At 68.5% G+C, this 56,921-nt stretch carries 51 protein-coding genes and 2 pseudogenes (2 of these 53 cut by a window edge); 34 read left to right on the top strand and 19 right to left on the bottom strand.

Annotation, left to right across the window (positions count from 1 at the left end):
* The 6 genes in view from AC0KS4_RS14165 to AC0KS4_RS14140 are tightly spaced (at most 2 nt apart) and all read left to right on the top strand, a layout consistent with a single transcriptional unit that may run on beyond the window.
* Positions 1–661, top strand: the 3' portion of a protein-coding gene (locus AC0KS4_RS14165; RefSeq protein ID WP_225330618.1) for an MCE family protein. The gene continues 542 nt to the left of window position 1, outside the view; only the last 661 of its 1,203 coding nucleotides appear in the window; its start codon lies beyond the left edge, outside the window; it ends in the stop codon at positions 659–661.
* Positions 662–663: 2 nt separating this feature from the next.
* Positions 664–1,695 carry an MCE family protein gene (locus AC0KS4_RS14160; RefSeq protein ID WP_374109798.1) on the top strand — a complete coding sequence of 344 codons (1,032 nt, stop codon included), beginning with the start codon at positions 664–666 and terminating at the stop codon, positions 1,693–1,695.
* Positions 1,685–2,749, top strand: coding sequence for an MCE family protein (locus AC0KS4_RS14155; RefSeq protein WP_238956192.1), 1,065 nt, complete (start codon positions 1,685–1,687; stop codon positions 2,747–2,749). Before AC0KS4_RS14160 ends, AC0KS4_RS14155 begins: the two co-directional genes overlap by 11 nt.
* The gene (locus AC0KS4_RS14150) at positions 2,746–4,209 is read left to right on the top strand and encodes an MCE family protein (RefSeq protein ID WP_238956191.1); all 1,464 of its coding nucleotides are present in this window, start codon (positions 2,746–2,748) and stop codon (positions 4,207–4,209) included. Before AC0KS4_RS14155 ends, AC0KS4_RS14150 begins: the two co-directional genes overlap by 4 nt.
* On the top strand, positions 4,209–5,405 hold the full coding sequence (locus AC0KS4_RS14145) for an MCE family protein (protein ID WP_238956190.1): 1,197 nt from the start codon (positions 4,209–4,211) through the stop codon (positions 5,403–5,405). The genes AC0KS4_RS14150 and AC0KS4_RS14145 overlap by 1 nt, the downstream gene beginning before the upstream one ends.
* Positions 5,405–7,072: an MCE family protein gene (locus AC0KS4_RS14140; protein ID WP_238956189.1), complete on the top strand. Its 1,668-nt coding sequence runs from the start codon at positions 5,405–5,407 to the stop codon at positions 7,070–7,072. Before AC0KS4_RS14145 ends, AC0KS4_RS14140 begins: the two co-directional genes overlap by 1 nt.
* A 195-nt stretch (positions 7,073–7,267) precedes the next feature.
* Here AC0KS4_RS14140 and AC0KS4_RS14135 read toward each other — a convergent pair whose 3' ends face one another.
* Positions 7,268–7,726, bottom strand: a complete 459-nt coding sequence (locus tag AC0KS4_RS14135) for a PPOX class F420-dependent oxidoreductase (protein ID WP_225329708.1) — start codon at positions 7,724–7,726, stop codon at positions 7,268–7,270.
* 60 nt (positions 7,727–7,786) lie between these two features.
* Between AC0KS4_RS14135 and AC0KS4_RS14130 the strand changes: the two genes are divergently transcribed.
* Positions 7,787–8,185: a helix-turn-helix domain-containing protein gene (locus AC0KS4_RS14130; RefSeq protein WP_225329707.1), complete on the top strand. Its 399-nt coding sequence runs from the start codon at positions 7,787–7,789 to the stop codon at positions 8,183–8,185.
* On the opposite strand, the gene AC0KS4_RS14125 is transcribed toward AC0KS4_RS14130, so the two are convergent.
* The gene (locus AC0KS4_RS14125) at positions 8,182–9,027 is read right to left on the bottom strand and encodes a class I SAM-dependent methyltransferase (protein ID WP_225329706.1); all 846 of its coding nucleotides are present in this window, start codon (positions 9,025–9,027) and stop codon (positions 8,182–8,184) included. The two genes, AC0KS4_RS14130 and AC0KS4_RS14125, sit on opposite strands and share 4 nt — an antisense overlap.
* Positions 9,028–9,127: 100 nt before the next feature.
* Between AC0KS4_RS14125 and fadD11 the strand changes: the two genes are divergently transcribed.
* The 6 genes and pseudogenes from fadD11 to AC0KS4_RS14095 all read left to right on the top strand — a co-directional run bounded on the left by fadD11 (position 9,128) and on the right by AC0KS4_RS14095 (position 16,185).
* The gene (gene fadD11 / locus AC0KS4_RS14120) at positions 9,128–10,951 is read left to right on the top strand and encodes a fatty acid--CoA ligase FadD11 (protein ID WP_225329705.1); all 1,824 of its coding nucleotides are present in this window, start codon (positions 9,128–9,130) and stop codon (positions 10,949–10,951) included.
* Positions 10,948–12,840 (top strand): lysophospholipid acyltransferase, encoded by a 1,893-nt coding sequence (locus tag AC0KS4_RS14115; protein WP_225329704.1) that lies wholly within the window; start codon positions 10,948–10,950, stop codon positions 12,838–12,840. Before fadD11 ends, AC0KS4_RS14115 begins: the two co-directional genes overlap by 4 nt.
* Before the next feature lie 88 nt (positions 12,841–12,928).
* Positions 12,929–13,714, top strand: coding sequence for a DUF6065 family protein (locus AC0KS4_RS14110; RefSeq protein WP_238956188.1), 786 nt, complete (start codon positions 12,929–12,931; stop codon positions 13,712–13,714).
* 81 nt (positions 13,715–13,795) lie between these two features.
* Positions 13,796–13,930 (top strand): annotated as a pseudogene (locus AC0KS4_RS14105) (nitroreductase family deazaflavin-dependent oxidoreductase); the annotation flags it as partial.
* Between the two features lie 41 nt (positions 13,931–13,971).
* Positions 13,972–15,264, top strand: coding sequence for a threonine ammonia-lyase (gene ilvA / locus AC0KS4_RS14100; protein WP_238956187.1), 1,293 nt, complete (start codon positions 13,972–13,974; stop codon positions 15,262–15,264).
* A 15-nt stretch (positions 15,265–15,279) separates the two neighbouring features.
* Positions 15,280–16,185 carry a phosphatase PAP2 family protein gene (locus AC0KS4_RS14095; RefSeq protein WP_225329700.1) on the top strand — a complete coding sequence of 302 codons (906 nt, stop codon included), beginning with the start codon at positions 15,280–15,282 and terminating at the stop codon, positions 16,183–16,185.
* Position 16,186: 1 nt separating this feature from the next.
* Here AC0KS4_RS14095 and AC0KS4_RS14090 read toward each other — a convergent pair whose 3' ends face one another.
* Positions 16,187–16,858, bottom strand: a complete 672-nt coding sequence (locus tag AC0KS4_RS14090) for a pyridoxamine 5'-phosphate oxidase family protein (RefSeq protein ID WP_238956186.1) — start codon at positions 16,856–16,858, stop codon at positions 16,187–16,189.
* A gap of 40 nt (positions 16,859–16,898) precedes the next feature.
* On the opposite strand from AC0KS4_RS14090, the gene AC0KS4_RS14085 reads away from it, so the two are divergent.
* Complete coding sequence (locus AC0KS4_RS14085) at positions 16,899–18,227, top strand: aminotransferase class I/II-fold pyridoxal phosphate-dependent enzyme (RefSeq protein WP_238956185.1); 1,329 nt, start codon at positions 16,899–16,901, stop codon at positions 18,225–18,227.
* Between the two features lie 9 nt (positions 18,228–18,236).
* Here AC0KS4_RS14085 and AC0KS4_RS14080 read toward each other — a convergent pair whose 3' ends face one another.
* From AC0KS4_RS14080 to AC0KS4_RS14050, 7 genes and pseudogenes are all read right to left on the bottom strand, one after another.
* A complete protein-coding gene (locus AC0KS4_RS14080) occupies positions 18,237–18,401 on the bottom strand; it encodes a hypothetical protein (protein ID WP_238956184.1) in 165 nt (54 codons plus the stop codon).
* 37 nt (positions 18,402–18,438) lie between these two features.
* Positions 18,439–20,190 (bottom strand): malto-oligosyltrehalose trehalohydrolase, encoded by a 1,752-nt coding sequence (treZ, locus tag AC0KS4_RS14075; protein WP_238956183.1) that lies wholly within the window; start codon positions 20,188–20,190, stop codon positions 18,439–18,441.
* Positions 20,183–22,504 carry a malto-oligosyltrehalose synthase gene (gene treY, locus AC0KS4_RS14070; protein WP_238956182.1) on the bottom strand — a complete coding sequence of 774 codons (2,322 nt, stop codon included), beginning with the start codon at positions 22,502–22,504 and terminating at the stop codon, positions 20,183–20,185. The genes treZ and treY overlap by 8 nt, the downstream gene beginning before the upstream one ends.
* A gap of 3 nt (positions 22,505–22,507) precedes the next feature.
* Positions 22,508–24,703, bottom strand: coding sequence for a glycogen debranching protein GlgX (glgX, locus tag AC0KS4_RS14065; protein WP_238956181.1), 2,196 nt, complete (start codon positions 24,701–24,703; stop codon positions 22,508–22,510).
* A 59-nt stretch (positions 24,704–24,762) separates the two neighbouring features.
* Entirely contained in the window at positions 24,763–26,937 is a 2,175-nt protein-coding gene (locus tag AC0KS4_RS14060) for an acyltransferase family protein (protein WP_238956180.1), read from the bottom strand.
* Between the two features lie 358 nt (positions 26,938–27,295).
* A pseudogene (gene ripD / locus AC0KS4_RS14055) lies at positions 27,296–27,949 on the bottom strand (NlpC/P60 family peptidoglycan-binding protein RipD); the annotation flags it as partial.
* Positions 27,950–28,281: 332 nt separating this feature from the next.
* Positions 28,282–28,719, bottom strand: coding sequence for a hypothetical protein (locus AC0KS4_RS14050; RefSeq protein WP_225329692.1), 438 nt, complete (start codon positions 28,717–28,719; stop codon positions 28,282–28,284).
* A gap of 62 nt (positions 28,720–28,781) precedes the next feature.
* Between AC0KS4_RS14050 and AC0KS4_RS14045 the strand changes: the two genes are divergently transcribed.
* The 4 genes from AC0KS4_RS14045 to AC0KS4_RS14030 all read left to right on the top strand — a co-directional run bounded on the left by AC0KS4_RS14045 (position 28,782) and on the right by AC0KS4_RS14030 (position 32,560).
* Entirely contained in the window at positions 28,782–30,086 is a 1,305-nt protein-coding gene (locus tag AC0KS4_RS14045; RefSeq protein ID WP_238956179.1) for an adenosylmethionine--8-amino-7-oxononanoate transaminase, read from the top strand.
* A 117-nt stretch (positions 30,087–30,203) separates the two neighbouring features.
* Complete coding sequence (locus tag AC0KS4_RS14040) at positions 30,204–31,361, top strand: 8-amino-7-oxononanoate synthase (RefSeq protein ID WP_238956178.1); 1,158 nt, start codon at positions 30,204–30,206, stop codon at positions 31,359–31,361.
* A gap of 9 nt (positions 31,362–31,370) precedes the next feature.
* Positions 31,371–32,051, top strand: a complete 681-nt coding sequence (gene bioD, locus AC0KS4_RS14035; protein WP_238956177.1) for a dethiobiotin synthase — start codon at positions 31,371–31,373, stop codon at positions 32,049–32,051.
* Entirely contained in the window at positions 32,051–32,560 is a 510-nt protein-coding gene (locus tag AC0KS4_RS14030) for a 2'-5' RNA ligase family protein (RefSeq protein ID WP_238956176.1), read from the top strand. Before bioD ends, AC0KS4_RS14030 begins: the two co-directional genes overlap by 1 nt.
* Here AC0KS4_RS14030 and AC0KS4_RS14025 read toward each other — a convergent pair.
* From AC0KS4_RS14025 to AC0KS4_RS14000, 6 genes are all read right to left on the bottom strand, one after another.
* Positions 32,557–33,957, bottom strand: a complete 1,401-nt coding sequence (locus tag AC0KS4_RS14025) for a mechanosensitive ion channel domain-containing protein (protein ID WP_238957310.1) — start codon at positions 33,955–33,957, stop codon at positions 32,557–32,559. The two genes, AC0KS4_RS14030 and AC0KS4_RS14025, sit on opposite strands and share 4 nt — an antisense overlap.
* Positions 33,958–33,976: 19 nt before the next feature.
* Positions 33,977–36,160: an adenylate/guanylate cyclase domain-containing protein gene (locus AC0KS4_RS14020; RefSeq protein ID WP_238956175.1), complete on the bottom strand. Its 2,184-nt coding sequence runs from the start codon at positions 36,158–36,160 to the stop codon at positions 33,977–33,979.
* A 51-nt stretch (positions 36,161–36,211) separates the two neighbouring features.
* Positions 36,212–37,576: a hypothetical protein gene (locus tag AC0KS4_RS14015; protein WP_238956174.1), complete on the bottom strand. Its 1,365-nt coding sequence runs from the start codon at positions 37,574–37,576 to the stop codon at positions 36,212–36,214.
* Entirely contained in the window at positions 37,573–37,935 is a 363-nt protein-coding gene (locus AC0KS4_RS14010) for a hypothetical protein (RefSeq protein ID WP_225329684.1), read from the bottom strand. The genes AC0KS4_RS14015 and AC0KS4_RS14010 overlap by 4 nt, the downstream gene beginning before the upstream one ends.
* A gap of 4 nt (positions 37,936–37,939) precedes the next feature.
* Positions 37,940–39,772, bottom strand: coding sequence for a hypothetical protein (locus AC0KS4_RS14005; RefSeq protein ID WP_238956173.1), 1,833 nt, complete (start codon positions 39,770–39,772; stop codon positions 37,940–37,942).
* A gap of 114 nt (positions 39,773–39,886) precedes the next feature.
* Positions 39,887–40,078 carry a hypothetical protein gene (locus tag AC0KS4_RS14000; protein WP_225329682.1) on the bottom strand — a complete coding sequence of 64 codons (192 nt, stop codon included), beginning with the start codon at positions 40,076–40,078 and terminating at the stop codon, positions 39,887–39,889.
* A 134-nt stretch (positions 40,079–40,212) separates the two neighbouring features.
* Here AC0KS4_RS14000 and bioB point away from each other — a divergent pair, with 134 nt between their 5' ends.
* From bioB to AC0KS4_RS13985, 3 genes are read left to right on the top strand one after another with little or no spacing between them, the layout of a single operon-like run.
* Positions 40,213–41,250, top strand: coding sequence for a biotin synthase BioB (gene bioB / locus AC0KS4_RS13995; protein WP_225329681.1), 1,038 nt, complete (start codon positions 40,213–40,215; stop codon positions 41,248–41,250).
* 30 nt (positions 41,251–41,280) lie between these two features.
* A complete protein-coding gene (bsaP, locus tag AC0KS4_RS13990) occupies positions 41,281–41,508 on the top strand; it encodes a biotin synthase auxiliary protein BsaP (protein WP_225329680.1) in 228 nt (75 codons plus the stop codon).
* A complete protein-coding gene (locus AC0KS4_RS13985) occupies positions 41,505–42,176 on the top strand; it encodes a DUF2567 domain-containing protein (protein ID WP_425326319.1) in 672 nt (223 codons plus the stop codon). The genes bsaP and AC0KS4_RS13985 overlap by 4 nt, the downstream gene beginning before the upstream one ends.
* Here the strand turns inward: AC0KS4_RS13985 and AC0KS4_RS13980 are convergent.
* Positions 42,171–43,511 carry a lipase family protein gene (locus tag AC0KS4_RS13980; RefSeq protein WP_238956172.1) on the bottom strand — a complete coding sequence of 447 codons (1,341 nt, stop codon included), beginning with the start codon at positions 43,509–43,511 and terminating at the stop codon, positions 42,171–42,173. The two genes, AC0KS4_RS13985 and AC0KS4_RS13980, sit on opposite strands and share 6 nt — an antisense overlap.
* 421 nt (positions 43,512–43,932) lie before the next feature.
* On the opposite strand from AC0KS4_RS13980, the gene AC0KS4_RS13975 reads away from it, so the two are divergent.
* Positions 43,933–45,141, top strand: coding sequence for an IS110 family RNA-guided transposase (locus AC0KS4_RS13975; protein ID WP_225330671.1), 1,209 nt, complete (start codon positions 43,933–43,935; stop codon positions 45,139–45,141).
* A 21-nt stretch (positions 45,142–45,162) separates the two neighbouring features.
* Here the strand turns inward: AC0KS4_RS13975 and AC0KS4_RS13970 are convergent, their stop codons facing one another.
* On the bottom strand, positions 45,163–45,888 hold the full coding sequence (locus AC0KS4_RS13970; protein ID WP_225330648.1) for an NUDIX hydrolase: 726 nt from the start codon (positions 45,886–45,888) through the stop codon (positions 45,163–45,165).
* A 45-nt stretch (positions 45,889–45,933) separates the two neighbouring features.
* Between AC0KS4_RS13970 and nadA the strand changes: the two genes are divergently transcribed.
* From nadA to nadC, 3 genes are read left to right on the top strand one after another with little or no spacing between them, the layout of a single operon-like run.
* Positions 45,934–46,983, top strand: coding sequence for a quinolinate synthase NadA (gene nadA / locus AC0KS4_RS13965; protein ID WP_238956171.1), 1,050 nt, complete (start codon positions 45,934–45,936; stop codon positions 46,981–46,983).
* Positions 46,980–48,560: an L-aspartate oxidase gene (locus AC0KS4_RS13960; RefSeq protein ID WP_238956170.1), complete on the top strand. Its 1,581-nt coding sequence runs from the start codon at positions 46,980–46,982 to the stop codon at positions 48,558–48,560. Before nadA ends, AC0KS4_RS13960 begins: the two co-directional genes overlap by 4 nt.
* On the top strand, positions 48,557–49,417 hold the full coding sequence (nadC, locus tag AC0KS4_RS13955; protein WP_225327454.1) for a carboxylating nicotinate-nucleotide diphosphorylase: 861 nt from the start codon (positions 48,557–48,559) through the stop codon (positions 49,415–49,417). Before AC0KS4_RS13960 ends, nadC begins: the two co-directional genes overlap by 4 nt.
* A 127-nt stretch (positions 49,418–49,544) precedes the next feature.
* Here the strand turns inward: nadC and AC0KS4_RS13950 are convergent, their stop codons facing one another.
* Complete coding sequence (locus AC0KS4_RS13950) at positions 49,545–49,958, bottom strand: nitroreductase family deazaflavin-dependent oxidoreductase (protein WP_238956169.1); 414 nt, start codon at positions 49,956–49,958, stop codon at positions 49,545–49,547.
* Positions 49,959–50,055: 97 nt separating this feature from the next.
* Here AC0KS4_RS13950 and hisD point away from each other — a divergent pair, with 97 nt between their 5' ends.
* The 9 genes from hisD to AC0KS4_RS13905 form a co-directional block, all read left to right on the top strand.
* Positions 50,056–51,402, top strand: a complete 1,347-nt coding sequence (gene hisD, locus AC0KS4_RS13945) for a histidinol dehydrogenase (RefSeq protein WP_238956168.1) — start codon at positions 50,056–50,058, stop codon at positions 51,400–51,402.
* Positions 51,399–52,532 (top strand): histidinol-phosphate transaminase, encoded by a 1,134-nt coding sequence (locus AC0KS4_RS13940; protein ID WP_225327457.1) that lies wholly within the window; start codon positions 51,399–51,401, stop codon positions 52,530–52,532. The genes hisD and AC0KS4_RS13940 overlap by 4 nt, the downstream gene beginning before the upstream one ends.
* Positions 52,529–53,161, top strand: coding sequence for an imidazoleglycerol-phosphate dehydratase HisB (gene hisB / locus AC0KS4_RS13935; RefSeq protein ID WP_225327458.1), 633 nt, complete (start codon positions 52,529–52,531; stop codon positions 53,159–53,161). Before AC0KS4_RS13940 ends, hisB begins: the two co-directional genes overlap by 4 nt.
* Complete coding sequence (hisH, locus tag AC0KS4_RS13930) at positions 53,158–53,778, top strand: imidazole glycerol phosphate synthase subunit HisH (protein WP_238956167.1); 621 nt, start codon at positions 53,158–53,160, stop codon at positions 53,776–53,778. The genes hisB and hisH overlap by 4 nt, the downstream gene beginning before the upstream one ends.
* Positions 53,779–53,860: 82 nt before the next feature.
* Positions 53,861–54,604 carry a bifunctional 1-(5-phosphoribosyl)-5-((5-phosphoribosylamino)methylideneamino)imidazole-4-carboxamide isomerase/phosphoribosylanthranilate isomerase PriA gene (gene priA / locus AC0KS4_RS13925; protein WP_238956166.1) on the top strand — a complete coding sequence of 248 codons (744 nt, stop codon included), beginning with the start codon at positions 53,861–53,863 and terminating at the stop codon, positions 54,602–54,604.
* 7 nt (positions 54,605–54,611) lie between these two features.
* A complete protein-coding gene (locus AC0KS4_RS13920; protein ID WP_225327461.1) occupies positions 54,612–55,412 on the top strand; it encodes an inositol monophosphatase family protein in 801 nt (266 codons plus the stop codon).
* 1 nt (position 55,413) lies between these two features.
* The gene (hisF, locus tag AC0KS4_RS13915) at positions 55,414–56,202 is read left to right on the top strand and encodes an imidazole glycerol phosphate synthase subunit HisF (RefSeq protein ID WP_225327462.1); all 789 of its coding nucleotides are present in this window, start codon (positions 55,414–55,416) and stop codon (positions 56,200–56,202) included.
* On the top strand, positions 56,199–56,546 hold the full coding sequence (gene hisI, locus AC0KS4_RS13910) for a phosphoribosyl-AMP cyclohydrolase (protein WP_238956165.1): 348 nt from the start codon (positions 56,199–56,201) through the stop codon (positions 56,544–56,546). The genes hisF and hisI overlap by 4 nt, the downstream gene beginning before the upstream one ends.
* 81 nt (positions 56,547–56,627) lie before the next feature.
* A protein-coding gene (locus AC0KS4_RS13905) for a calcium:cation antiporter (protein ID WP_225327464.1) crosses the window boundary here: on the top strand, positions 56,628–56,921 show its start. The gene runs 813 nt beyond the window's last position; only the first 294 of its 1,107 coding nucleotides appear in the window; it begins with the start codon at positions 56,628–56,630; its stop codon lies off the right edge, out of view.

Raw genomic sequence — 56,921 nt, 5'->3', positions numbered from 1 at the left:
GACCACTGACCTGAATTCCCTTTTGGCCAAGGTCAATCCGCGAATGGGCGCGCTGCAATCCGACCTTGATCGTGCGGCTTACACTGCCAACGTTTACGCTGACGCCGCGCCCGCTCTCGTCACGACGATGGATAACGTTCCCACGATCAGCAACACCATCGTGCGCCAGCAGAAAGATCTGACGGAGTCGCTTTTGGCGGCCGCGGGGGTGGCCGACGAGGGCGAGCAGACATTGGCACCGGCCGCCGACTCCTACATCGCTGCAATACAACGTTTTCGGGCGCCGCTAAATGTTCTCCACGACTACTCACCGGAGTACGGCTGTCTGCTCACCGCGTTGTCCGACGCGATAGGACGATTTGGACCCTATCTCGGGGTCACAAAAGCGTCCCTTTTTGTCAGCGCGGCAGTGCTTCCCGGGGCGCCGAGCTACACCTATCCTGAAAGCCTGCCGATCGTCAATGCTTCCGGCGGTCCGAACTGTCGCGGGCTGCCCAACTTGCCGACCAAGCAGGGCAGCGGCTCTTGGTACAAGACACCGTTTCTGGTGACTGATAACGCCTACGTTCCGTATCAGCCCAACACCGAAATGCAGATCGACGCACCGTCAACCCTGCAGTTCCTCTTCCATGGTTCCTTCGCAGAGCGTGACGACTACTGATGATGAGGACGCGACATCTGAAAGCAAAAGTGGCGATCTTCGTCGTAGCGATGTTGCTCGTTCTCGGCCTTCTCACAGTCACGTTCGGGCAATTCAGATTTTCTTCGACGGAAGAGTATCACGCCGATTTCACGTCGATATCGCGGTTAGCAAGCGGACAGGATGTGCGTATTTCGGGGATCGTCGTCGGCCGCGTGAGAGCGATCGAACTACACGAGCACTATGTCAGCGTAACTTTTGATGTTGACAAACGCTATCAACTTTTCACGTCGACCCGTGCCTTGGTCCGTTACCAAGATTTGGTGGGCAATCGTTACCTCGAGATCGCGGCTGGACCGGGCGAGCTCAGGAAATTACCTCCCGGGGGGACCATTCGACGTGAGCACACCGAACCGGCTCTCGATCTCGATGCATTGCTGGGCGGGCTTAAACCCGTCCTCAAAGGACTCGACGGGCGCAAGGTGAACGAGATCAGCAACGCTATTCTCGCGGTGCTGCAGGGCCAAGGTGGAACGCTTGCTGACCTGCTTTCCAGTACCAGCTCATTCACTCAAAACCTCGCGGCGCGTGATCAATTGGTCGGTGAGGTCATCGACAATCTGAATCAGGTGCTCGGCACCGTGGACTCCAAGACCAGCCAGTTAGGCGCCAGCGTCGACCAGCTTCAGAAGTTGGTAAGCACTCTCGCTGCAGGCCGAGAACCTATCGCGGGAGCCATTGGGCCCCTGGCATCGGCAGAAACCGACCTGAGCGAGATGCTGTCCGGCTCTCGGCGGCCGCTGCAGGCTGTTATCAATGAATTGGGTCCGCTATCAACCGAATTGGATCGGCGCAAAAAGGACATCAATGACGTGCTAGACCCGTTGCCGGAGGACTACAAGCGATTGACCTCGTTGGGCGCCTACGGATCCTTTTTCAGCTTCTATTACTGCTCGCTCAAGATCAAGATCAACGGGCCCGCGGGCAGCGACATCATTATTCCCGCCGGCGGTCCTCCCGACCCGAGCAAAGGGAGGTGCGCGTTTGCCAAGTGAAAATCGAGGCCAGCGTGATGCGTTGCGCACCGGCACGATCGGCATCACGGTGATTGTCTGTGTGCTGCTCATCTCGATCGGGTACGGGCAACTTCCGTTATGGCCGCGCGGCAAGAGTTGTGAGGCGTATTTCGTTAATGCTGCGGGTATCAAGCGAGGCGACGACGTGCAAATCATGGGCTACGTCGTTGGACATGTCACCTCGGTCGAGTTAACACACCGCTTGGCCCGGGTCGGCTTCAACCTTGATCGTAAAGTCCGACTTGGTGATCAGTCGGTCGTGTCGATCAAGGCTGACTCGGTACTAGGCCAGCGCTCCCTCAATATCGCTCCGGCTGGGGATGGAGCGGTGACCTCAATCCCGGTGGGGCGCACCACTACTCCATACACTCTGAATAATGCGTTACAAGATTTAGGGAAGGCCGCTGGCGGGGTGGACAGCGGGCAATTGGCTCAAGCGATGGGGGTGCTCACCGACGCCCTGCACGAGGCCACTCCGCAGCTACGAAGCGCGCTTGAGGGTGTTACCGCGTTATCGAAGACGATCAGTAACCGTGACGAACGTATCGGTCAACTCTTGTCCCATACGCAGCAGGTGTCACAACTTTTGGCTGACCGGGCCGGGCAGATCAATCAGCTGATTGGTGACGGCCGCGACCTGTTTGCTGCGCTGGCCGAACGACGACAGCAGTTGGGAATTCTCATCTCGGGCATCCGTGAGGTTGCCCGGCAAATCTCGGGCTTCGTCGCTGACAACCGCACACAGCTGGGGCCCACCTTAAAACAGCTCAACCTTGTGCTCGACAATCTCAACTCCCGGCAGACCCAGATTGGCGAATCGCTGAAGCGACTTCCGGTGTATTCCACCGAGCTTGGAGAGGTTGTCGGGTCGGGGCCGGGCTTCAGCGTCAACACGTACGGTGTGCCGCCCGCGACCGTGGGAGCCATGGTCCTAGATGCGGTGTTCCAGCCAGGCAAACTGCCGCAAAGCCTGGCGGACTTCCTGCGCGGTTTCATCAGCGAGCGCATGATCATCAGGCCAAGGACCCCATGACGCGGCTGGGCTCACCATCAAGGTTGCGACGGGCACGGCCGGTGGTGGCCGCGCTGCTCGCGCTCGCGTTAGGGGGTGGGATCTTTCACCTGTGGCCCAGGGCAGCCACGATCGCGGTCACCGGGTATTTTTCGTCGGCCGTCGGCCTGTATGTGGGCGACGATGTCAGAGTGGCCGGCGTAACGATCGGCACCATCAAATCCATTTCACCAGAGCCCGAATACACCACGATCGTGATGGGTGTCAGAGGCGACGTGCCAATACCCGCGGATGCCCAGGCCATCATCATCTCCCCAAGCCTGGTGGCCTCGAGGTTCATCGAATTGACGCCCACCTATGACCATGGGCCAATCCTGGCCGACCACAGCACCATTCCCCGGGCCCGCACAGCGGTGCCTGTCGAATGGGACGAGATCAAGAATGAACTGACCAAACTCAGCACCCAGCTAGCGCCGCAGCCGGGATCTCTGCAGGGCCCCGTCACCAAACTCGTCAACCAGGCCGCGGATACCTTCGACAACCAAGGCGACACATTTCGGCAAGCCGTACGCGAGCTTTCCCAGGCGGCTGGGCGCCTCGGCGATTCACGCAGCGACATGGTCGGCACGATCAAAAACCTGCACATCCTCGTGGATGCGCTGTCGCACAGCAATGAACAGATTGTGCAGTTCGCAAACCACGTCGCTGCCGTCAGTCAAGTACTAGCCGACAGCTCAACGGACTTGACCGCCGCGCTCGATGCGCTCAACCACGCCCTCGGCGACGTCCGAGGCTTCCTCAAAGACACCAATGACCCGCTGGTAGCCCAAATCAGCAAATTGGCGAGTTTCACGAAACTACTCAACGACCATGGCGACGATCTCGAACAGACCTTGCACGTCGCGCCCACCGGTCTCGCCAACTTCTACAACATCTATGACCCGGCCCAGGGGTCGATGTCGGGTCTTGTCACGCTACCGAATTTCGCTAATCCCGTGCAGTTCATCTGCGGCACCTTTGAGACCGCCGCAACACCGGAATACTTTCGGCGCGCCGAGATCTGCCGCGAGCGAATAGCGCCGGTGGTGAGACGGCTGGCGGTGAACTACCCACCATTCATGTTCCATCCGATCAACAGCATCAACGCCTACAAAGGCCAAATCATTTACGACACACCAGAAACCGAGGCGAAGGCCAGAACCCCGATCGCGCAACTGCAGTGGCAGCCACTGCCGGGCGTGATCCCACCATCATTTTCGCCCGACACCGACCTCAAAGACCTGTTGGTACCGCCGGCATCTGGACCACCGGCCAATGCCGGCCCGGCCCTGGCGCAACCCGGCCCGCCGGCCGGTGGAACGCTTCCCAACGCGGGTCCTGCGCTGGGCGCGCCGGCGCAGCCGCCAACGGCCGGCGAGCGGCCTGGTGCCCCACGACCAGTGACCGACCTGCCGATCCCGATCGATGACGGAGGTCGGTGATGCAAGTGACTCCAAGGCGCGTGCGTGGCCGGCAGGCGATACGGTGTGGCCTGTCGTGCGCGGCGGTGGGCTTGTTGCTCAGCGGGTGCCAGTTCGGCGGTCTGAATTCGTTGGATATGCCTGGAACCGCAGGGCATGGCCCCGGCTCTTTTAAAATCACTGTAGAACTTTCCGATATCGCCACTCTGGCGCAGAATTCCCCGGTCATGGTCGATGACGTCACCGTCGGCAGCATCTCGGGAATGGGCGTTGAACAACGACCCGACGGAACCTTCTGCGCTGCCGTCCAGTTGTCGTTGGATGCGCAGGTGAATCTACCGACGAACGCGGTGGTCAAGGTTGCACAAACCTCGCTGCTCGGCTCGCAACACATCGAACTGTCGCGACCCGTCGCCGCACCGGCGGTCGGACGACTGTCCAACGGTCAAGTAATACCGGTGAATGGCAACGACAGATATCCCACCACCGAAGAGGTGCTGTCCTCACTGAGCATCGTGGTCAATAAGGGCAACTTGGGGGCGCTGCAAGACATCACCGACGAGCTTTACCAAACGGTGGCGGGACGCACCGAGCAGTTCGCTGATTTCCTGCCCCAACTTGCCACGCTCGCTGCCGGGCTTGATCGCCAAACCGATCACATCATCGAAGCAGCCGACAAATTGAACCATGTCAGCTCAGTTCTTGCTGACGGCAAGGGAAAGTTGGATCTCGCCTTAAGGGCGGTGCCCGAGGCGCTCCGCGTCCTCAACGCCGACAGTGGCCAGATTGTCGCGACATTCGATGCACTACGACGACTCGGTGTCATCGCCGCCAACGTCCTGTCGAAAACCAAACGCGATTTCACCGAGGACGTCAAAGCCGCCTACCCGGTCGTGAAAGCGCTCTCAGAAAAGGCCCGCGAACTCGTTAATGCGCTGCCGCTCCTGGTCACATACCCGTTGCCGCAGAAGGGAATCAAGCAAGCCGTCCGGGGTGACTTCCTGAACATCGACGCCACCTTCGACCTCACCATCAGACGCCTCGGGGAAACCCTGTTCACAACGTCGGCATTGGACCCGAACATGAAGCATCTCGCCGAGGTGGTCAACCCGCCCGATTATCTGCTCGGGGCACTGGCAAATCTGTCAGGTCAAGCAGCTGATCCCTTCAGCCTGCCGACACACGATTCACCTGCTGCGGCCAAGGAGCCGCACTAATGCTTTCCCGGCTTCAGAAGTGGCAGCTCTCGACCTTCGCCGTGATCACCGTGATTACCGTAAGCATCATCGCGGTCAACTACGTGCAGATTCCGGCCGCACTTGGCTTCGGGTCGTACACGGTGACCGCCAATTTCGCGGCCAGCGGCGGGTTGTACAAGAACGCGAACGTGGCGTACCGCGGTACCACGGTCGGCCGCGTGACCGACGTATCGCTGGCCTATCGCAACGGCGTGAATGCGCAACTGCGCATCGGCTCAGGCGCCCATATTCCAGCCAACGTCACCGCCACCGTCAAAAGTGTCTCCGCGATCGGAGAACAGTACGTCGACCTGGTACCACCAGATCAGCCCTCGCCGGCGTGGCTGCGGGATGGCTCACGGATCAATCGTGACCACACCGTGCTCAACGGGGATGTTGCGGGCTTGTTGCACGAGGCGCAGCGGCTGGTCGATTCGATCAGCCAAAGCCGATTGCGAGATCTGTTGCACGACATGTTCAAAGCCTTCGACGGATCGGGACCCGAGCTAGCACGTCTGATCCAGTCAGCGCGGCTATTAGCCGACGCGGCCAATGCCCACGGTGACGATATCGCGGGCCTGATTGATCAAGTCGGACCGTTCCTTGATACTCAGATCCGCAGCGGCGACGCGATCAGAAGACTTGCCGACGGCGCGGCCCGCTTCACCGGACATGTCCGAGGGGCTGCCCCACAAATCAGTAACCTGCTCCAGATCGTGCCCGAGGTGGCCCCCCAGGTCGGCGACACAATGCGAGACATCCGCCCGGACTTCCCGATGCTGGCCGCCAATCTCGCAAACTTCGGCCGCATCGGTGTCATCTACAGAAAGTCGCTCGAACAGGTGCTGGTGATCTTTCCCGCGATGACAGCCGTCTTGCTCACTATCGCTCAACAGGTTCCCTTCGACGAAGGTGCGCGCGCCGACTTCAAGCTTGCCCTCCAGGATCCGCCGCCGTGCAGTGTGGGGTTCATCCCCGCGCCGCTGATTCGCTCGCCCGCCGACGAAACGGTCCGGGACATTCCAGGCGACATGTATTGCAAAGTGCCGCAGAGCGACCCAGTTGTTGTCCGAGGCGCCCGCAATTACCCGTGCCAGGAATTTCCCGGCAAACGTGCACCGACGATTCAGCTGTGTCGCGACCCGAAGGGCTACGTGCCCATCGGCCGTAATGCGTGGCGCGGGCCTCCGGTACCCCTTGACACGCCCGTACCGAATCCCAGGAACACCTTGCCGCCCAACAAGTTCCCGCTCATACCCCCTGGCGCCGACTATGACCCGGGGCCACCGGTCGTCCAACTTCCACCCGGTGTGCCTACGGGGCCGGGGCCGGCGCCGATCGCGCCGTTTCCGTTGCAAGTACCGCCCGTGGGCGGCCCGCCACCGCCGCCACTGCCTTTTGGCCCACCGCCTGACCGGGTTGTGCCGCCCTATGGACAGCGTCCGGACCCGGTTCCGACCAACGTGCCTGGACCGCCACCATCGCCGGCGCCACAGGCTCAGGGTCCCATGGGCGTCACCTATGACCCCAGCTCCGGCAAATTCCTTGACCCCAGCGGTGAGGTGGGGATCTTTGCCGCGGGAGCATCCAAACTACGTCCGGCCGAGACGTGGCTCGACATGATGATGTGCCCGACGCAGGAATAACGCGGGCCCACTGGCACGCCAGCGCCCCGATACCACCGAGGCGCAATGCCTTTCGGCGGCACGCCTCGTCCCCGCTGACGCGCCGCACATGGTGGCCTGGCGAAGGGCCATCCAGGGTTCACCATTTTCCCATGAGGGTGCCGATGTACAGCGTCGACGGCGCGTCGTCGTACAAACGCGCACGCTCGCAAACGCTCAGGTGAGCTCCACCCGCACGATGACGCTGTCCGGCCACACCGCGCGGTCGCGGGCGCGCCGCAGCTTCTCGCGCACGCACAGATCCTGGTGCACGTTGGTCACGCCCGGGACCTTGATCAGCGGCACGACGTTCCACTGCCAGCCGTAGCGCCGGTGCAGCACGCGGTTCGCGCGCTCGGCGTCGGCGCCGGACAGGACGGTGGCGCGGCCGGCCAGCCAGGACGGTGCGCCCGCCCGCACCCGGCCGCGGTAATCGCAGGCCGCCAGTTCGACGTCGCCGCGCGCGGCCAGCCGCCGCGTCTTCGGGCCCACCTTCGTTCGGAACAGCAACCCGCCGGCGTCGAACGCGAACCAGATCGGGGTGTCGACGGGGGTGCCGTCGCGGCGGAAGGACCGGAGCAGGGCGTAGCGGGAACCGTCCAGGTCCGCTCGTGAGGGGCGTGAGGGGATAGCCATAACCACAGTCAAGGACTTAGAGTTGGCTCTAAGTCAAGCATCGGATCCTCGGGAGGCGCGATGGCCGGAGGCCGCACCATCGGAGAGATCTCCCGCGAAACCGGGGTCGCCGCGACGACGCTGCGCTACTACGAGCAGATCGGCCTGGTGCCCGAGCCGACGCGGCGGGGAGGTCAGCGCCGCTACGACGACTCGATTCTGTCCCGGCTCGAGGTGATCGCGCTGTGCAAGTCCGCGGGCTTCTCGCTCGACGAAATCCAGCTCCTGTTCGCCGACGACGCGCCGGGCCGGCCGGCCAGCCGCGCCCTCGCCGAGGCGAAACTCGCCGAGATCGACGCCCAGCTGGAGTCGCTGGCCCGGGCCCGGGCCGTCATCGAGTGGGGGATGCGCTGCACCTGCCCCTCAATAGACGCCTGCACCTGCGGCATTCACACCGCACGACCGGCCGGAGCCGGCTAGAACCGGTAACGGAGTATCCGCGCTTTACGGGCAGACGCTTTGAACTTTCCGGACACCTTGGTAGCCAACCGAATCCAGCCCGGAAACAACTCGACCTCAGGAGCGTGCGCCAGGCTGGATTCTTCGACCAGCGTCAACCGCGGATTCCACGTCTGCGGCACCCGCGCGTCTTTGAAGCCCGGATAGCCCCACTGCGCACCGACCTGGCTGAACATCTGCTGTGGAGCCAGCTTGATCGCAAGCCGGCTGAACCAACCGATGTGCCCGTAGTCGTTGAAGGCCAGCTCCCCGGAGTTGAAGTGCTCGGTGATGCGACGGAAGACGCCGACGATCACCGGCTCGGACAAGAACGCGAACAGCCCGTCCGCGATGACCATGGTCGGCCGATCGCCGGGGATCGTGTGCGGCCAGCTCTCGTCGGCCACCGATGCAACGATCGAGTGAGCCTGCCGGCTCGTCGGCAGCAACTTGTCGCGCAACGCGATGACACCCGGCAGGTCGACGCTGTACCAGTCCACCGTGGCGGGCGGGGCGACCCGAAACAGGCCCGTGTCCAAACCGGCGCCGAGGTCCACGACGACCGCATCGGGATGGGCGGCAGTGAAAACCCGGACCCGCTCGTCGAGCATCTTGGCGCGCAGGGCCGACTGGCACACCACGCTCCTGGTGATGCCGAGCGCGGCGAAGTCGTAGTCGATCTTGCGGACGGTGTCGTCGGCGAGCGTGTCGCCCAGGATGGGCCGTGGCCAACGGCTGTCGAGCGCTCGCGCGTACTGGGTCAGCAACGCGGTCTGCTCCAGTGGGGAAAGCTCGTGTGCGTCAAAACCCGGATCGGACGGCATGATCGACAACGTACTCGGTGGCCTGAGCGGCGTCGTTGCCGCACCGAAGACTTCGGCCAATGTATTCCGTGCCCGCTGACCACCGACGTACGCTACGGAAATGACGACAGCCGCGCATCCGGCCACCCTGTGCGAGGCGTTCCAGCGCACCGCCGCGATCGACCCGGATGCCGTCGCGCTCCGCACACCCGGCGACACCCAGACGTTGACGTGGCGAGACCTCGCGACGCAGGTGCGCCAGGTCGCCGCCGGGCTGGCGGGTCTGGGGCTGCGGCGGGGCGACACGGTATCGCTGATGATGGCCAACCGGATCGAGTTCTACCCATTCGAAATCGGCGCCCAACACCTCGGCGCCACATCGTTTTCGGTGTACAACACGTTGCCGGCCGAGCAGCTGACGTATCTGTTCGACAATGCCGGTACCAAGGTCGCCATCTGCGAGGCGCAGTACGTGGACCGCATCCGCGCCAGCGGCGCACCCATCGAGCACATCGTCTGCATCGACGGTTCGCCGCCCGGCACCCTTTCGGTAAACGACCTTTATGCCGCCGCGCAGGAGGACTTCGACTTCGAATCCACCTGGCGGGCGGTGCAACTCGGCGACGTCGCCACCCTCATCTACACCTCCGGGACCACCGGAAACCCCAAGGGCGTGGAGATGACCCACGCCAACCTGCTGTTCGAGTCGTACGGCTTGGACACCGTTCTCGGCAGCCGGTTCGGGGATCGGACCACGTCGTACCTCCCCCCGGCGCACATCGCGGACCGGATGATGGCCCTGTATTCCCTGGAGGTGTTCGGGGCCCAGGTCACCGTGGTCGACGACCCGCGCGCCATCGCCGCCGCGCTGGCCGACGTGCGGCCCACCGTCTGGGCGGCGGTGCCGCGGATATGGGAAAAGCTCAAGGCGGGAATCGAATTCACCATCGCCAGCGAGACGGACGACGTCAGGCGCCAGGCGCTGCAGTGGGCGATGTCGGTGGCCGCCCGGCGCGCCGACGTCCTGGTGGCCGGTGCGGCGATGCCGGACGAGCTGGCCGCCGAATGGGCCAAGGCCGACGAGCTGGTGTTGTCGAAGCTGCGCGAGCGGCTGGGCTTCGGCGAACTGCGTTGGGCGGTATCGGGAGCGGCGCCCATCCCGCGGGAGACGCTGGCGTTTTTTGCCGGGATCGGGATCCCGATCTGCGAGGTCTGGGGCATGTCGGAGCTGAGTTGCGCTGCCAGCGTGGCGCATCCGAAGGACACGCGGCTGGGCTCCGTCGGCAAGCTGCTCCCCGGGCTGGAGGGCAAGATCGCCGACGACGGCGAGTTTCTGGTGCGCGGCCCGCTGGTGATGAAGGGCTACCGCAAGGAACCGGCGAAGACGGCCGAGGCCATCGACGCCGACGGGTGGCTGCACACCGGCGACATTCTCGAGGCCGACGCGCAGGGCTATCTGCGGGTGGTGGACCGGAAGAAGGAATTGATCATCAACGCGGCCGGAAAGAACATGTCGCCGGCCAACATCGAGAACGCCATCCTGGCCGCGTGCCCGATGGTCGGGGTGATGATCACCATCGGCGACGGGCGGCCCTACAACACCGCGCTGATGGTCTTCGACGCCGACTCTGTTGGCCCGTATGCCGCCCAACACGGACTGCCCGACGCGTCACCCGCCGCGCTGGCGGCCGACCCGGAGGTCGTCGCCCAGATCGCCGCCGGGGTGGCGGCGGGCAACGCGAAACTGTCGCGGGTGGAACAGATCAAGCGGTTCCGCATCCTGCCGACGCTGTGGGAGCCCGGTGGCGACGAGATCACGCTGACGATGAAGCTCAAGCGCAAGCCCATCATGACGAAGTACGCCGACGAGATCGAACAGCTCTACGCCCGTGACCCGCACCCGGAGGTGCACGAGCCCTCCGACGCCGCAACGGTGCCGGCATGATCGGCGGGCCGGCGGGCAGCGCCCGGGAGCTCGGCCGCGTCGGCATGCGAAAGTTGTTGCAGCGCACCGGGTTCATCGAGGAGTCGACGACACCGCTGGCGACCGACCCCGCCGAGGTCGCCCAATTGCTGGGCGCCCCATGGTATGACGAGCGGCTGAGCAAGCTGGCCGACGACCTCGGCCGCGATCTTCCCGCCGTGCGCGCCGAGGCCGCGTCCTACCTGCGGGAGATGGCGCCCTCGCTGGACGAGCGGGCGGTGCGCGCCTGGCGCAGCTTCAGTTGCTGGCTGATGCGGGCCTACGACGTGCTGGTCGACGAGGATCAGATCGCCCAGCTGCGCAAACTGGACCGCAAAGCCACTCTGGCGTTTGCCTTTTCGCATCGCTCGTATCTGGACGGGCTGTTGTTGCCCGAGGTGATCCAGGCCAACCGGCTCTCGCCGGCGCTCACGTTCGGCGGCGCCAACCTGAACTTCTTCCCGATGGGCGCCTGGGCCAAGCGCACCGGGACAATCTTCATCCGGCGCCAGACCAAAGACATTCCCGTCTACCGCTTCGTCTTGCGCGCGTATGCCGCGCAGCTGGTGCAAGACCACGCCAACATGACGTGGTCCATCGAGGGCGGCCGGACCAGGACGGGCAAGCTGCGGCCGCCGGTGTTCGGGATCTTGCGCTACATCGCCGATGCCGTCGACGAAATCGACGGTCCCGAGGTGTATTTGGTGCCGACGTCGATCGTGTACGACCAGCTGCACGAGGTGGAAGCCATGACCACCGAGGCCTACGGCGCGACGAAGCGGCCCGAAGATTTTCGCTTCCTGATCCGATTGGCGCGCCAGCAGGGTGAGCGGCTCGGCCGCGCCTACCTCGACTTCGGTGAACCGCTGCCGCTGCGCAAGCGCCTCGAGGAGCTGCGCGCAGAGGAGTCCGGCGCCAGCACCGAGATCGAACGCATCGCGCTGGACGTCGAGCACCGGATCAACCGCGCCACGCCGGTCACCCCGACCGCGGTGGTGAGCCTCGCGCTGCTGGGCGCCGACCGCTCACTGTCCATCAGCGAGGTGCTGGCGACCGTGCGGCCGCTGGCGAGCTACATCGCGGCGCGCAACTGGACGGTTGCCGGGGCCGCCGACCTGACGAACCGCTCCACCATCCGCTGGACCCTGCACCAGTTGGTCGCCTCCGGCGTCGTCAGCGTGTACGACGCCGGCACTGAACCGGTCTGGGGCATCGGGGCCGAGCAGCACCTGGTGGCGGCGTTCTACCGCAACGCGGCCATTCACATCGTCGTCGACCGCGCGATCGCCGAGACCGCGCTGCTGGCCGCCGTCGAAGACGCCGAGGGCTCGGTGGAGGGTCTGGTCCAGCCGACGGCTGTGCGCGATGAGGCGCTGCGCCTGCGCGAGCTGCTGAAATTCGAGTTTCTGTTCTCGGCGCGCGCGCAGTTCGAGAAGGAACTCGCCGACGAGGTGCGCCTGATTGGGCGGGTGGAAGACACCCGCAAGGCGGCCCGCGCGGCCGATGTGCGCGGTCTGCTGGAAAAGGCCGACGTCCTGCTGGCGCACCTCGTGCTGCGCCCCTTCCTCGACGCCTACCACATCGTCGCCGACCGGCTCGCCGCCTACGACGACGAATCGTTCGACGAGGACGCGTTTCTCGCGGAGTGTCTCGAGGTCGGCAAGCAGTGGGAGCTGCAGCGCAGGATCGCCAGCGCCGAGTCGCGGTCGATGGAGTTGTTCAAGACGGCGCTGCGCTTGGCCCGGCATCGCGAGTTGGTCGACGGCGTCGCGGAGCCGGACATCGCCCGACGCCGGCGCGAGTTCGCCGACGAGATCGCCACCGCAGTCCGGCGCGTCAACACCATCGCGGAGCTGGCCAGAACGCGATAGTCGAAGTTTTCGCGCGGCGCCGGGGTTCACGGACCGTTAACGTTTGGTCGCGATAGTGCGTGGGCCCTATCGGTGAAGCGAGGATCTGATGAGTGAGAAGTCCGCCGGGCAGGCCCGCCCGCTGATCGGGTACATCACCCATGAGATCGCGCCGCAGATCACCCCCGCGCCGATCGGGCGGACGTGGATGTCGGAGATGCGTCAGGGCTGGCCCCACCGGTGCCTGCCGATGCTCATCGCCAATCAGAGCGGCTGGGAAGTGCGCAACCGCAACGCGTTTACCGCGACGTGGATGGGCGGGGACGACCGCACCAGCCTGATGATCGCGCCCGACACCCGCGAGAGCGGCCAGTTCCTGCCCTCCAGCCACTTCGGCTACGGCATCTTGACCTGGCATCTGCCGATGCTGTTTCGCACCCCGCCGGGCTACAACCTGTTGGTGCGCGGGCCCGCGAATCATCCGAAGGACGCCATCTCCGCGTTGGAAGGAATCGTCGAAACCGACTGGTCCAGTTCGAGTTTCAGCATGAACTGGAAATTCACCCGAGAATTCATGCCGGTGCGGTTCGAGGTCGACGAGCCGATCTGCATGATCGTTCCGCAGCGCCGGGCCGAGCTGGAAGAGTTCGTGCCCGAGCTCAGGCCCATCGAGTCCGACGAAGAACTGCACCGCAAGCACGAGTTCTTCCTGGGCTCACGCGGCGCGCTGGGGCGCGAGCAGGAGGAGGCCGGCGGCGCCGCCGGCGAGCGGGTGCCGTGGCAGGGCGATTACACCCGGGGCAGGCACGCCGACGGCCAGACCGGGGCGGACGACCACCAGACGCGGCGCCGCCTTCGTCCGTTCGACGCGCCCCAACCCGAGCAGCCGGACTAGCGCGAAACCACCGCGCGGCGTTCCCGCCGGCGCGACCGATGTGGCAAAGGCGTCCCGCGCGCCGCGCTTAAACTTGGTCACATGCCGCTTTCCGGAGAGTACGAGCCGTCGCCCTGGGATTGGTCCCGCGAGCAAGCCGACAAGTACGCCGAGTCGGGGGGAGCCGAGGCCGCCGACATGAAGGGCAAGCCGATCATCCTGCTGACCACCGTCGGCTGAATTCCGGAGTTGGCCAGCTGGCATGGCACCATTAATCAGTGTCCGCTGAATTGAGCCGTCCCCCGAGCGTCGCGTCGTCGCGTCTCGTTTCCGGGGCTGACATCGACACCGCGGCCAAGCGGATCGCGGCCGTCGTGACGCCGACCCCGTTGCAGTTCAGCGACCGGTTGTCGGCTATCACCGGCGCGCAGGTCTATCTCAAGCGTGAGGACCTGCAGATCGTCCGCTCCTACAAGCTGCGCGGCGCCTATAACCTGCTGGTCCAGTTGTCCGAGACGGAGCTGGCCGCGGGTGTGGTGTGCTCGTCGGCGGGCAACCACGCCCAGGGCTTCGCCTACGCGTGCCGGATGTTGCAGGTGCACGGCCGCGTCTACGTGCCCGCCAAGACGCCCATGCAAAAGCGCGACCGGATCCGCTACCACGGCGGGGAGTTCATCGACCTGATCGTCGGCGGCACGACCTACGACCTTGCCGCCGAAGCCGCGCTGGCCGACGTGGAAAGCACCGGCGCCACCTTGGTGCCGCCGTATGACGACCTGCGCACCATCGCGGGCCAGGGCACCATCGCCGTCGAACTGCTCGATCAACTCGAGACCGAGCCGGATCTGGTGGTGGTCCCGGTGGGCGGCGGCGGCTGCATCGCCGGCATCACCAGCTACCTCGCCGAGCGGACCGAGAACACGTCGGTGCTCGGCGTCGAGCCGGCCGGTGCCGCGGCGATGATGGCCGCCCTGTCCGCGGGCGAGCCGGTGACGCTCGACCACGTCGACCAGTTCGTCGACGGCGCCGCGGTGCGGCGGGCCGGAGACCTGACCTACGCCGCGCTGGCGGCCGCCGGCGACATGGTGTCGATCACCGCGGTCGACGAGGGGGCGGTGTGCACCGCGATGCTCGACCTCTACCAGAACGAGGGCATCATCGCCGAACCCGCGGGCGCCCTGTCGGTGACGGGATTGCTGGACGCCGATATCGAGCCCGGGTCGACGGTGGTGTGCCTGATCTCCGGCGGCAACAACGACGTCTCGCGCTACGGCGAAGTGCTGGAGCGCTCGCTGGTCCACCTCGGCCTCAAGCACTACTTTTTGGTCGACTTCCCCCAGGAGCCCGGCGCGCTGCGCCGGTTCCTCGACGAGGTGCTCGGACCCAACGACGACATCACGCTCTTCGAGTACGTCAAGCGCAACAACCGGGAGACCGGCGAGGCGCTGGTCGGCATCCAGCTGGGATCGTCGGCCGACCTGGACGGCCTGCTGTCCCGGATGCGCGCGACGGAGCTGCACGTCGAAACCCTGAAACCCGGGTCGCCCGCCTACCGCTACCTGTTGCTCTAACCGGGGCCGCGATACATGCACGAGCCGTACGGACCGGGTGCCTCCGGTTTCGGGCTGGTCAGCGCCGCCACCATCGTGTCGCTCGTGCTGCTGGTGTGGGCGGCCATCTGGGTCGCCCGGCGCGGACGCCTGCTGCGACGGTGGTGGGACCGGGTCTCGGGCGCCGCCGTGATCGGCGAGACGTTGGCGTGGGCGCGCGACCGGATCGGCGACAGGGGGCGGGCACTGGCCCGCCGGTTGCCCGTGAGCGAGATCGCCGGCGTCGCCTTGCTGCTCGGGCTGGCCGTCGTCGTGATGCTGGCGGTCGGCTTCACCGAAGTGCTCGACGACGTGCTCGAGGGCGACGGCATCGCGGTGATCGACCACCCGGTGACCCGGTGGCTTGCGTCCCACCGTGACCTGTGGCTGACCACCGTGCTGCGGGTGATCACTCACGCGGGTGGCCCGCTTTTCCTGGCTGCGCTCGCCCTCCCGATTTCCCTCGTCGCCGGGTGGCGGTGTCGGTCGTGGCGGCCGGTGGTGCTCGCGCTGGTGTGCGGCGCCGGGGTTCCGCTGGTGCTCTTCACCGCCAAGGCGTTGGTGGGGCGCAACCGCCCGCCCCTGCCTTTCGCGCTCGTCGACGCGGACGGGTATTCGTTTCCCTCCGGACACGCGACCGGCACCGCCGCGATGATGGTCATCTCCGCGTGGCTGCTGACCCGCTGGCTGGTCCGCGGGTGGACCGGGCGCGTGGCGGTGTGGGCGATCGCGATCGGGTCGGTGTTTTGGATCGGGTTCTCGCGGGTGTATCTGGGTGTCCACTACGTCAGCGACGTGCTCTCGGGCTGGATGCTGGGCCTGGCCTGGGCGGGCGCCGTGATGCTCGTCGGAACCTGGTGGGACAACGCCCGGCGGGCGCGCGACCGGCAATCGGCGGCGTGAGTCAGCCTCGACGCCTGCCCAGGTAGGACGGCGCTGGAGTGCCGGGAGCGAGGTCGTCGGCCGGCATCGGCGTCCCGGCAGCCAGGCTCAGCGGTACCACCCCCGCCCAGTGGGGCAGCGGCAGGTCACGCGGATCGTCGACCGGGGGGCCGCTGCGCACCTTGGCCGACACCTCGACGAGGTCGAGCGCGAGCACCCCGGTCGCGGCGAGCTCGCGCGCGTCGGGGGCCCGGCAGTCGGCGGCGCGCCCGGGCGCGATGTGGTCGAGCAGGCAGCCGAGCGCCCGCGACTTCTCCGCCGGGTCGTCGACCACGCGCGCATTCCCCACCACCACCACCGAGCGGAAGTTCACCGAGTGGTGCATCGCGGAGCGCGCCAGCACCAGCCCGTCGACCAAAGTGGCGGTGACGCACTCGGGTAGGCCGGCGCCCGATGCCCCGGCCGCCTTCGCCGCCAGCAACGGGCCGCCGCCGGTCGAACCGTGCAGGTAGAGCGTCTCATCGAGTCGGGCATGCGTCGTCGGCAAGACCACCGGGCGGCCGGCGCTCAGGTAGCCCAGGTGGCAGATCAGCGCCTCGTCGAGGATGTCGTGGACGGTGCGACGGTCGTAGCGGGCGCGCTCCCGATAGCGGGTCGGGGTGGTGCGTGGCGTGGGTGAGTATGCGGTTTCCACGGAATTGCCCTCATGTTTGTTCTAGTACATAATTAATTGCGTGCCAGTACAAAACAGCATAACTGGAAGCGGCGCGGACGCCATAGCCGCCAGCATCGAAGCGGCGATCTCGGCAGGCTCTTTGGCGCCCGGCGACGCTCTGCCCCCGGTCCGCGAGCTGGCCACGCAACTCGGCGTGAACGCCAACACCGCCGCCGCGGCCTACCGCCTGCTGCGCGATCGTGGGGCGGTCGAGACCGCCGGCCGCCGGGGCACCCGGGTGCGACACCGGCCGGCGACCACCCCGCGTTCGCTGCTCGGGCTCGACGTGCCCGCGGGCGTGCGCGACCTGTCGACCGGCAACCCGAACCCCACCCTGCTGCCCATCGCGGGCGCCGCCCCTTCCGGACCGGCGCCCGCGGCGCCGGTGCTCTACGGCGAGCCGGCGATCGAGCCGGCGCTCGAGGAGTTCGCCCGCCGCGCGCTGTCCGCGGACGGGGTGCCCGCCGAGCACCTGGCGGTGACCAGCGGCGCGCTGGATGGCATCGAACGCGCACTCACCGCGCATCTGCGTCCCGGCGATCGGGTCGCCATCGAGGACCCGGGGTGGGCCAACCTGCTCGATCTCCTTGCCGCCCTGGGGCTTTCGGCCGAGCCGGTGCGGGTGGACGACGACGGGCCGCTGGCCGCCGACCTGGCCCGGGCGCTGGGGCGCGGGGTGCGCGCGCTGGTGCTGACCGTCCGCGCGCAGAACCCGACCGGCGCCGCGCTGTCGGCGGATCGGGCCGAGAGCCTGCGTCAGGTGTTGGCCCCACGGGCCGACGAGCTGCTGCTGGTCGAGGACGATCACTGCGCGGGCATCGCCGGCGTACCGCTGCACGCCCTGGCCGGCTGCACCACCCACTGGGCGTTCGTCCGCTCGGTGTCCAAGGCCTACGGCCCCGACCTGCGCGTGGCCGTCCTGGCGGGTGACCGCCGGACCATCGAGCGGGTGCACGGCCGCCTGCGGCTTGGGCCGGGCTGGGTGAGCCACTTGTTGCAGGGGCTGGCCGTGGGCCTGTGGTCCGACGACGCGGCGTCCGAGCTGGTCGCCGGCGCGGAGCGGCGCTACGCCGACCGCCGGTCGCGGCTGTGCGACGCCCTGGCCGAGCGCGGTCTGGACGCGCACGGGCGTTCCGGGCTCAACGTGTGGGTTCCGGTTCCCGACGAGGCGGTCGCGATCTCGCGGCTGCTCGGCGCGGGCTGGGCGGCGGCGCCCGGCGCCCGGTTCCGCATGCAGTCGCCGGCGGGCATCCGGCTCACCATCTCGGACCTGGCGCCCGAGGAGATCGATCCACTCGCCGACGCGATCGCCCAGGCCGTGCGTCCGACCGGCCGGTCGAGCGTGTAGCCGGCCGGGTCAGGCGGTGTCGTCGTCGCCGGGCCCGGGGCCGGTCCACAACGGCTCGATGGTGGGGTTGGGCGGCGTATCGCGGCGCACGGTGCGCCGAGCGTGGATGCCGCGGCGGGCCGGATTGTGCGAGCAGATCCGCCGCAGCTTGTGACCGAATTCAGAATGACTCATGGCCGCATCATCGGGGGCGACGCCGCGCGGCCGCCACTCAGTTATCCACAGCCCCGACGGGCGCCGCGAAGATGGCGAACGAATGGCCTTGCAGCACAGCGCCGTCGGCATCGACGGCCGGCTCCTCCCAGGCCAGTACGACGTCGCCGCCGACCGGAACCCGCACCGGCTCGGCGCCCAGGTTGCACACGATGCGCAACCGCCCGCGCGACACGGCGATCCAGCCGTGGTCCTGGTCGTAGTCGACCGTGAGGTGCTCCAGCCAGGGGTCGGCCAGGTCCGGGTCGGTGCGCCGCAACGCGATCAGGTCGCGATACAGCCCGCGCAGCCGGGCGTGCTCGCCCGTGTCGACCTCGTCCCAGTTCAGCTTGGAGCGCGCGAACGTCTCGGGGTCCTGCGGGTCGGGGATCTCGTCGGCGTCCCAGCCGTGCTCGGCGAACTCGGCCTTGCGTCCTTCGGCGGTGGCCCGGGCCAGCTCCGGTTCGGGATGGGAGCTGAAGAACTGGAACGGCGTGGAGGCCGCGTATTCCTCGCCCATGAAAAGCATTGTGGTGTACGGGGTTCCGAGCGCCAGGGCGGCCTTGATGGCCAGCTGGCCGCCGGTCAGGTTCTGTGAGGGGCGATCCCCCAGGGCGCGGTTGCCGACCTGGTCGTGGGTGCAGGTGTAGGCGACCAACCGGGTGGCCGGGATGCCGGACTTCTGGGTCGTGTCGAGCGGGCGGCCATGGCGGCGACGCCGGAACGACGAATACGTCGCGGCGTGAAAGAAACCCTGGCGCAGCGTCTGCGCCAGGGTGGCCAGGCTGCCGAAGTCGCCGTAGTAGCCCTGGCGCTCGCCGGACACCGCGGTGTGGATCGCGTGATGAATGTCGTCGGCCCATTGCGCCGTCAGGCCGTAACCGCCGCGATCGCGCGGGGTGATCAGCCGCGGGTCGTTGAGGTCACTCTCGGCGATCAGCGACAGCGGGCGCCCCAACTGCTGTGCCAGCCAATCGGTTTCGGTGGCAAGCTCCTCGAGAATATGGATGGCGGTGGTGTCCACCAGCGCGTGGACGGCGTCCAGCCGCAGGCCGTCGGCGTGAAAATCGCGCATCCAGCGCAGCGCGCAACCGATGATGTAGCGGCGGACCTCGTCGGAGTCGGCGTCGGCGATGTTGATGCCCTCACCCCACGGGTTGCTCGCCGAGGACAGATACGGCCCGAACCGCGGCAGGTAGTTGCCCGACGGGCCCAGGTGGTTGAACACCGCGTCGATCAGCACGCCCAAACCCTTCGCGTGGCAGGCGTCGACGAAGCGCACCAGGGCGTCGGGGCCGCCGTACGGCTCGTGCACGCTGTACCACAGCACTCCGTCGTAACCCCAACCATGGCTGCCCGCAAAGGAATTCACCGGCATCAGCTCGACGAAGTCGACGCCGAGATCCACCAGATAGTCCAGCTTCTCGACGGCGGCGTCGAGGGTCCCCGCCCCGGTGAACGTGCCCAGGTGTAGCTCGTAGATCACCGCGCCTTCGACCGACCGGCCGGCCCACCCGGTGTCGGTCCACGCCGCGGCGGCCGGATCCCACAGCTGCGAGCGGGCGTGCACGCCCTCGGGCTGGCGCGGGGAGCGCGGGTCGGGCAGCACGGTGGGGTCGTCGTCGAGCAGGTATCCGTAGCGGGCATCCGGCGCGGCGTCCACGCTCGCATGCCACCAGCCGTCCGCGGAGCGCGTCATCGCGTGCACCCGGCCGTCGACGTCGAGCCGAACCACCTCGGGCTTGGGTGCCCAGACCTGGAAATCAGTCATGGTGTCGCTCCAGCAGCACGACCGGCAGCTCGGCGAACAGTTGGGCCGCCGAGGTAGGCCCGTCCGCGACGGCCCCGGTGAGCGTGTCCTTCCAGGTGCCCTCCGGCAGCGGCAACACGGTGTTGCCCCAGCCGGTTTCGGCCAGTCGCACGGTCCAGCGGGTCACCGCGACCACGATGTCTCCGCCATTTGAGCCCCGGCGGAAGGCCAGCACGTGATCGCCGGCGTCGCCGTTGGCCAGCACCGGCTCGTAGCCACCGTGCAGGAAGCTGTCGGGGTGGGCGCGGCGCACGCGAAGCGCGGTGGTGACGACCCGGATCTTCGGGTGCTGCAACGCCTGCAGGGCGGCGCGCCGGGCCGCGTAATCGACGGGGCGGCGGTTGTCCGGATCGACCAGGCTGTCGTCCCACAGCTCGGTGCCCTGGTAGACGTCCGGTATCCCGGGCACGGTCAGCGCCAGCAGCTTCTGCCCCAGCGCGTCGCTGGCGGCGTGCGGATTGAGTTGCGCGACAAGCTCGGTCAGCTGGCCGGCCACGGGGCCGTCGAGCACCGTGTCCAGCCAGCGGTGTATCGCGTCCTCGAAGGCGGTGTCCGGGTCGTTCCACGAGGTGTGCCAGGCCGCCTCGCGGATGGCCTTCTCCGCGTAGCCGTGCAGCCGGCCACGAAGCTCTTCGGTGGCTTTTCCTTTTTCGGGACCGCCCACCGGCCACACGCCGAAGATGTTCTGCCACAGGAACTGTCCGGTCGCGGGGTCGGGGGAGGGGGCGTGGTTCTCCCACCGGGCGACGAACTCGGCCCACAGCGACGGCACCTGGGACAGCACCCCGATCCGGGCGCGCACGTCCTCACCGCGTTTGGTGTCATGGGTGGTCAGCGTCGTCATGGTCTGCGGCCACAACCGCGCGCGGGTGGCGGCGCTGTGGTGGAACTCCGCCGCGCCGACCCCGAAGCGGTGCGGCTCGCCGCCCACCTCGTTCAGCGAAACCAGCCGGGCGTCGCGGTAGAACAGGCAGTCCTCGACCGACTTGGCGGTGACGGCCCCGCACAGCTGCTGCAGCCGGGTGGCCGGCTCACCACCGCGGGCCAGCGCCGCGGCCAGCACCTGCAGGGCCGGCCCCAATTCCGGTGCGGCCGCCTCGGTTTCGGCCAGGGCGGTGGGCAGCAGCGCGACCAGTCCGGGGTAGTCGCTGCGGTAGACCCCGAGGTGGGTGAGCAGCGCGGCCACCGCCTGGGGCAGCAGCGGGTGATCGACGCCGGCGGCGGCCACGATGCTGCGGCGCAGCCGGCCCAGCTCGCTGGCCAATGTGTCGGTGGCCGAACGGATCTTGAGGTCGGCGAGCATGCCCGGCAACGCGTCATAGTCCAGGCCGGAGGACTCCACCAGGGCGGTCAGCGCCGGGGCGCCCTGCGGATCCAGGAAGACGCCGCCGATTTCGCGCAGCACGTCGTAACCCGTGGTGCCGCCGACCGGCAGCGTGGGCTCGAGGGCCTCGTCGACGGCCAGGATCTTCTCGATCACGATCCAGGCCTGTGGGCCGACCAACGCGCGCAACCACGCCAGGTATCCGCACGGATCGGACAGACCGTCGGGGTGATCGATGCGCACCCCGTCGACGAGCCTCTCGGCGAACCAGCGACCGACTTCGGCGTGGGTGGCGTCGAAGACCGCGCGGTCTTCCTGGCGCAGTCCCGCCAGCGAGGTGATCGAGAAGAACCGGCGGTAGCCGCACACGCCGTTGCGCCAGCCCACCAGCCGGTAGTGCTGACGATCGTGCACCTCGGGGCCGGTGCCCCCGACGGTGCCGGGCGCGATCGGTAGCGCGAGATCGCCGAGCCGCAACAGGTCCCCGTCGACGGTCAGGTCGGCGACGTCGTCGTCGGAGCCCAGCACCGGCAGCACGATGCGGCCATCCTGGTCGAGGTCCCAGTCGATGTCGAAAAACGTTGCGTAGGGCGAAGAACGGCCGTTCTGCAGGACGTCCCACCACCACGGGTTCTGCCGGGGCTGGTCGATTCCGACGTGGTTGGGCACGATGTCGACGACCAGGCCGAGGCCACGCGCGCGGGCCGCCGCCGACAGCCGGGCCAGGCCGTCGCGGCCGCCGAGCTCGGGGGACACGGTCGTGGGGTCGGTGACGTCGTAGCCGTGGCTCGACCCGGTGGTCGCGGTCATGATCGGGGACAGGTACAGGTGCGTCACCCCGAGGTCGTCGAGGTAGTCCAGCAGGTTTTCCGCGTCGGCGAAGGTGAACGCGGACCCGCTCGATTCACCACGCAGCTGCAGCCGATAGGTGGACAGGATGGGTAAATCCATGCGTCACAGCGTCTTACGCAAGATGAGCAGCGAGCGTGAGGGCAGCGACACCTTCTCTTCGGCGGTCACCACGTGGTCGCCCCCCTCTTTGAGGCCCGTCGGTTCGTTGGTGTCCAGTTCCACGGTCCACTCTTTCGCATAGTCGTCGGGCGGCATCGAGAACTCCACCGGATCCTCGCCGGCGTTGAAGCACAACAGGAATGAGTCGTCGACCACCCGCTCCCCGCGGGCGTTCGGCGCGGTGATGGCGTCACCGTTGAGAAAGACGGCCACGCACTTGTGAAAACTCTCGCCCCAGTCCTCGCGCGTCATCTCGCGGCTACTCGGATTCAGCCAGGCGATGTCGCGCACCTCGTCGCCGCTTCGGATCGGTTCGCCCTCGAAGAACCGGCGCCGGCGGAACACCGGATGGTGCTTGCGCAAGGCGCTCACCCTGCGTGCGAATGTTAGCAGGTCGGAATTCTTGTCGACCAAAGACCAGTCCATCCAAGAGATTTCGGAGTCCTGGCAGTACACGTTGTTGTTGCCGTTCTGGGTGCGGCCGAGCTCGTCGCCGTGGGCGATCATCGGCGTGCCCTGGCTGACCATCAGCGTCGCCCAGAAGTTGCGCATCTGGCGGTAGCGCAGCTCGGTGATGTCGGGATCGTCGGTGGGGCCTTCGACGCCGCAGTTCCACGAGCGGTTGTGGCTTTCCCCGTCCCGGTTGTCCTCCCCGTTGGCCATGTTGTGTTTTTCGTTGTAGGACACCAGGTCGTTGAGCGTGAAGCCGTCGTGGGCGGTGACGAAGTTGATGCTGGCGCTGGGGCGCCGGCCGGTCGCCTCGTACAGGTCCGACGACCCGGTCAGCCGGGAGGCGAACTCACCCAGGGTTGCGGGCTCGCCCCGCCAGTAATCGCGCACAGTATCGCGATACTTCCCGTTCCACTCGGTCCACAAACCCGGGAAGTTTCCGACTTGATAGCCGCCCTCGCCGACATCCCACGGCTCGGCGATCAGTTTGACCTGGCTGACGATCGGATCCTGCTGCACCAGATCGAAGAACGCGCTCAACCGGTCGACGTCGTGCAGTTCGCGGGCCAGGGTGGCGGCCAGGTCGAAGCGGAAGCCGTCGACGTGCATCTCGGACACCCAGTAGCGCAGCGAGTCCATTATCAGTTGCAGCACGTGCGGGTGGCGCGGGTTGAGGCTGTTGCCGGTGCCGGTGTAGTCCTTGTACAGCCGCAGGTCGTTGTCGACGAGCCGGTAGTACGCGGCGTTGTCGATGCCGCGGAAGTTGATGGTCGGGCCCAGGTGGTTGCCCTCGGCGGTGTGGTTGTAGACCACGTCGAGGATCACCTCGATGCCCGCCTCGTGGAAGCTGCGCACCATGGACTTGAACTCGGCGACGCTGGAGTTGCGGTTGGCGGCGTATTGGTTGTGCGGGGCGAAGAACCCGAAGGTGTTGTAGCCCCAGTAGTTTCGCAATCCGAGGTCCAGCAGTCGCGAGTCGTGCATGAACTGGTGGACCGGCATCAGCTCGATGGCGGTGACGCTGAGCGACTTGAGATGGTCGATGATCGCCGGGTGGGCCAGGCCGGCGTAGGTGCCCCGCAGCTCCTCGGGGACGCTGGGGTGGTTCTGGGTCATGCCCTTGACATGCGCCTCGTAGATGACGGTTTCGTGGTACGGGGTCAGCGGGGCGCGGTCGGATCCCCAGTCGAAGAAGGGGTTGCTCACCACGCTGGTCATGGTGTGGCCCAGCGAGTCGATCATGGGGGGAGTTCCCGGGTCGGCCCCGTCGGCGTCGCCGCCGTCGACGGCCTTCATGTCGTAGGAGAACAGCGCCTGGCCGAACGTGAAATCGCCGTGAAAGGCCTTGCCGTACGGGTCGAGCAACAACTTGCTGGGGTCGCAGCGGTGACCTGCCGCCGGGTCGAAGGGGCCGTAGACGCGAAACCCGTAGCGCTGGCCCGGGTTGATGTTTGGCAGATAGGCGTGCCAGACGTATCCGTCCACCTCCTCCAAGGGAATTCGCGACTCGCCGCCCCCGTGGTCGATCAGGCACAGCTCGACCTTCTCGGCGATTTCGGAGAACAGGGAGAAGTTGGTCCCGGCGCCGTCGTAGGACGCCCCGAGCGGATACGGGTTGCCCGGCCAGACGGTGGCGAGTTTGGGTTGTTGGTGACCGCCTGGTTCTGAAGCGGAATTGTTGGTGGACACGTTTCGACCTTATCCGCGCCGCGGGGTGCTCACGAACGTACGGCTGTCCGCGAGGCGGCTCACCACCACCCGGTGTTGTCGGCGATCTGGCGGCCCAGTTCCGGCGCCATGGTCCGCATGTACGTGGGGGACAGGTGATGGGCGCCGTGATAGACGAGGATGTTGCCCTCGACCGGTCGGCAGACGTCGGCGCGGCAGATCGCATCCGACATGTCGAGCACCTTGAGCAGCGGGAACTGGGTGACGAAGTCGAGGGTCTGATTGCGGTCGGAGAGCAAATCGGACCGCTTGATCGCGCAGGACTGCGCGGTGGCGCCCCGTTTGGCCAGGCAGTCCGCCGGGTCGAACGGTTGGCCGTTCTTCACCAGCCACGGGGTGTCGCGCATCCCGAGGATGGGAATGTTGTTGTCGGACAACGTTTGCCAGATCCCGACATAGGTGGCCGGCATCACGTCGCCGGACTTGATGTTCCACGGCCGGGTCGTCGTGGTGAACACGTAGTCGGGCCGGTCGGTGACCAGCTTGGTCATCGTCTCCTGCACCCACTCGCGGCACTGTGGGTAGGGGGCGTTGTTGCCCATGATCAGCGGGACCTGCTCGGTCGACAGCGGGCAGCCCATCTTGAGGTAGGTCACGACCTTGAAGTGATGCAGCTTGCCCAGCATGTCCAGCGCGGGCAGCCAGTGCTCGGCGTGCGAACCGCCCGCCAGCGCGATCGTGCGCTCGGCGGTCGCATCGCCGTAGGTGCAGTTGACCACCGCCGGGTTGACGAAGTCGCTGATGCACCCGTCCTTGGTCGAGGCGGGCAGGTCCTGTTTGACCTCCAAGACCGTGGGCCGCATCGGCAACGCCGGCACGCGCACGTGTTCGGTCAGGGCCCGCGCGCCGGGATAGTCCTGCGGGTTGAGGATGCTGAGCTCCTTGCCCGCCGACCGCAACACCGTGACGTGCTGACGCCACGTGAACGACGTCGCCGTCAGCGTCACGCCCAGCAGCACGACCGCCGATCCCAGCACCAGCGTCGGCCGCCGGACGCGGGCCAGCCAGCGGGTCGTCGTCACGGCCGGACGGGGCGCCGGTTTCGAGGACGCGCGGTAGCGCAGCGGGTCCTCGACGAGCCGGTTGGTCAGATACGCCAGCACCCCGGACACCAGCAGCAACACCGCGCCCTCGAGGAACGTGGCGTGCTTGTGGCCGCTGTAGGACAGCCAGAAGATCAGCAGCGGCCAATGCCAGAGGTAGAGCGAATACGCCATGGAGCCCAGCTCGACCAGCGGGCGCGTCGCCAGCAGCCGGTTGGGCAGCGGCAACCGGCCCTCGCCCGTCACGCCGGCCCCGACGAGGATCAGCAGCATGGCGGCGCCGACGGGCACCAGGGCCCACGGGCCCGGGAACTCCCGCACGCCGTCGATCAGCGCCCCGCACGACAGCACCGCGCCCAGCGCGACCGTGGCCAGCACCGTGCGCAACCACATGGGCCAGCGGATGCGGGTCACCAGCGCTGCAACCAGGGCGCCCAGCAGCAACTCCCAGCCGCGGGCGAAGCTGTCGTAATAGGCGGCCGTCTGGTTCTCCTGGTGCGCGACGATCGCGTAGACGAACGAGGCCACCGTCAGCGCGCTCAGCACCACCAGGAACAGGGTCCGCAACCGGGCGCCGGGCGCGCGCCGGAACAGGTAGGCGAGGCCGGCGATCAGTACCAGGAAGCTGACGTAGAACTGGCCCTGCACCGACATTGACCAGATGTGCTGCAGGGGGCTGACGGCCTCGCCCGCCCGCAGGTAGTCGGACGCGGTGTTGGCCAACTCCCAGTTCTGGTAGTAGCCGAGGCTGGCGAGGCTCTGGTCGGCAAAGGTCTCCCAGCGGGTTTCCGGCTGAACCAGGATGGTGAGCACCGCGCATCCGGCCAGCACGACGACGAGGGCCGGAACCAGGCGACGCACGAGCCGGATCACCTCGGCCACCGGCGACAAGGTCACCGCCGGGTTCAATGCGGCGCGAATCACCTTGCCGCCGAAGAAGAATCCGGACAGCGCCAGGAACACGTCGACGCCGCCGGAGACCCGGCCGAACCAGACGTGGAAGACGGCCACCAGCGCGATCGCGATGCCGCGCAAGCCGTCGAGGTCGTGGCGATAGAACCCCTGCGATCCCCACGATCCCGCCGTGCGCGCCCCCTCAGCGCCCGGATCGGTGGCGGCGACCGGTGCGGAAGAACGTGTCGGGGTCTGCATGATCGATCGCTAATTTACCCAAAACCCGCCACCCGTTCCCGACCGCGCGCGGCGGGGGAGCAGGTGGCGGGCGCCCGAAGGCAGCGAACGACCGTGGGAATTACCGGGTCAGACCGGCGCCGGCCGGCTGCAACGGGGCCTGCTGGGCGGGCAACTGCTGTACGGGTGCCTGCTGCAGCGGCGCCTGCTGCGCCGGTGCGAGCTGCAGCGGGGCGCGCTGGGTGGGCACCTGCTGGGCCGGCGCCTGTTGCGTCGGGACCTGCTGCAGCGGGGCCTGTTGGGTCGGCGCCTGCTGGAGCGGGGCCTGTTGCGTCGGGACCTGTTGCAGCGGCGCCTGCTGGGTCGGCAGTTGCTGCTGCGGCGCTTGCGTGAACGGCGACTGCTGTACCGGCGCCTGCTGCAGGGGGGCCTGTTGGGTCGGCGCCTGCTGGAGCGGGGCCTGTTGGGTGGGCGCCTGCTGGAGCGGTGTCTGCTGGGTGGGCAGCTGCTGCGCCGGGGCCTGTGGCGTCGGCGCGGAGGCCCCGAGGATGCGGACCATGTAGGGGGTCATGCCATTGGCGCGCACCGGCGAGACCTGCACGACGTCACCGACCTCGAGCATCTGGTTGTTGCCCAGGTACATCGCGACGCTCTGCGTGCCCTCGGGGCCGTAGAAGATCAGGTCACCCTTGCGGGCCTGCTGCGGCAGGATCTTCTGGCCGACCCGGTAGATCGCCCCGGAGGAGCGCGGCAGCTTGACGCCGGCGCCGGCGTAGGCGTACTGCATCAGCCCCGAGGCGTCGAATCCGACGGTGTTGATGCCGGTACCGGTGCCGCGGGTGGGGCCGTTGATGCCGCCGCCGGCCCAGGAGAACGGCACGCCGCGTTGCGACAGGCCGCGGGCGACCACCACGTCGGTGGCCTGCTGATAGTCCATCGATCTGGCGCCCGGGTCGGCGGTCGCGACGGTGGGAACCACCATCGGCGCCCCGAACAGGGCCAAACCGATCGCGAAGGCGTAGATGCGTTTCATTTTCCCGGCCTCTCAGGCGCTCGTGGGGCCTCGACGCGGTGACCTCGCGCGTCCGCCCCCGGTTCATGAACCAAGCGACGGCCCCCACGCTGGGGCCGTGCCGTCCATGGCACTTGCGAAGTGAACCGGCTCGTCAGACCGCCGTATTCACATCAGTCACAACAGCCACTTTGACAACAGAAGGTGTTAGCCGCCAGGCCCCCAGGGGATTATTTGTCGTACCGTGACCGGACGGTGACTGGCGCGGCCCAATCTCGTATGCGCAGTTGTGATTTCGGTCTCAGCCGGCTACGGCGTGGCGGTGCCGTCACGGGGTGGCGACGGCGGCCCGATCACAGCCAATAGCGTTCGCTGAACAGCGTCAGCAACGTTCCGGCCGCCGAGCTGACCAAGATCAACGCCAGGGCCAGCACCGGCCAGAACGACATGTACCAGCCCTTCAGGATGGACACGACCGGGCCGATCACCGCGGCGGTGAGGGCCGCGCCGATCCCGCCCCACACCACCGGGTGGATGTACAGGTCCAGCCCAAAGGGCACCGGCCCGCAGGTCTCGTCCGCGCAGACGTTTGTCAGGAAGCCGAAAAGGCGCGACGGCCACGGCGTCGCCGCGGCCAGCACGGCGAGCAGGACCAGCAGGGTGACGGTGCAGACGACGTCCCACGCCGCCAGCCGCACCCGAATCACCCGGGGCGCCGCGGGGGCTTCCGCGTCGTAGTCGACCGGGACGGGTGGGGGCCCTGCGCTGTCGGGCTGGTGCGGCGTGGCCATGATGTCTCATGCTTCCCGACGGCCCGGGTTTGCGCGAATCGGCTGCTTTACCCTCGATCACTATGCCCGCGGCCAAGGCCGGGCTGACGCCCGAGCAGATCAGCGCGATCGACGCCGCGCACCTGTGGCACCCGTACAGCACCATCGGCGCCGAATCCGTCGCACCCGTCGTCGCCGTCGGAGCCCGCGGCGCCCGGCTGACCCTGATCCGCGACGGCGAGCGCGTCGAGGCGCTCGACGCCATGAGCTCCTGGTGGACCGCGATCCACGGGCACGGCCACCCGGTGCTGGACGCGGCCCTGTCCGCCCAGCTCGGCGCGATGAACCACGTCATGTTCGGCGGGCTGACCCACGAACCCGCGGCCCGACTGGCCCAGCTGCTCGTCGAGATCACCCCCGCCGGCCTGGACACGGTGTTCTTCAGCGACTCCGGGTCCGTGTCGGTGGAGGTGGCGGTGAAGATGGCGCTGCAGTACTGGCGCAGCCTCCACCGGCCCGGCAAGCACCGGCTGATGACCTGGCGCGGCGGCTACCACGGCGACACCTTCACCCCGATGAGCGTCTGCGACCCCGACGGCGGCATGCATTCGCTGTGGACCGACATCCTGGCCGCCCAGGTGTTCGCCCCGCAGGTGCCCCGCGACTACGACGCCGCCTACAGCGCGGCGTTCGAGGCGAAACTGGCCCGGCACGCCGACGAACTGGCCGCGGTCATCGTCGAGCCCGTCGTGCAGGGCGCGGGCGGCATGCGCTTCCACGACCCCCGGTACCTGCGTGACCTGCGCGAAATCTGCCGCCGCCACGACGTGCTGCTGATCTTCGACGAGATCGCCACCGGCTTCGGCCGCACCGGCGAGCTCTTCGCCGCCGACCACGCCGGCGTCAGCCCCGACATCATGTGCGTCGGCAAGGCGCTGACCGGCGGATACCTGAGCCTGGCGGCCACGCTGTGCACCACCGAGATCGCGCACACCATCAGCTCCGGCGAGGCCGGCGCGCTGATGCATGGGCCCACGTTCATGGCCAACGCGCTGGCGTGCGCGGTGTCGGTGGCCAGCGTCGAGGTGCTGCTCGGCCAGGACTGGCGCGCGCGGGTCGCCGAGATCGGCGCCGGGCTGGCCGCCGGGCTCGAAGCCGCCCGCGCGCTGCCCGGCGTGACCGACGTCCGGGTGTGCGGGGCCATCGGCGTCATCGAATGCGCGCGGCCCGTCGACCTGGCCGTCGCCACCCCGGCGGCGCTGGACCACGGCGTCTGGCTGCGCCCGTTTCGCAACCTGGTCTACGCGATGCCGCCCTACATCTGCACGCCCGACGAGATCTCCCGGATCACCTCGGCGATGGTGCAGGTCGCACAACTCGTCGGCTAGCAGTGGCGACCCGCTGCGCCCGGCTCCGCCGCGCTGGCGATCGCCACTGACGTCGATGGCGGCGACCCGCTGCGCCCGGCTCCGCCGCGCTGGCGATCGCCACTAGGCTGAGCCCCTATGAACGCCTCCCCGCAGGCACCGATCGACGTCTCCCCGCTGGCCTGGCTGGAGGTGGTGGAACAGCAGCGCCGCGCGGCCGGGCTGCGCCGCGCGCTGCGGCCGCGCCCCGCCGTGGCCACCGAGCTGGACCTGGCCTCCAACGACTATCTGGGGCTGTCCCAACACCCCGACGTGATCGACGGTGGGGTCGCCGCGCTGCGCATGTGGGGCGCCGGCGCGACCGGGTCCCGCCTGGTCACCGGCGACACCGAACTGCACGAGGAATTCGAGTCCGAGCTCGCCGACTACGTCGGAGCGGCCGCGGGCTTGCTGTTCTCCTCCGGCTACGCGGCCAACCTGGGGGCGGTCGTCGGCCTGTCCGGCCGGGGCTCGCTGCTGGTGTCCGACGAGTTTTCGCACGCCTCGCTGGTCGACGCCTGCCGGCTGTCGCGGGCGCGGGTGGCCGTGACGCCGCATCGCGACGTCGGCGCTGTGGAGGCCGCGCTGCGCGCGCGCGACGAGGAACGCGCGGTCGTCCTCACCGAATCGGTGTTCAGCACCGACGGCGCCCTGGCGCCGCTCCGCGAACTGCATGAGGTCTGCCGCCGGCACCGCGCCCTGCTCATCGTCGACGAGGCGCACGGCCTCGGGGTGCGCGGCGGCGGGCGCGGGCTGCTGCACGAGGTCGGGCTGGCCGGGGCGCCGGACGTGGTCATGACCACCACGCTGTCCAAGGCGCTGGGCAGCCAGGGTGGCGCGGTGCTCGGGCCGGCGTCGGTGCGCGCCCATCTGATCGACGCGGCGCGCACGTTCATCTTCGACACCGGCCTGGCCCCGGCGGCGGCGGGGGCGGCGCGCGCCGCGCTGCGGGTGCTGCGGGCCGAACCGTGGCGTGCGGACGCGGTGCTGCGCCACGCCGGCATCCTGGCCGAGGTCTGCGGGGTGCGCGAGCGACCGCAATCGGCGGTGGTGTCGGTGATCCTGGGCGACCCGGACGTGGCGGTGGCCGCCGCGACCGCCTGCCTGGACGCGGGGGTGCGCGTCGGGTGCTTCCGGCCGCCGACCGTGCCCGCCGGCACCTCGCGGCTACGGCTGACCGCGCGCGCGTCGCTGGATGCCGACGAGCTGGAGGTCGCGCGCCGGGTGCTCACCGATGTGCTCGCCGGACTTGGCTAGGGCACACCGGTGACGGTCCTGGTCGTCACCGGCACCGACACCGGGGTCGGCAAGACGGTCGTCACCGCGGCGCTGGCATGCCACGCCCGCCAGGCCGGCATCGACGTGGCGGTGTGCAAGCCGGTCCAGACCGGCACCGACTGCGGCGACGACGACCTCGCGGAGGTGGGCCGGCTGTCCGGGGTGACCGAGCTGGCCGGGTTCGCCCGGTATCCGCAACCGCTGGCGCCGGTGGCCGCCGCCGAGCAGGCCGGGACGCCGTTACCCACCCGCGAGCAGCTACTGGCGCTCATCGGGGAGTTGGACCGGCCGGGGCGGCTGACGCTGGTCGAGGGCGCCGGGGGACTGCTGGTCGAGCTCGGCGAAAACGGTGTCACCGCACGCGATCTCGCCGTCGCGCTGGGTGCCGCGGTGCTGGTGGTGGTCAGCCCGTCGCTGGGCACCCTCAACCACACCGCCCTGACGCTGGAATCACTTGCTGCGCAGGGGCTTTCGTGTGCCGGGCTGGTGATCGGCGCCTGGCCTGCGCGGCCGGGGGTGGTGGAGACGTCCAATCGGTCCGCGCTGGCCCGGCTGGCCGCGGTGCGCGCCGCGCTGCCCGCCGGGGCGGCGTCGATGGACGCCGCCGGCTTCGCGGCGCTGTGCGCCGGCGCATTCGACCGCGACTGGGTCACCGCACTGGTCGGCTGATGGTCCACTCCATCGAGCTGATCTTCGACCGCGACACCGAGGCCGCGATCCGCAACATCTGGGAGGCGTTGGCGGCGGCGGGAATTCCCAGCCAGGCGCCGGCCAGCCGCCCGCACGTGACGCTGGCGGTCGCTGAGGGCATCGCCGTCGACGTCGACGCGTTGCTGCACCCGGTGAGCGACCAGCTGCCGCTGCGCTGCCTCATCGGCGCGCCGGTGTTGTTCGGCCGCGGCAGCGCCGTTTTCGCGCGGCTCGTGGTGCCGACCGGCGAGCTGTTGGCCCTGCACGCCCGGGTGCACCGGTTGTGCGCCCCGCATCTGGTGCCCGGCCCGATGCCCAACAGCCTGCCCGATCAGTGGACCGCGCATGTCACCATGGCCCGCCGGGTGGGCGGCGCCCAGCTCGGGCGCGCGTTGCGCATCGCGGGCCGGCCCGCCCAGATCGAGGGCAGCTTCGCGGGGTTGCGCCGCTGGGACGGCAACAAGAAGGTCGAGCACCTGATCGGCTAGCCGACGGCGAGCACGCCCTCCTGCGCCATGGCCTCGTGCACCCTGGCGCGTCGCTTGTCGATGGTGCGACCCAGGTCTTGCAGCAGCAACGGCTTGCCCGTCACCAATTCGACGAGGTGGTCGCGATCGATCTCCAGCGCGGTGACCTCTTCGATCGCCTGCGCGTCGGCCAGGTTGGGTTGCCGGGTCAGCGCGGTCACCCCCAGGAACGAACCCTCGTCGAGGCCGCCGACCGCGACCGCCGTTCCGTCCTTGGCGGTCGCGGTCAACCGCACGCCGCCCGCGAGCAAGAACGTCATCCTGTCGGGAACCCGACCGGCGTGCTCGACGACCTCGTTCGCCCCGTAGCGAACGATCCTGGCGTGCGATACCAAGGCCTGCTGATCCGGTTGGCTCAACCGCAGCGCCGGTGCCACCACCGTCCGCAGGGCCTTCTCGATGTGCTCGGCCGTCGAGATGTCGTCTTCGGCGCCATCGAGGCGCAGGCCCTCGCGCCGCGCGGCGTACCAGAGCCAACGCAGAAACGTCGCCTGCGCGGCGGAATCGTCGGCGGGCGATTTCAATCCGACGGTGAGGAGATACTCGGCGGCCCCGACGGGCGCCGCAGACGCCACCGCGTTGGGCCTGCGCTGCGGCAGCGCATTGGCCACCCGCTCCAGCAGCGCGCATACCCGGTCGGGCGGGTCAACCTCGGAAAACGTTGTGGTGATTGCCAATTGGTGGCCGCCGGGTGGGCGGCTGAGGTTGGTGAACGAGGTGGTGGCCAGCACCGAGTTCGGGGTGATCTGTAACCCGCGGCCGGTCTGGATGTGAACGGATCGCCAGTTCGCCTCCACGATCCGGCCGCGGGCCGCGGGGGTGTCCAGCCAGTCGCCGATCCGGAAGGGCTGTTCGAACAACATGAACAGCCCCGACACGATCTGGCCGACGGAATTCTGCAGCATCAGCCCGATGACCACCGAGGTCACACCCAGCGCGGTGAAAAGGCCGCCGACGCGAACGCCCCACACGTAGGAGAAAATGACCGCCAGCCCGACCCCGATCAGCAGGAATCGGGTCACGTCGAGGAAGATGCCCGGGATCCGCTGGCGCCACGTCCCTTGCGGCGCGCCCTCGAACACGGTCGCGTTGAGCCCGGACAGCAGCAGCACCAACACCACGAAGCCGAACGCCGTCGCGAGAACCCGAACCGACGTGAACTGTGCCGGCATTCCCGCCACGTTGACCAGCAGCACCAGCAGGGCGCCCAGCGGGATCAGGTAACTGCGCAACAGGAATGCGGGCCGGGCCAGGGGGCTGTTCTTGCGGACCAGGCTCTGATGCCATTCGGTGAGGGCGATCAGCAGCAGCGGCAGGCCGACGACCACACCGGCGGCCCAGTACAGCGACGAGTCCATGGATGCCACGGCCCTGCCCCTATCTTTCCGACAACTTCCAGATCTGCTGCTCGACGCCGCCGACGGTGACGGTGCCCGCCGGCGTGAATTGATGGATGTCGTGCATCACCTCGTACACCTTCGAGGTGACGTAGATTCCCGTTTGCGTTGTGCTGCTGCGTGTTTGATAAGCCAGATTGACGGCCGCACCCCACATGTCGTAGACGATGCTGGAGCGTCCGACCAGGCCGCTGATGACGTTTCCCGTGTTGATGCCGGCCCGCAGGGCCAGGTGGTAGCCCGTCCGGGCGTTGAAGCGCGCGATGATGTCTTTCATCTCGACGGCGAATTCGACGGTGCGGTGCACGCTGTCCAGGCGGGGGAAGTTCAGCCCGCAGCTGGCGAGGTAGCCGTTGTGCAGTGTGCGAATCGGCTCGATACCAAGGTTTTCGGCCGCTGAGTCGAGTTCCCGGATCAGCTCGTCGACGATGCCCACCAATTCGCGGCCGGAAAGCTTGCCCGAGATCTCGTCGAGGCCGACGAGGTCGGCGAAGATGACGGTGACGTCCTGGTGCTCCTGGGCGATCGTCTGTTCACCCTCGCGGTAACGCTGCGCAACCGACTCGGGCATTAACGACCCGAGCAGCCGGTCGTTTTCCTTGCGCTGTTCGCCCAGCAGCCCTTCCTTGATCTGAAGTTTGCGGCTCATTTCGTTGAAAGCGGCAGTGAGTTCACCGATTTCATCGCGGGAGGTGACCGGGATCGCGACGTCGTAGTTGCCGGCGCCGATCTCCTGGGCGCCGGCCTGCAACCTGCGGATGGGCCGCACGAAGATCTGCGCGACCAGCAGCGCCGCCACACAGATCACGAAAACCATTGCGGTGGTGGTGATCACGAGCGTCTGGGTGAGCGACATGATCCGGGCGTTGGCCTCGGCGGTTTCCCTGGTCGCGACGATCGACCAGTGCAGGTCGGAATTCGGCACGGACAGTGGGGCGTAGGCCGCGAGTTCCCGGCGGCCCAGATAGCTGGTGTCAGTGAGGGTTCCGGTCTCCCCGCGTTCCGCGGCGCGCACGGCCGCGGTGGCCACGGGTTGGACGAGCGTCGTGCCGCCCCATCTGATCGCCGTGTCGACGGTGTCGGGCCGGGTTCCGGCCGCCAGCGCCTCGGTTTTGTAGCGCTGAGGGTCCTCGAGGAATAACCGTGAATCGGAGCGCATGAGGTTGTCCGGACCGGCGAGATAGGTTTCGCCGGTGTCGCCCATGCCGGCGGATTTCCACTGCTTGTCGGCGGTCATGATCCGATTCACCTTGGAGATCGGCAGGGGCAGCGCCAGCACTCCGGCCGCGCTGCCGGGTGGACCGATCGGTGCCGTCAACCATGCGATGGGCTGACCGAGTTGGGGCTGATATGGCGCAAAGTCGGTGATCCACACGAAGTTCACCGAGTTGGCGGCCATCGCCTTCTCATAGGCGTCACGCAGGTTGGATTGGCGGTACGGGCCGGTGCGGACGTTGGTACCGAGGGACGCGGATTTCCGCACGCTGTAAACCACGTTGCCGCGGGTGTCCAGCAGCAGCGCATCGCGGTACTCGAATCGGGTCGCGATCTCGCGAAAGTAGTCGTTGAAGCGCGCATTGGCGGCCGACCAGGCGCTGCCGTCGCCGGCGTCGTCGGGTGGGCCGCCCGTCTGATTCGAGGACCGACTCGCCGCCACGGTGTAGTGCGCCTGCAGGTATCTCTGTGAATTGTTGCTGGGCAACACCGCGTCGAGGGCAAGCTTCTTGCCGGTGTCGCGCTCGATCGGTTTGATCAGCCTCTCGTTGTAGAAGTCCACCAGCGCGCGTTGCTGCCCGGGGTCCACGGGGGCGGTGGCCAGCTGGTCGAAGCCGGCGGTGAACTCGTGCACCGCGTCGAGTGCGGTGGTTCCGCGGCTGTAGACGACCAGCGAATCCGACAGATCCGAGAACAGCGTCTCGATGGCCCGCTTCTGCGCCGCCCGCATCTGGGTCATCCGGTCGGTAGCCGCGGGCAACAGCGCGTTGCGGGCCGCGACGTACTCGACCGTTCCGATCACTCCCAGCGACGCCAGGCTGGACACCAGCAGCATCAGCATCACTTTGGACTGAATGCTGAATCGGGACAGCGTTCGCGGGCGTCGCCACGTCTTTCGGGCCGGGTTCTGCTCGTCCGGGGGGACCGGCTCGGTCGAGCGCCGCGACATCAAACGAGTTCGGTCAGGGATCGCGTTACGTTGAAGCGCACGCCGCAACGCCTACCCACCGAAGAGAAGATACAAACCGGTGAACGTGTAGCCGACCATCACCAGCATCATGGTCAACTGCCCGGTGAGCTGATGGCCGGCGGGCAGCAGCCGCAGGGCTTTGTCGTGGGCGGCGATCACCGCGACGATGTGCCCGGTGACCACGCAGGTCACCTTGATCGCGGCCAGCACCGGCGGGTGCATGGACAACACGTAGGCCACGTGTAAGTGCGCCAGGCCGAACAGGTTCCAGCCTCGGCCGAACGGGTCGGCCAGCGCGAACACCGCCTGCTGTCCGCGCTCCACCAAATACGACAGGTAGTGCGCGAAGATGTAGCCCACCACGATCGGGATCAGCGAATGCGCCATTTGGCCGGGCAATTCGCGGCGCCGCTCGCGGTCCACGCCGCCCGTGGCGCGCGCGGCCAGCGAAAACGTCACCGCCACAACGGAAATGAAGACGATCAGTCCGATGGTGCGCAGCGCCGACGATGCCACCGTGGGGGACACCCCGAAGTCGCGCGTGAGCCGATCGGCGAAGCCGCGCCAGGTCGGCGACGACGAGAAGCTGTCGAACGCCGTGGACCCGAGCAGCACCGCCAGCAGCACCACGACGCCCGGGCGCACCGGCAGCGACGGCAGATGGTCGAGCGGGTTCCCGACGACGACTCTGCCGGTCTCGCGATTGCGGCGAAACGGTGAGAGCCGGGAGAAGGCCATGCTGTACACGCCGAAGGGGTCGGCGCGCGCCAGCCAGCGCTGCCCGCACAGCCAGGCCCCGACGAGCATCAGCACCGCGTAGCATCCGATCCATGTCCTGATCCAGGGCAGCGACGCCGAATTCGGGCTGGCCAGCTCCATCCAGACGAAGGCGAACAGGCCCACCGCGGCGGGCCGGTAGCCCCAGCCTTCCGGGTAGGACAGCCGCGGACGTCCGAGCCGCTGCGGCGTGACGCGCCGCAGCAGCAGGTAGATCGTGCGCATGGGCGAAATCACCCGCCACACCGGCCCGACGGCCAACGACAGCGTCACCAACCCGACCCACAGCAGCACGTAGAACGCGCCGAGCAGGGCGTTGGACTCCGAGTCGGGACCCCATATCCCGGCCGCCACCGCCCACAGCGCGAACGCCAGCGCCAGCGCCGCGGCCGTCGCGCGGCTCGCCCGGGCGTCGACGAACGTCGTCAGCGCCGCCGGCAAGGCCCGGCCCGGCTTGAGTGGGTCAAACCGCGGCTGTCGCCACGCGAACGCGACCAGGGCAAAGGTGAACGTCAGCGCCCATGCCGCCCCGACCATTGCGTAGGCGTACGGCACCGGAAGGTCACCCGAGCCGCCGAGACCGTGCGCGAGCACCACCGCCGCGGGGGCGGAGGTCACGGCTGCACTTGGATGGTGGCGATAGTGCGGTCCAGATGGTGCAGTTCCACCGCGACGTTGCCGGGCACGTCGACCGCGAACTCGAACGTCTGGTGGGGCGCCGCCGCGACCTGGAACTTGTGATCGGGCGTCGAATGCACGTGCAGCTCGTCGGTGGCATCGCTGGTCACGTGCAGGGTGATCTGCTGGCGCACCTTGGCCTGCAGCGTGGCGTTGGTCGGGGTCACCTGCCCGTTGGCGATCGTGACGTCGATGACCAGGGGCGCCGCCGGCGACTTGTCGGTGGAACCGCCGCAGCCGACCAGGCCGCAGACCAGCGCCGCCACCCACGCCGCGAGGAGAGTGCCGCGAATCGTCATCGCCTTACGCCGCCCGGGGGACCGGCTGCTTGTCCTCGGCGGGTTCCGGCTCGGTGACGGCGTTGCCGAGCCGCCCGGCGCCCCACGTCAGGCCGGCGATCACCATCAGCGTCATGAACAGCACCACGATCGAGCCGGCGGTGAACAGCCACACCGGCGCGTTCTGGTCGCGTTCGCGCTGCAGGATCGTGATCTCCTGCACGAACGGGCGGTTCATCGCCGACAACGCCGGAACCTCGGGCGCCGGGATCGCCTCGTCGGCCGGTTCGTAGATCGGCACCGCGGTCATCGTGTAGCCGTCCTGAACCCGCAGCAGCGTCTTCCACGTGCCCCACACCGGAAGCGGTTGCGTCGACCGGTAATGGCCGGGACCCACCTTCTCGAGCTCGTCGATCTGTAGACCGCGGTTGTTCTCCATCCGGCCCTGCCAGGACAGGATCGTCACCCACTCCGGATGCTGGCTGACCATGTCGGCCGGTGCGAGTTGGATGTCGGCCGACACCATGCGATGCCCGGGGGCGGCGGGCAGCTCGGTCAGCGTGATGGCGGCGTTGTTCTGGCGCGGCACCACGATATGCAGGCCGTTGGCCACCGCGCCGCCGATCACCAGCACCGTGACGACCACGACCGAGATGCCGGCGGCGCGGCCCGGGAGCCGCTGGCCGGTGAGCACCATGCCGAACAGCGCGCCGCACATTCCCATCAGCACCGCGACCGGCACCGCCATGGCCAGGGCCTCGCCCCACATGCTGGCCGGCCACGGGTAGTGGTAGACCGCGCCGATCCACAGCGATTCCAGCCACAGCCCGACGGTGCCCACACCGAGGCCCGCGACGGCCCCAAACGCGATGGGGCGCTTGAGCAGCGGGGTCAGGGCGATCAGCTCCACCGCGAGCGCGGGGCCGAGGTACAGGGGGAACCAGTTGATCGGGGCCCCCAGGATCGGCCCGACCAGCAATGCCACGCCGCCGCGCAGGGCAATCGCAAAGACGGCCGCGATCAGGGCCGCCCCGCGCCCCATGGTGATGCGGGCGGCGACCGCCGCCAGCGCCGCCGCGGCGGCGATCATCATGGGCTGCAGGACGAGGCGGAATTGCTCGACGCCGAAGTCGTATTCGATCTGATAGACCGACAAGCCGATGAACATGCCGCCGAACGACAGGTAGCGCAGGAACGTGATGAACGCGCCGTGCAGCACGTCGGCACCCAGTTGGGCCTCGCCCTCGCGCTCCAGCATCAACACCGCGAACAGCGAAAAGCAGGCGCCGCCGATCATCATCAGATGCGTTGGGCCCCAAAGGGTTACGTCCTGGCCGAAGATGCGGTGCCAGATGTCGTCCAGCGGGAACCCGATCAGCGCGTACAGCCCGCAGCCGGCCATCAGCACTCCGCCGACCGGGGCGTGCCAGTTACGGGTGATGCGCACGGCCGCCGGGCCGGGCTTGTCGAACGGCAGGACGACCGCCGTCATCCCGCCCAGGAAGATCCCGAACAGTCCGATGATGATGAAGTAGTGCGCCGGGTTGGCCAGCGGGCCGGGGTCGCGGCCGTTGCCGATATGCCAGCTGACGTCCCAGATGAACCCGAACAACGCGCAGATGATCGACGTGGTGAACACCAGCACCGGCAGGGCGACCCAACTGGGCCGGTGGAACTTCTCGCCCACCTTGTCCGCGACCCGGGCCAGCCATGTGATGCGATGCGTGCGGTGGGCGTGGCCCACCCACAGCATCAGCAACGTGATCACCACGGCGGCGATCGAGAGACCGATCACCTGGTCCAACCCCGCACCGCGCGCCGGTGCCTCAGCAACAATCGTCAGTTCATCCGACCGCATCGTCGTGCCTCCCAACCGCGCCGGGCCGCCCCGGAGGATCCGATAGAAGTCAACCGCTTATTACTGTCAAGTAGGTTTCGTGATTGATTGTTTAATGCCCAGATCCGGCGCACGTCAATCACGCTCTTGATCGGGCGTGTCGTGTTTCGCCGCGTCTGTGGTGGCCGCCGTGGTGTCGCGGCCTTCCCGGCGGTCGCGCAGCGCGATGTACAAGATCACGGCGACGACGATCACCGCAGGCAGAAACGCCGGCGCGGCCAAAAGCAGATAGTGGTGCGCCAAGTATTCGACGTGCGGGGTCACCATGGTCGTATACCCAGGGGTAGGCCGAGTTCTTCGGCCGTTACCCTACTTTGAACACCTTTTCATTCAGGCTGCCACCGGCACGGGGCAGATGTGTCCCCACGCGCGGGCACGAGAAAGAGGCAAGGGAGTACTTGGTGACTCAAGCGGCTACGCGACCGACGGCCGAAACCGGCAACGACGAGGACATCCTGGCGGTGGCCCGCCAACAGGTGCTCGAGGATGGCCAGGGCTTGAGCCGCGACCAGGTCCTGCGGGTGCTGCAGCTGCCCGACGACCGGCTCGACGAACTGCTGGCGCTGGCCCACGAGGTCCGGATGCGCTGGTGCGGCCCCGAGGTCGAGGTCGAGGGCATCATCAGCCTCAAGACCGGCGGCTGCCCCGAGGACTGCCACTTCTGCGCCCAGTCGGGGCTGTTCGAATCGCCGGTGCGCAGCGCCCGGCTGGACATCCCCAGCCTGGTGGAGGCGGCCAAGCAGACCGCCAAGTCCGGCGCCACCGAGTTCTGCATCGTCGCCGCCGTCCGCGGGCCCGACGAGCGGTTGATGGCCCAGGTCGCGGCCGGCATCGAGGCGATCCGCAACGAGGTCGAGATCAACATCGCCTGCTCGCTGGGGATGCTGACGGCCGAGCAGGTGGAACAGCTCTCGGCCATGGGTGTGCACCGCTACAACCACAACCTCGAGACCGCGCGCTCGTACTTCACCAACGTCGTGACCACCCACTCCTGGGAGGAGCGCTGGGAGACGCTGTCGATGGTGCGCGACGCCGGCATGGAGGTGTGTTGCGGCGGGATCCTCGGCATGGGCGAAACCCTCGAGCAGCGCGCCGAATTCGCCGCCGAACTCGCCGAACTCGAACCCGACGAGGTCCCGCTGAACTTCTTCAACCCGCGGCCCGGCACGCCGTTCGGCGACCTGGAGGTGCTGCCGGCCAGCGAGGCGTTGAAGTCCGTCGGCGCATTCCGGCTGGCGCTGCCGCGCGTCATGCTGCGCTTCGCCGGCGGCCGCGAGATCACCCTGGGCGACCTCGGCGCCAAGCAGGGCATTCTGGGCGGCATCAACGCCGTCATCGTCGGCAACTACCTGACCACGCTGGGTCGTCCGGCCGAGGCCGACCTGGAATTGCTCGGCGACCTGCAGATGCCCCTCAAGGGCCTCAACGCCAGTTTGTAAGCCGGCTCGCCGCGGCTAGGTTGGACACTTGTGGTTGGCGATCTGGGCGCTGCGGTCAGCGCCGGCGTCTACAACGTCTACACCGGGGAATTAGGGGGCACCGCCGTGCCGACAGCGGCCCAGTTGGGTCTTGAGCCGCCCCGGTTCTGCGCGGCATGCGGGCGCCGGATGGTGGTGCAGGTTCGGCCCGACGGTTGGCGGGCGCGCTGCTCGCGGCACGGCGAGGTCGACTCCGCCGACCTGGAGACGCAACGGTGAGCGAGCACGCCAAGACGGATGCCCCGGATGCCACCGACCCCGCCTCGGTGCCCCGCCGGGCACGGGCGCGCGCGTTCCTGCTCGTCGGCGGGGGCTCGGCGGCGACCGGTCTGCTCATCGGTGCGCTGTGGGCGTGGATCGCGCCGCCGATCCGCGCCGTGGTGGCACTGACCCGCTCGGGTGAGCGGGTTCACGAGTATCTGGGCAATGAGTCCGAGCATTTCTTCGTCGCACCCGCGCTGATGCTGGGCCTGTTGACCGCGCTGGCGGTGGTCGCTTCGGTGTGGGCGTGGCAGTGGCAACAGCACCGCGGCCCGGGCATGGTCGTTGCCCTGTCGCTCGGCTTGCTGACCGCCGCTGCCGTCGCGGCGGCCGTCGGGGCCGCGCTGGTGCGGCTCGGCTACGGCGCCCTGGACTTCGATGCGGTACCGCTGGGCAAGAGCCCGTCCGTCGCGTACGTCACCCAGGCGCCGCCGGTGTTCTTCTCCGACCGTCCGTTGCAGATCGCGGTGAGCCTGCTGTGGCCGGTCGGCGTCGCCGCGCTGGTGTACGCCGTGCGGGTGGCCGCGGACGCCCGTGACGACCTGGGCGCGCTTCCGCCGGCGGCTAAGCCGTCCGATGCGCTGCCGGTGGCAGGGGGCGGCGCGGCGGAAGCGACCGTGTCATAGCGGGCGGCGGCGAATCCTGCGGCCCGTGACCACCTTGGCCGCGATCTTGAGCAGCCGGGCCATGCCGACGTAGGTCATCGGGTTGAACATCGTCGGCCAGGTGGTTCGCACCAGGTGCTCGGTCAGCGGGCGGCCCTCGAAGCGATCCGTCAGCCAGCGCAACGTCATCGGCGCCGACAGTGGGTGCAGCATCATGTGCTCGTTGAACGCGTCGCGGTGGTAGGTGACCCGCGCGCCGCCCGCCGAATACGCGTCGGCCAGCACGTCGATGTCGTGCACGTCGATCAGGTAGTCGTGCACGGCCTGCACGATCAACACCGGGGGCGTCGGGACCGCGGCGCCCAGCTTGATGTGGTCGAAGACGTACGTGACTTCCGGGGTGGACAGGATTTTTTCGAGCGGCTCGTCGAGGTAGTCGCCCATGTTCTTGCCGGCCATACGCACGACCGCCCCGACGGTCGTCATCTTCTCCAGCGAGTCGAGCAGGGCGCGCCCCTCCTGGTTGGTGTGCTCCCTGATCACCCGGTCCAGGTCGGGATAGATGTGCGCGAGCGCGGCCACCACCAGCGCGGGCAAGCCCGACAGGAAGCTGCCGTTGAGCCGGCGGAAGGTGTTGCCCAGGTCCCCGACGGGCGAGCCCAGCACCGCACCCACGATGTCGAGTTCGGGCGCGTATTCGGCGCACACTTCGGCGGCCCACGCGCTGGCCAGGCCGCCCCCGGAATAACCCCACAGCCCGATCGGGGCCGAGTTGGACAGCCCGAGACGCCCCGAGCTCAGCGCGGCCCGGATGCCGTCCAGGACGCGGTAGCCGGGCTCAAACGGCGCCCCCCACAGGCCGCGCAGGCCCTCGTGGTCGGGCACCGAGACGGCCCAGCCCTCGGCGACGGCGGCGGCGATCAGGAAAAGCTCGAACTGGCCGATCGCCCCGAACGCCTTCGCCCGGCGCCGCAGCGCATAGGACGGGAAACAGCGCGAGGACACGGCGTCGATCGCGCACTGGTACGACAGCACCGGGCAGGGCCGCCCGGGAGCGAGGTCGGCCGGGACGATCACCGTCGTCGCGGTCGCCTCGGGGTCGCCGTTCATGTCCATGGTCCGGTAGAGCAGCTGGACGGCCTTGATGGGCTGCGGGATCAGGCCGAGGAATGCCAGCTCGACATCGCGCGAGCGCAGCACCGTCCCGGGCTCGGCGTGCTGGAAACCCAGCGGCGGCTGGTAGAACGGGTCGTCCGGGGGCAGCAGCGGACGCACCTTGCGCTGCAGTTCCTCGTGGGGCGGCCGGGCGATCCATTCCGCGCCATGCGTGCCTGCCAGGTTGCCGAGCTCAGCCATTGAGGCTCCCTTCGTGGCCACCCGGCATTCTCGCGCACGAACAGCAGGTGGCCAAAACGTCATCGCCGCGTTGTGAGCGACTTCTCGTCACCGCGGGCAGGTCAGACCCGTCAGGGGCGCCGACCGAATTGCGCGTCGCCCGAACGACGCGTTTGTGTCAGCCTAATGGGAATCGATCGGCGTGCCGCTGATTGGGTTGCCGGCCTTGTCAGGGGATGCTCGATCACCGAGCCGCCGGCCGGTGAGCACTTTGCAAGCCTGGAGCGCTTGTCGATTCCTACGGCTAGATCGTGCCCCGGCCGGTTGGTGAGGTCGCCTGTAGCGCTTATGGGATGTCGTGCCAGATGTCGAGCACTGATCCATTAGGCCGCCGCCGGGTGCCCTTCGGCTCATCTCACACAAGAAATCGAGGAGGGCATCGGTGATCTTCATCGGAGACGACTGGGCCGAAGACCATCACGACGTGCATGTGATGAACGAGGCCGGTAAGCAGTTGGCTTGGCGGCGGCTGCCCGAAGGACTGACCGGTATCCGGGAGTTGCATGAGCTGATCGTCGCGCACGCCGAGGAACCCGATCAGGTGATCCTCGGCATCGAAACCGATCGCGGCCTGTGGGTGGAAGCGCTAAGCGCGGCCGGCTATCAAGTGTTTGCGATCAACCCGCTAGCGGTGGCCCGCTACCGCGACCGCCACCACGTCTCCGGGGCCAAGTCGGATGCTTCCGATGCCAAACTGTTAGCCGACCTGGTGCGCACCGACCGGCATAACCATCGCCGCATCGCCGGTGACAGCGCGCAGTCCGAGGCGATCAAAGTGCTGGCCCGGACCCACCAGAGCCTGATCTGGGCACGTACCCGGCAGACCAATACGCTGCGTAGTGCGTTGCGCGAGTACTACCCGGCCGCACTGACCGCGTTCGACGATTTAGGCCACGGCGACGCCTTAGGGGTGTTGGATCGCGCGCCCACCCCCGAACAGGCCGCCCAGCTTTCCCTGCCGATGCTGCAGTCCGCGCTCAAACGCGGCGGGCGTCAACGCAATATCGCCGCTCGTGCCCGCGAAATCCAAGCCGCGCTACGCTCCGAGCAACTAGCCGCACCCGCACCGGTTGTCGCGGCGTTCGCGGCCACCACGCGCGCCACCGTGGGTATCCTCGCCGAGCTCAACCACCAAATCAGAGAACTCGAAACCACACTGGCACAACATTTTGAGACACACCCGGACGCCGACATCTACCTCTCCCTGCCAGGACTCGGTGTCATCCTCGGCGCCCGGGTGCTCGGTGAGTTCGGGGACGACCCGAACAGATACACCGATACCAAGTCTCGCAAAAACTACGCCGGAACCTCACCGCTAACCGTCGCGTCGGGCAAAAAGCGCGCCGTGCTCGCCCGCCACATCCGCAACCGCCGACTCTATGACGCCATCGACCAATGGGCCTTCTGCGCCCTGTCGTCCAGTCCCGGCGCCCGAGCCCTCTACGACACCCACCGCACCGCCAAACAAAGCCACCACCAAGCCCTACGCGCCGTGGGCAACCGCCTCGTCGGCATCATGCACGGCTGCCTACGCCACCACACTCGATACGACGAACACACCGCCTGGGCCCACCGCAGGGCCGTCGCTTGACAACTTAGGAACCTGGGATGTCTAGCCGGGCAGCCCGGGCGGCCTGAGCGCGGCGAATTCATCGGTGACCCGCAACGCCGCGTCGGTGAACCGGTACAGCGCGGCCGGGCGTCCGCCGCTGCGGCCGGATTGCGCGATGGTGCCGGTCGCGGTGATGACGCCGCGCCGCGCCAGCACCCGCTGCAGGTTCGTCGCGTCGACCTGATATCCCAGCGCGGCCCCGTAGATGTCGCGCAGCGTGGAGAGCGCGAATTCCCTTGGCGCCAAGGCGAATCCGATGTTGGTGTAGGACAGTTTGGCGTTCAGTCGGGTGCGGGCGTGGTCCACCATCGGGGCGTGGTCGAAGGCCATCGGCGGCAGGCGGTTCACCGGGTGCCAGCGGGTGTCCGGCGGTAGTTCGGGGCTGGCGGGGGAGGGCACCAGGCCCAGGAAGGTGGACGCGATCACCCGGGCGCCCGGCACCCGGTGCGGGTCGGAGAACACCGCGAGCTGTTCCAGATGTGCCAGCTCCTTGAGGTCGACCTTCTCGGCGAGTTGGCGGCGGACCGAGGTGATCATGTCCTCGTCGTTGCGCACCTGCCCGCCGGGCAGCGACCACGCGCCGCGCTGCGGATCCTTGGCGCGCTGCCATAACAGCACGTTAAGCTGCGGTTTCGCTGTTGTGCGCCCCCGCGCAACCTCTTCGGTGACTTCCCGAACCTGGAACACGACCGCGAGCACTTCGTGGGCGGTGCTACGATGGGCCATGTTTTCGATTATAAGTCGAAAACCTCCTGGCTGAAAGGAGCCCCCATGACGGTGACCAATCGCATGGACACGCTCGCCGAAGACATGGTTGCCGACATCACGGATTCACCCACCGGCTACGCCGGCGTGGTCGCTGACGCGCAGTGGGCCGCAGAGATTCGCCGACTGGCGAAATTGCGCGGCGCCACCGTGCTCGCGCACAACTACCAGCTGCCCGAGATCCAGGACGTCGCCGACCATGTGGGCGACTCGCTGGCGCTGTCGCGGATCGCCGCCGAGGCGGCCGAGGACACCATCGTGTTCTGCGGTGTGCACTTCATGGCCGAGACGGCCAAGATGCTCAGCCCCGACAAAACGGTGCTCATCCCGGATCAGCGCGCCGGCTGCTCGCTGGCCGATTCCATCACCGCCGACGAGCTGCGCGCCTGGAAGGACGAGCACCCCGGCGCGGTCGTCGTCTCCTACGTCAATACCACGGCGGCGGTCAAGGCGCTCACCGACATCTGCTGCACGTCGTCCAACGCGGTCGAGGTGGTCGAGTCCATCGACCCGGACCGCGAGGTGCTGTTCTGCCCGGATCAATTCCTCGGCGCCCACGTGCGCCGGATCACCGGCCGCAAGAACCTGCACGTGTGGGCCGGCGAATGCCACGTGCACGCCGGGATCAACGGCGACGAACTGGGCGACCAGGCCCGCGCGAACCCCGACGCCGAACTCTTCGTGCATCCCGAATGTGGTTGCGCCACTTCGGCGCTGTACCTCGCCGGCGAGGGCGCCTTCCCCCCGGATCGGGTGAAGATCTTGTCCACCGGCGGCATGCTCGACGCCGCGAATCAGACCGACGCGCGAAAAGTGTTGGTCGCCACCGAGGTTGGCATGCTGTATCAGCTGCGGCGGGCCGCGCCGCACGTCGACTTCCGCGCCGTCAACGACCGCGCCTCCTGCAAGTTCATGAAGATGATCACCCCGGCGGCCCTGCTGCGCTGCCTCGTCGAGGGCGCCGACGAAGTCGACGTCGACCCCGACATCGCCGCGGCCGGCCGGCGCAGCGTGCAGCGAATGATCGAGATCGGGCAGCCGGGCGGTGGCGAATGACCGCCCGTCCCCAGTGGACTCATAGCGCCGACGTCGTCGTAATCGGCACCGGCGTCGCCGGATTGGCCGCCGCGCTGGCCGCCCATCGCGCCGGCCGCAGCGTCGTCGTGCTGAGCAAGGCCGATCAGGCGCGCGGCGCGACGGCGACCCACTACGCGCAGGGCGGCATCGCGGTCGTCCTGCCCGACAACGACGACTCGGTCGAGGCGCACGTCGCCGACACCGTGGTCGCCGGGGCGGGCCTGTGCGATCCCCAGGCGGTCTACTCGATCGTCGCCGACGGGTATGCGGCCGTCTCCGAATTGGTCGGCGACGGGGCGCGATTCGACGAATCCGCCCCCGGCCAGTGGGCGCTGACGCGGGAAGGCGGGCACTCGCGGCGGCGCATCGTGCACGCCGGCGGCGACGCCACCGGCGCCGAGGTGCAGCGCGCGCTCGACCACGCCGCGCGCACCCTGGACGTCCGCAGCGGGCACGTGGCCCTGCGGGTGCTGCACGACGGGGCGGCCGTCACCGGCGTCCTGGTGGGCAACCCGCAGGGATACGGAATCGTCAGCGCGCCCTCGGTGATCATCGCCAGCGGCGGCCTCGGACACCTGTACGGCGCGACCACCAACCCGGAGGGATCCACCGGCGACGGAATCGCCCTAGGCCTGTGGGCCGGCGTCGCGGTCAGCGATCTCGAGTTCATCCAGTTCCACCCCACGATGCTCTTCGCGCCCACGGCCGCCGGCGGGCGGCGTCCGCTGGTCACTGAGGCCATCCGCGGCGAGGGCGCGAGACTGATTGACCGGCAAGGGGATTCGGTGACGGCCGGTGTGCATCCGATGGGGGACCTGGCGCCCCGCGATGTCGTCGCCGCCGCCATCGACGCGCGGATGAAGGCCACCGGTGACCCGTGCGTTTTCCTCGACGCGCGCCACATCGGGGACTTTGCGAACCGGTTCCCGACGGTCACGGCCGCCTGCCGGGCCGCCGGCATCGACCCCGTCCGCCAGCCCATTCCCGTTGTCCCCGGGGCGCATTACAGCTGCGGGGGCATCGTCACCGACGTGTGCGGCCAAACCGAGCTGCCCGGGCTGTTCGCCGCCGGTGAGGTGGCTCGTACCGGGCTGCACGGCGCCAACCGGCTGGCGTCCAACAGCCTGTTGGAAGGTCTGGTGGTGGGCGGCCGGGCCGGCAAGGCGGCGGCCGCGCACGCCGCGGTGGCCGGGCCCGTCCGGGCGTTCGCGCCCGAGCCCGTCGTGCACACCGCGCCCGAGCGCGCCGAGCTGCAACGCGCGATGGGCCGCGACGCGTCGGTGGTGCGCGACGCCGCCGGGCTGAGCCGGCTGTCCGCGACGCTGTCGGGGGCCAAGGTCCGCGCCGTGGCGGGTCGCCGGGATTTCGAGGATGTGGCGCTGGCCGTCGCCGCCCGCGCGGTGACGGCCGCGGCCCTGGCCCGCACCGAGAGCCGGGGCTGTCACCACCGCGACGAACACCCGCAGACCGTGGCCGAGCAGGCGCGCAGCAACGAGCTGCGACTGGCCGACGACCAGCACTCGGTGCTGGTGGAGGCGTTGGCGGCGGTCGTATGACCTCGATGTCCGACTGTGAACTCACCGCCGCGCGCGAAACCATCCGGCGCGGTTTGGTCGAGGACCTGCGTTATGGACCCGACGTCACCACGCTGGCGACGGTGCCCGCCGAGGCCGTGGCCACCGCGTCCATGGTGCCCCGGCAGCCCGGCGTGATCGCCGGCATCGACATCGCGCTGCTGGTGCTCGACGAGGTGCTCGGCACGCGCGGCTACGAGGTCGTCGACCGCGTCGAGGACGGCGCCCACCTGCAGGCGGGCCAGCCCGTGCTCACGGTGCGGGCGGAAACCCGCGGGCTGCTGACCGCGGAGCGGACGATGCTGAACCTGATCTGCCACCTGTCGGGGATCGCCACCACGACCGCGCAGTGGGTGGCCGCCGTGCACGGCACCAAGGCCAAGGTGCGCGACACCCGCAAAACCCTGCCGGGCCTGCGGGTACTGCAGAAGTATGCGGTCCGCGTCGGCGGGGGCGTCAACCACCGCCTCGGGCTCGGCGATGCCGCGCTGATCAAGGACAACCACGTGGTGGCCGCGGGTTCGGTGGTCGACGCGCTGCGCGCGGTGCGCGACGCGGCACCGGATCTGCCGTGCGAGGTGGAAGTGGATTCACTCGAGCAGCTCGACGAGGTGCTGCCCGAAAAACCCGAGCTGATTTTGCTGGACAATTTCCCGGTGTGGCAGACGCAGATGGCGGTGCAACGCCGGGATGCGCGCGCGCCCGCGGTGCTGCTCGAGTCGTCCGGCGGCCTGAGCCTGGAGAACGCCGCGGCCTACGCCGGGACCGGCGTGGACTACCTGGCCGTCGGCGCGCTGACGCATTCGGTGCGGGTGCTCGACATCGGCCTGGATATGTAGCGCGGCCGCATTGGGTGTGAAACCTGGGCGTTGAGTGTGAATCGTCGGCGCGATTCTTCGGCGTGTCGGCGCCGTGGCCGCACACTGAAAGCCACTGGCGCACACTCAAAGTCGGCGTGCCCCGATCTCAGGCGATGTCGGCGACGAAAACGCCGATCACGCGCAGCTGCAGGCGCGCCAACGCGGGCAGCCCGGCGCCGTCGGAGCCGGTGGGCAGGATCCGCGGGTTGATGAGGTGCAGCGTGCGGTTGCGGCTCAACTGCACGTCCGCCTCGCCGGCGGCCAGCACGTTCTTCACCCAGTTCGTCTTGCCATGGCCCAGCGCGATCGCCAGGGTGTTGCCCTTGCGGTAGGTGGTCACGATGGTCTCGTAGGGCGTGCCGGAGGTGCGACCACGATGCTTGATCGTCGCGGTCCCGGGCAGGTAGCGCACGATCGGCCTGACCGCCGGGTTGAAGTACTTGATCTGAGAGCGCTCGAACCAGGGTGGGAAGACCATCGGGACGCCGGGGGCGTGGTTGGGGTGATCCTTGGCGGACATGGGGGCTCCCTGGGTCGGCTCTATCTTTTCAGCGCGGGGTATGGCCTCTGTAGCGGCACACTACCGGTCGGATATTGATTTGAGTTCCTCTGGGACAATGGACACCGTGAGCACCACCCAGCCGTCGCCGATGGCCCGTATCGACCTGCGGGGCGCGGAATTGACGGCCGCCCGATTGCGGTCGGCGCTGCCGCGTGGCGGCGCCGACGTGGAGGCGGTGCTGCCCACCGTGCGCCCGATCGTGCAGGCCGTCGCGGAGCGGGGCGCCGAGGCCGCCCTGGATTTCGGGGCCTCCTTCGACGGGGTGCGGCCCCCGGCCGTCCGGGTGCCCGCGGCGGCGCTCGACAAGGCCCTCGCCGAACTGGACGCGGCGGTCGCCGAAGCCCTGCGCGTGATGATCGAACGCACCCGCGCGGTGCACGCTGACCAGCGCCGCACCGACGTCACGACGACACTCGGCCCCGGCGCGACCGTGACCGAACGGTGGGTACCGGTCGAGCGGGTCGGCCTGTACGTGCCCGGCGGCAACGCCGTGTACCCGTCCAGCGTGGTGATGAACGTGGTGCCGGCGCAGGCCGCCGGCGTCGCCTCGCTGGTGGTGGCCAGCCCGCCGCAGGCCCAGTTCGACGGACTGCCACACCCGACGATCCTCGCCGCGGCCCGGTTGCTGGGGGTCGACGAGGTGTGGGCCGTCGGCGGTGCCCAGGCAGTGGCGCTGCTGGCCTACGGCGGCACCGATCTCGATGGTGCGGAGCTGGCCCCCGTCGACATGATTACCGGGCCCGGCAACATCTACGTCACCGCCGCCAAGCGGCTGTGCCGTTCGCGGGTCGGCATCGACGCCGAGGCCGGGCCGACGGAGATCGCGATTCTGGCCGACCACACCGCCGACCCCGCGCATGTGGCCGCCGACATGATCAGTCAGGCCGAACACGACGAAATGGCCGGCAGCGTGCTGGTGACCCCCAGCGAAGACCTGGCCGCCGCCACCGACAAGGAACTGGCCGCCCAGTTGCGGACGACCGTGCACCGCGAGCGGGTGTCCGCCGCGCTGGGTGGGCGCCAATCGGCGATCATCCTGGTCGACGATGTGGACGCCGGCGTCAAGGTCGTCAACGCCTACGCCGCCGAACACCTGGAGATCCAGACCGCCGACGCGGCCGGCGTGGCCGGTCAAATACGTTCGGCCGGAGCCATTTTCGTCGGCCCGTACTCGCCGGTGAGCCTCGGCGACTACTGTGCGGGATCCAATCACGTTCTGCCGACCGCGGGCTGCGCCCGGCATTCCAGCGGACTGTCCGTGCAGACCTTCCTGCGCGGCATCCACGTTGTGGACTACACCGAGGCCGCGCTCAAAGACGTGTCCGGGCACGTGATCACACTCGCCGAGGCCGAGGACCTGCCGGCGCACGGCGAGGCGGTACGGCGGAGGTTCGAGCGATGACCGGGCCGCAGCAACCCACGCTGGACGACCTGCCGCTGCGCGACGACCTGCGCGGTAAATCGCCTTATGGCGCACCGCAATTGGCGGTCCCGGTGCGGTTGAACACCAACGAGAACCCGCACCCGCCCAGCAGGGCGCTGGTGGACGACGTGGTGCGCTCGGTCGCCGACGCCGCCGCCGACCTGCACCGCTATCCCGACCGCGACGCGGTCGCCCTGCGGACCGACCTGGCCGCGTACCTGAGCGCCCAGACCGGGGTTCAGCTCGGCGTCGAAAACCTCTGGGCGGCAAACGGTTCCAACGAGATTCTGCAGCAACTGCTGCAGGCGTTCGGCGGCCCGGGGCGCACGGCGATCGGGTTCGTTCCCTCCTACTCGATGCACCCGATCATCGCCGACGGCACCCGCACCGAATGGTTGCAGGCCGCCCGGGCCGACGACTTCGGCCTCGACGTCGAGGCCGCGGTGGCCGCCATCACCGAGCGCCGGCCCGACGTGGTGTTCGTCGCCAGCCCGAACAACCCGTCCGGGCAGAGTGTTTCGCTGCCGGATCTGCGGCGGCTGCTCGACGTGGTGCCGGGCATCCTGATCGTCGACGAGGCCTACGGCGAATTCTCGTCGGAGCCCAGCGCGGTGGCGTTGGTGGGGGAGTATCCGACCAAGCTCATCGTCTCGCGCACCATGAGCAAGGCGTTCGCCTTCGCGGGAGGCCGGCTCGGCTACCTGGTTGCCACGCCGGCGGTGATCGACGCGATGCTGCTGGTGCGGCTGCCGTATCACCTGTCGTCGGTCACGCAAGCCGCCGCGCGGGCCGCGCTGCGGCACGCGGACGACACGCTGGGCAGCGTCGCGGCGCTGATCGCCGAACGGGAGCGCGTCGGGGCGGAGCTGACCCGCCTGGGTTTTCGTGTGATTCCCAGCGACGCCAACTTCGTGTTGTTCGGGGAGTTCGCCGACGCGCCGGCCACCTGGCAGCGCTATCTGGATGCCGGCGTCCTGATCCGCGACGTCGGCATCCCCGGCTACCTGCGCGCCACCACCGGCCTGGCCGAGGAGAACGACGCCTTCCTGCGGGCCAGCGCTCAGATCGCCGCCACCGAACTGGCCCCCGTCAACGTAGGAGCGCCATGACCACCGTCCACACCGGACAAGCCGCCCGCCGTGCGCGCATCGAGCGCCGCACCAAGGAGTCCGACATCGTCATCGAACTCGACCTCGACGGCACCGGCCAGGTCGACGTCGACACCGGGGTGCCGTTCTACGACCACATGCTCACGGCGCTGGGCAGTCACGCCAGCTTCGACCTGACCGTGCGCACCAGGGGCGACGTCGAGATCGAGGGTCATCACACCATCGAGGACACCGCCATCGCCCTGGGCCAGGCGCTCGGCCAGGCCCTGGGTGACAAGCGGGGCATCCGCCGGTTCGGGGACGCCTTCATCCCGATGGACGAGACGCTGGCCCACGCGGCGGTCGACGTGTCCGGCCGGCCCTACTGTGTGCACAGCGGGGAGCCGGATCACCTGCAGCACACCACGATTGCCGGCAACTCGGTGCCCTACCACACCGTCATCAACCGGCACGTGTTCGAGTCGCTGGCCGCCAACGCGCGCATCGCGCTGCACGTGCGCGTCCTGTATGGGCGCGACCCACACCACATCACCGAGGCGGAGTACAAGGCGGTGGCCCGCGCGTTGCGCCAGGCGGTCGAGCCCGATCCGCGGGTGTCGGGCGTGCCGTCCACCAAAGGTGTTCTGTGACAAAGAAATCGGTCGTTGTCCTCGATTACGGATCGGGCAACCTGCGGTCGGCTCAGCGCGCGCTCGAGCGGGTCGGAGCGTCGGTCGAGGTGACCGCCGACGCCGACGCCGCGGCCGCCGCCGACGGACTGGTGGTGCCCGGCGTCGGCGCCTACGAGGCCTGCATGACGGGGCTGCGCACGATCAACGGGGACCGCATCATCGCCGATCGGGTCGCCGCCGGGCGCCCGGTGCTGGGCGTGTGCGTCGGGATGCAGATCCTGTTCGCCCGCGGCGTTGAATTCAGCGTGGAGACCCAAGGATGTGGGCAGTGGCCGGGATACGTGACGCGGCTGCAGGCGCCGGTGATCCCGCACATGGGTTGGAACGTCGTCGATTCCGGGCCCGGCAGCGTCCTGTTCAAGGGGCTCGACGCCGAGACCCGGTTCTACTTCGTGCACTCCTATGCCGCCCAGCAGTGGGAGGGGTCGCCCGAGGCGGTGCTGACCTGGGCCACCCACGAGGGGCCGTTCCTGGCCGCGGTCGAGGAAGGACCGTTGTCGGCCACCCAGTTTCACCCGGAGAAAAGCGGCGACGCCGGCGCGGCCGTGTTGAGCAATTGGGTGGAAGCACTGTGATCGCTTCCGCGAAACTGTATTCCACGACACAAACGCCGAGAGAACCCGTAGCTCATTGCAGTCTCGGTGCAAAGGAGAAAGCGTGTTGATCTTGTTGCCCGCGGTCGACGTGGTCGACGGCCGTGCCGTGCGCCTGGTGCAGGGCAAGGCGGGCAGTGAAACCGAATACGGCTCGGCGCTGGACGCCGCGCTGGCCTGGCAACGCGACGGCGCCGAATGGATCCATCTGGTCGATCTGGACGCGGCCTTCGGGCGCGGTTCCAACCGCGAACTGCTCGCGGAGGTGGTCGGCAAGCTTGACGTGCAGGTGGAGCTGTCCGGCGGGATCCGCGACGACGACTCGCTGGCGGCGGCCCTGGCCACCGGCTGCGCCCGGGTGAACCTGGGCACGGCGGCGCTGGAAAACCCGCAGTGGTGCGCCCGGGCGATCAGCGAGCACGGCGACAAGGTCGCCGTGGGCCTCGACGTCCAGATCGACAAAAGCCATCCGGCCGCCACACACCGGCTGCGGGGGCGTGGCTGGGAAACCGATGGCGGCGACCTGTGGGAGGTGCTGGAACGCCTTGACCGCGAAGGCTGTTCGCGATTCGTGGTCACCGACGTCACCAAGGACGGGACGCTGGGCGGGCCCAACCTAGAGCTGCTGGCGGCCGTCGCCGACCGCACCGACGTCCCGGTGATCGCTTCGGGCGGGGTGTCCAGCCTGGACGACCTGCGCGCAATCGCCACCCTGACTGGGCGCGGCGTCGAGGGCGCCATCGTCGGCAAGGCCCTCTACGCCGGGCGATTCACGCTGCCGCAGGCGCTGGCCGCGGTCGGAGAGTAACGACGGCATGGACTTGGACGCGTTGGTCGAGACGGCATCGGCAATCCTCGACGACGCTGCGGAACCCTTCCTCGCCGGTCACCGCGCCGACTCCGCGGTGCGCAAGAAGGGCAACGACTTCGCCACCGACGTGGACCTCGCGATCGAGCGTCAGGTGGTCGCCGCGCTGGTCGAGGCCACCGGAATCGGCGTCCACGGCGAGGAATTCGGCGGTTCGGCGGTCGACTCACCCTGGGTGTGGGTGCTCGATCCCGTCGACGGCACCTTCAACTATGCGGCCGGATCGCCGATGGCCGGGATCCTGCTCGGCCTGCTGCACCACGGCGACCCGGTCGCCGGACTGACCTGGCTGCCGTTCATGGACCAGCGCTACACCGCGGTGTCGGGCGGACCGCTGCGGAAGAACGGGGCCCCGCAGCCGCCGTTGACGGCGATCGACCTGGCCGACGCCCTCGTCGGCGCGGGATCGTTCAGCGCGGACGCCCGCGGCCGGTTCCCGGGCCGCTACCGGATCGCGGTGCTGGAGAATCTGAGCCGGGTCTCGTCGCGGTTGCGCATGCACGGATCCACCGGGCTCGACCTCGCGTACGTCGCCGACGGAATCCTCGGTGCGGCAATCAGTTTCGGTGGGCACGTGTGGGACCACGCCGCCGGAGTCGCGTTGGTGCGGGCCGCCGGCGGCGTCGTCACCGACTTGGCCGGCGAGCCGTGGAGTCCCGCGTCGGATTCCGCGGTGGCGGCAGGCCCCGCCGCGCACGCCGAGATCCTCGACCTGCTGCGCAGCACCGGCCGACCGGAGGACTACTGACATGCACGCGAACCACAGCGGCCTCGCGGTCCGGGTGATCCCGTGCCTGGACGTCGACGGCGGACGGGTGGTCAAGGGGGTCAATTTCGAAAACCTCCGGGACGCAGGCGATCCCGTGGAACTCGCGGCCGCCTATGACGCCGAAGGCGCCGACGAGCTCACCTTTCTCGACGTGACCGCGTCGTCGTCGGGAAGGTCCACGATGCTGGACGTGGTGCGGCGCACGGCCGAGCAGGTCTTCATCCCGCTGACCGTCGGCGGCGGGGTGCGCACCGTGGCCGACGTCGACGTGTTGCTGCGTGCCGGGGCGGACAAGGTCTCGATCAACACCGCCGCGATCGCCCGGCCCGAACTGCTGGGCGAGATGGCACGGCAGTTCGGATCCCAATGCATCGTGCTCTCCGTCGACGCCCGCACCGTGCCACCGGGTGCGGTACCCACCCCGTCGGGCTGGGAGGTCACCACCCACGGCGGGCGGCGCGGCACCGGGCTCGACGCCGTCGAATGGGCCTCTCGCGGAGCCGATCTGGGGGTGGGTGAGATTTTGTTGAACTCGATGGACGCCGACGGCACCAAGGCGGGGTTCGACCTGGAGATGCTGCAGGCGGTGCGCTCGGCGGTGACCGTGCCCGTCATCGCCAGCGGCGGCGCCGGGGCAGCCGAACACTTCGCGCCCGCGATCGCGGCCGGGGCCGATGCGGTGTTGGCGGCCAGCGTTTTCCACTTCCGGGAGCTGACCATCGGTCAGGTGAAGGCCGCCATGGCCAAAGAGGGGATCACCGTCCGATGACGCTCGACCCGCAGATCGCCGCGCGCCTGAAGCGCAACGCCGACGGCCTGATCGCCGCCGTCGTGCAGGAGCGCGGCAGCGGCGACGTGCTGATGGTCGCCTGGATGGACGACGCGGCCCTGGCCCGCACCCTGGAAACCCGTGAGGCGACGTACTATTCGCGGTCGCGGCGCGAACAGTGGGTGAAGGGCGCGACCTCCGGCCACACCCAATACGTCCATTCGGTGCGATTGGACTGTGACGGGGACACCGTGCTGTTGACGGTCGACCAGGTCGGCGGCGCCTGCCACACCGGCGATCACAGCTGCTTCGACGCCGACTCGCTGCTGCAACCGGAGCGCTAACCGACTGACGCGCACCCGCCGATGTGTCCACAGTCACTTTCGGCGGGCGCCGGCGCATGACTTCGACAAGAATGGCAGGCAATGTCGAAATGGTTGTCCCGGGACGTCTTGTCCTGGAACGTGGTTGTTCCGGTGCTTGCCGTCGTCGTGCTGGCCTTGATATGGGGCGAGACGCTGGGACCCGTACTGGTCGGGGTCGCCGCGCTGTTTCTCGTCGGCGCCGTGGTCGCCGCGGTGCATCACGCGGAGGTCGTCGCACACCGGGTCGGCGAACCGTTCGGGTCGCTGGTGCTCGCGGCCGCCGTCACCATCATCGAGGTGGCCCTCATCGTCACCCTGATGATGTCCGGCGGCAACGAGGCCGCCACGCTGGCC

Source organism: Mycobacterium sp. NTMscope_MAC_12 (assembly GCF_976985675.1).
This window is presented reverse-complemented; position numbering and strand designations above follow the sequence as displayed.

Coding starts and splice junctions, on each gene's coding strand:
- AC0KS4_RS14135 (WP_225329708.1), bottom strand. CDS start 7,726: ATGGCTATCCCCTCACGCCCCTCACGAGCGGACCTGGACGGTTCCCGC.
- hisD (WP_238956168.1), top strand. CDS start 50,056: ATGGACACCGTGAGCACCACCCAGCCGTCGCCGATGGCCCGTATCGAC.
- hisI (WP_238956165.1), top strand. CDS start 56,199: ATGACGCTCGACCCGCAGATCGCCGCGCGCCTGAAGCGCAACGCCGAC.
- AC0KS4_RS14025 (WP_238957310.1), bottom strand. CDS start 33,957: ATGGACTCGTCGCTGTACTGGGCCGCCGGTGTGGTCGTCGGCCTGCCG.
- AC0KS4_RS14030 (WP_238956176.1), top strand. CDS start 32,051: ATGGTCCACTCCATCGAGCTGATCTTCGACCGCGACACCGAGGCCGCG.
- AC0KS4_RS13950 (WP_238956169.1), bottom strand. CDS start 49,958: ATGTCCGCCAAGGATCACCCCAACCACGCCCCCGGCGTCCCGATGGTC.
- AC0KS4_RS14005 (WP_238956173.1), bottom strand. CDS start 39,772: ATGCGGTCGGATGAACTGACGATTGTTGCTGAGGCACCGGCGCGCGGT.
- AC0KS4_RS13970 (WP_225330648.1), bottom strand. CDS start 45,888: ATGGCCCATCGTAGCACCGCCCACGAAGTGCTCGCGGTCGTGTTCCAG.
- AC0KS4_RS14020 (WP_238956175.1), bottom strand. CDS start 36,160: ATGTCGCGGCGCTCGACCGAGCCGGTCCCCCCGGACGAGCAGAACCCG.
- AC0KS4_RS14130 (WP_225329707.1), top strand. CDS start 7,787: ATGGCCGGAGGCCGCACCATCGGAGAGATCTCCCGCGAAACCGGGGTC.
- AC0KS4_RS14160 (WP_374109798.1), top strand. CDS start 664: ATGAGGACGCGACATCTGAAAGCAAAAGTGGCGATCTTCGTCGTAGCG.
- AC0KS4_RS14000 (WP_225329682.1), bottom strand. CDS start 40,078: ATGGTGACCCCGCACGTCGAATACTTGGCGCACCACTATCTGCTTTTG.
- AC0KS4_RS14115 (WP_225329704.1), top strand. CDS start 10,948: ATGATCGGCGGGCCGGCGGGCAGCGCCCGGGAGCTCGGCCGCGTCGGC.
- AC0KS4_RS14010 (WP_225329684.1), bottom strand. CDS start 37,935: ATGACGATTCGCGGCACTCTCCTCGCGGCGTGGGTGGCGGCGCTGGTC.
- AC0KS4_RS13920 (WP_225327461.1), top strand. CDS start 54,612: ATGGACTTGGACGCGTTGGTCGAGACGGCATCGGCAATCCTCGACGAC.
- AC0KS4_RS14050 (WP_225329692.1), bottom strand. CDS start 28,719: ATGGCCACGCCGCACCAGCCCGACAGCGCAGGGCCCCCACCCGTCCCG.
- AC0KS4_RS13980 (WP_238956172.1), bottom strand. CDS start 43,511: ATGGCTGAGCTCGGCAACCTGGCAGGCACGCATGGCGCGGAATGGATC.
- AC0KS4_RS14060 (WP_238956180.1), bottom strand. CDS start 26,937: ATGCAGACCCCGACACGTTCTTCCGCACCGGTCGCCGCCACCGATCCG.
- AC0KS4_RS14140 (WP_238956189.1), top strand. CDS start 5,405: ATGCTTTCCCGGCTTCAGAAGTGGCAGCTCTCGACCTTCGCCGTGATC.
- AC0KS4_RS13940 (WP_225327457.1), top strand. CDS start 51,399: ATGACCGGGCCGCAGCAACCCACGCTGGACGACCTGCCGCTGCGCGAC.
- AC0KS4_RS14045 (WP_238956179.1), top strand. CDS start 28,782: ATGCCCGCGGCCAAGGCCGGGCTGACGCCCGAGCAGATCAGCGCGATC.
- AC0KS4_RS13960 (WP_238956170.1), top strand. CDS start 46,980: ATGACCGCCCGTCCCCAGTGGACTCATAGCGCCGACGTCGTCGTAATC.
- hisF (WP_225327462.1), top strand. CDS start 55,414: ATGCACGCGAACCACAGCGGCCTCGCGGTCCGGGTGATCCCGTGCCTG.
- AC0KS4_RS14125 (WP_225329706.1), bottom strand. CDS start 9,027: ATGCCGTCCGATCCGGGTTTTGACGCACACGAGCTTTCCCCACTGGAG.
- treZ (WP_238956183.1), bottom strand. CDS start 20,190: ATGACTGATTTCCAGGTCTGGGCACCCAAGCCCGAGGTGGTTCGGCTC.
- AC0KS4_RS14150 (WP_238956191.1), top strand. CDS start 2,746: ATGACGCGGCTGGGCTCACCATCAAGGTTGCGACGGGCACGGCCGGTG.
- AC0KS4_RS14080 (WP_238956184.1), bottom strand. CDS start 18,401: ATGAGTCATTCTGAATTCGGTCACAAGCTGCGGCGGATCTGCTCGCAC.
- treY (WP_238956182.1), bottom strand. CDS start 22,504: ATGGATTTACCCATCCTGTCCACCTATCGGCTGCAGCTGCGTGGTGAA.
- AC0KS4_RS14110 (WP_238956188.1), top strand. CDS start 12,929: ATGAGTGAGAAGTCCGCCGGGCAGGCCCGCCCGCTGATCGGGTACATC.
- hisB (WP_225327458.1), top strand. CDS start 52,529: ATGACCACCGTCCACACCGGACAAGCCGCCCGCCGTGCGCGCATCGAG.
- AC0KS4_RS14095 (WP_225329700.1), top strand. CDS start 15,280: ATGCACGAGCCGTACGGACCGGGTGCCTCCGGTTTCGGGCTGGTCAGC.
- nadC (WP_225327454.1), top strand. CDS start 48,557: ATGACCTCGATGTCCGACTGTGAACTCACCGCCGCGCGCGAAACCATC.
- nadA (WP_238956171.1), top strand. CDS start 45,934: ATGACGGTGACCAATCGCATGGACACGCTCGCCGAAGACATGGTTGCC.
- AC0KS4_RS14040 (WP_238956178.1), top strand. CDS start 30,204: ATGAACGCCTCCCCGCAGGCACCGATCGACGTCTCCCCGCTGGCCTGG.
- AC0KS4_RS14145 (WP_238956190.1), top strand. CDS start 4,209: ATGCAAGTGACTCCAAGGCGCGTGCGTGGCCGGCAGGCGATACGGTGT.
- fadD11 (WP_225329705.1), top strand. CDS start 9,128: ATGACGACAGCCGCGCATCCGGCCACCCTGTGCGAGGCGTTCCAGCGC.